The sequence below is a fragment of the Streptomyces sp. NPDC088812 genome (genome assembly GCF_044750285.1).
Taxonomy (GTDB): domain Bacteria; phylum Actinomycetota; class Actinomycetes; order Streptomycetales; family Streptomycetaceae; genus Streptomyces.
Window position 1 is genome coordinate 136,626 of sequence record NZ_JBIVJP010000007.1, and the last position, 56,975, is coordinate 193,600.

Genomic DNA, 56,975 nt, shown 5'->3' on the forward strand with positions numbered 1-56,975 from the left:
TACGGACTCAGATGCCGACCTTGATGCGCGCGAAGCGCTTCAGGGCGACACCGGCCTCGTCCAGGACCTTCTGGACCGACTTCTTGTTGTCGAGCGCGTACGGCTGGCCGAGCAGCGTGGCGTCCTTGAAGAAGCCGTTGAGACGACCCTCGACGATCTTGGCGATCGCGGCCTCGGGCTTGCCCTCGGCGCGGGTGGTCTCCTCGGCGATGCGGCGCTCGGACTCGACGACCTCGGCCGGCACGTCCTCCTTGGAGAGGTACTTCGGCGCGAAGGCGGCGATGTGCTGGGCGACGCCCTTGGCGACCTCGGCGTTCGGCTTGTCCAGCTCGACGAGGACACCGATCTGCGGGGGCAGGTCGGGCATCGTGCGGTGCATGTACGCGATCACGAAGCCGTCGGCGAACTGCGCGAAGCGGTCCAGGACGATCTTCTCACCGAGGTTGGCGTTGGCCTCGTCCACGAACGCCTGGACGGTCTTGCCGGCCTCGATCTCCGAGGCGAGCAGGGCCTCGATGTCGGCCGGGGAGGTCTTGGCGACGTGCTCGGCGATCGCGGTGGCGACGCTCTGGAACTTCTCGCCCTTGGCGACGAAGTCCGTCTCGCACTTCAGCTCCACCAGGACACCGGAGGAGTTGTCGGCGGCGATGATCGAGACCACGGCGCCGTTCTCGGCGGAGCGGCCCTCGCGCTTGGCGACGCCCTTCTGGCCCTTGATGCGGAGCGCCTCGACGGCCTTGTCGACCTGGCCCTCGGCCTCGTCCAGCGCCTTCTTGCAGTCCATCATGCCGGCGCCGGTGAGCTCACGGAGCTTCTTGACGTCGGCGGCGGTGTAGTTCGCCATGAGTCTGTGAATCTTTCTCGAAGTCTGGAAGATCGGAGATCTGCACGGTCTGCGATCTACATGGAGATGTAGATCTCCGACTCTGCGCTGACCTACGGGTGAACGGCGGGAGCGGATCTCATGTCACCACTCCCGCCGTCGACGCTGACGGGACGGTCAGGCCTGCTCGCCCTCGGCGGCCGGAGCCTCAGCGGCGGGCGCCTCGGCAGCCGGGGCCTCAGCGGCCGGAGCCTCGGCGGCCGGGGCCTCAGCGGCGGGCGCCTCGGCGGCCGGAGCCTCGTCGGCCTTCTTCTCACCCTCGAGCAGGTTGCGCTCCCACTCGGCGAGCGGCTCGCCCGCGGCCTTCTCACCCTTGTCGCCGGTGGCGACGCCCGAACGGGCGATGAGGCCCTCGGCGACGGCGTCGGCGATCACACGGGTGAGCAGGGTGACGGAGCGGATCGCGTCGTCGTTGCCCGGGATCTTGTAGTCGACCTCGTCGGGGTCGCAGTTGGTGTCGAGGATGGCGACGACCGGGATGTTGAGCTTCCGGGCCTCACCGACCGCGATGTGCTCCTTCTTGGTGTCCACGATCCAGACGGCGCTCGGGACCTTGGACATCTCGCGGATACCGCCGAGGGTCTTCTCCAGCTTGGCCTTCTCGCGGGAGAGGACCAGGAGCTCCTTCTTGGTCAGACCGGACGCGGCGACGTCCTCGAAGTCGATGAGCTCGAGCTCCTTGAGGCGCTGCAGACGCTTGTAGACGGTCGAGAAGTTGGTGAGCATGCCGCCCAGCCAGCGCTGGTTGACGTAGGGCATGCCGACGCGGGTCGCCTGCTCGGCGATGGCCTCCTGCGCCTGCTTCTTCGTGCCGACGAACATGACCGTGCCGCCGTGGGCGACGGTCTCCTTGACGAACTCGTAGGCGCGGTCGATGTACGACAGCGACTGGAGCAGGTCGATGATGTAGATGCCGTTGCGCTCGGTGAAGATGAAGCGCTTCATCTTCGGGTTCCAGCGACGGGTCTGGTGACCGAAGTGGACGCCGCTCTCCAGCAGCTCCCGCATCGTGACGACGGCCATGGCCGTTCTCCTTGAGTTTCTCGGTTGTGCCGCGAGAGCCGGACGGCTCCCGCGCCTGACGCCCGCGGTGCGCCGAGCCACGAAGGACCGAGGGGCGCGGATACCGGCGGACCGAGCGTGTCGGCCCTGGTACCGGGGCGTGCGAAGTCGACCCGGTGACCCGGATCGCCAGAAGAAGTGTACGGGACCCGGGGGGCGCCGGGTGACGCCGCCGTCCACAAGCGGAAGGTTGTCCACAGGTTCCGGCCGTGATCGGCCGGCTCACGGGACCCTTTCCGCATGCACCCGAAGCGATGTACGGCCCTGCTGCTGGGGCTCCTGATCACCATGGCGGCCCCCGTGGCGTGGGCCGATCCGCCCCCACCGCCACACGCCACCCCTCCCCCGCCGGCCCCGGCCCCACCCATCGGCCGGTCCTGGCCGGTGGGCACGCGCCCGACCGTGCTACGCGGCTGGGAACCCCCGGCGACGGCGTACACCCGCGGCCACCGAGGCGTGGACCTCACGACAGCACCCGGCGCACCGGTGCACGCGGCGGCGGCCGGCCACGTGTCGTACGCGGGCCGGGTCGCAGGGCGGGGCGTGGTGTCCGTGGAACTCACAGGCACGGACCTGCGCACCACGTACGAGCCGGTACGGGCGTCGGTCGCCAGGGGCGACGAGGTGATGGCGGGCGAGGCGATCGGCACCGTGGAACCCACCGGCTCGCACTGCACGGCACCGTGCCTGCACTGGGGACTACTGAGAGGCCGAACCTACCTGAACCCACTCACACTGCTGCCGCCGGAGCTACTGAGAAAGGGCCCGCCGCGACTGCTGCCGGTCCTGGGAGTACCGCTTCCGTAGACGGCGGGCACGCCGAGCAGTTCGGCTGCGGGGCTTTGGGCGGGCTGGGACAGGGAGGGTGGGTCGGGGGGTGGGGGGGTGGGGGGGAGGGGGAAGGGGGGAGGGGGCCCGATGGCGAGGACGGGCGCGGTGGCCCCCACCGCAACGGCGGCCCCGGCACCCTGCCCGGCCGGTGTCAGCCGGTGACCCCCCGCAGCACCATTGCGACCGCCGCGTCCGTGATCACCACGGGATCTTCTGCGGCTCCCAGCTCGATCCGGCGCACGGCCGCGTCCACGATGCCCTGGAGCAGCATCGCCGCCAGCCGGGGCTCCGCGTGTCCCATCTCGCCCAGCGCCTCGACGATCATCGCGACGAGTCCGCCGTGGGCGGCGCGGATCTTCTCCCGTGCCCCCGCGTCCAGCTCGCTCGCCGAGATGGCCACGACGGCCCGGTGCCGCCGGTCGCCGACCAGCGCCAGTTGCCGCCGCACATACGCCTCGACCTTGGCCGCCGGCACGTCGGCCGCGGCCATCGCCGCCTCGACCTCCGCCGCCCACACGGGGAAGTCGACCTCGCACAGTTCCTCGACCACGGCGGCGCGGGACCGGAAGTACTCGTACACGGACGAACGGGCGAGCCCCGTCCGCTCCGCTAGGGCGGGGAAGGTCAGCGCCTCCGTCCCGCCCTCGGACAGCAGCGAGCGGGCCGCGTCCAGCAGGGCGGCTCGCTGCATCGACCGGTGCTCGGCCACGGAGGCCGCTCGAATCCTTGGCACGTCGACCACTTTACGGACGCCGCACCGCCGACGGGAGTGACTCCGCTCCCACTTCCGTCATCCGGCCAGGTCAACGACCGAAGCTCGCCAGTTTCGCACGCAGCTGGAGCACCGATTTGGTGTGGATCTGGCTGACCCGGCTCTCGGTCACCCCCAGTACGTTGCCGATCTCGGCGAGGGTCAGCCCTTCGTAGTAGTAGAGCGTGACCACCGTCTTCTCGCGGTCGGGCAGCGTGTTGATCGCCCGTGCCAGGAATCTGCGCAGTTCCCGGTCCTCGGCGACCTCCACGGGGTTGTCCGCGGCGGTGTCCTCCAGCGTGTCCATGACGCTGAGACCGTCTCCGCTCTCGCCCCCGACGTGCAGCAGTTCTTCCAGCGCCACCACGTTGGCCAGCGACAGCTGGCTGAACACCGTGTGCAGTTCATCGACGGCGATGCCCATCTCGGCGGCGACCTCGCACTCCGTGGGCGTCCGCCGCAGCCGCGCCTCCAGCGTCGCGTACGCCCGTTCCACGTTGCGGGCCTTCTGCCGCACGGATCTCGGGATCCAGTCCAGCGCCCGCAGTTCGTCGATCATCGCGCCCCGGATCCGGGTGATCGCGTACGTCTCGAACTTGATCTCCCGGTCGATGTCGAACTTCTCGATCGCGTCGATCAGCCCGAAGACCCCGGAGGACACGAAGTCCGCCTGCTCCACGTTGGGCGGCAGGCCCACGCTGACCCGGCCGGCGACGTACTTCACCAGTGGCGAGTAGTGCAGGATCAGCTGCTCCCGCAGCCGGTCGTCCCCCGTCGCCTTGTACGAGCGCCACAGCTCCTCGAGCGTCGAGGGAGCGGGCGGCCGCGCGCTGCCACCGTCGCGGGCGGCTGGGGGGATCGCCGCCCGGTCGGACCCGGAGGTGTGCTGGGGCATTCGTCGCCTTGTGCCGTTCTGCCGTGACGTACGGGGGATGGAAGGGGTACGGGGTGAGCTGTCGTCGTTGCTCCGTCTGGTGCCGGGTGGTGCCGTCCTGCGGGAAGTGGGCGGTGGGTGCCGTTCTGTACCGGAAGCCTTGTGAGCGTAGCGTGACTGGAGTGTCGCGGTGCGCGAAGGACCGGGTCGGGCCTGTCCGCGGAGGCGTCCCCGTGGGCGGCGCGCCGGGGCGGGGCGGTCGCCGCGGCTGACGGCCGGGGCGCGTCAACTGCGGTGGTTTGCAAGGGGTTCGGCGTTCCCCCGGACGGCCGAACCCGTCGGTCAACACGGGTGTCGCCCTCCTCGGACGGAGAGCATCGCCTGGCGTGTCAACTTCCAGCCGTCGCCATGTCGTTCGACGTAGCCGAGTGCCCTGAGTTCGTACAGTCTCGCGATCGCGTCGTCCGGGGTGGTCCAGGCCTCGCGGGCGATCTCGTCGGCCGCTGCGGCCCGGTGGCCGGGGAGGGCGGCCAGGACCCGCCGGGCACCGGCGTGCAGCAGGTCGCGCGGCAGCACCGGCCCGTGCCGTTCCGGCGCCAGCTCGCCCATGTCACCGACCAGCTCGATGACCTCCGCGGCGTCGGTGACCAGCACTGCTTCCTGCCGCAGGAGTTCGTGTACCCCCGCGGACAGGGCGCTGGTGGCGGGCCCGGGCACCCCCATCGTGTGCCGGCCGAGCCGCAGGGCCGCCCGTGCGGTGACCAGCGAGCCGCTGCGGTGGGCGGCCTCGACCACCACCGTGCCGCGGGTGAGCGCGGCGATCACCCGGTTGCGCTGGACGAACCTGCTCGGTGTCGGGTGGTCGCCCGGCGGCAGTTCTCCCACGACCAGCCCCTGTGCCGCGATCCTGCCGATCAGTTCCGTGTGGCCGCGCGGGTAGGGCCGGTCGACTCCGCAGGCGAGGACGGCCACGGTGGCGCCGCCCGCTCCGAGGGCGCCGCGGTGGGCGGCGCCGTCGACGCCGTACGCGCCGCCGGAGACCACCACCCAGCCGCGTTCGGCGAGTCCGGCGGCGAGGGTGAGCGCCATGTGGGCGCCGTACTCGGTGCAGGCGCGGGCGCCGACGACCGCGACCGAGCGCAGCGCCCACATCCGCAGGCTGGGCCCGCCGCGGACCCACAGGCCCAGGGGACGGGCGTCCCCGAGGTCGTCCAGGGGCCGGGGCCACTCGACGTCCCCCGGGCACACGAACCGCACGCCCGCGTCCCGTGCGACGGCCAGGTCGCGCTCCGGTTCGGCCCGCGCGGCCCGCGCCAGGAGTCCGGCCCACTTGCGCGCCGTGACCCCGGGCAGGGGCTCTCCGCCGTCCCGTAGCCGTCGGGCCACCTCGGCGGCTCCTCGCTCGCGCACCCACTGCCCGCCGGCCTCGTCGCCGGGCTCGACGACCCGGGCCAGGAAGACCCGGGCGAGCCGCTCCTCGTCCGGGTCGGTGGCGGCGGTCATGTCAGGGCTCCGAGCGCCATCGGCACCCCGCGCGGCACGCCCGTGCGCAGTTGCAGCGCCAGGGCGACGTCCGAGGGGGCGGGCCGGTCGTGGCCGACGAGGTCGGCGACGGTCCAGGCGACGCGCAGGACCCGGTCCAGGCCACGGGCGGTGAGCACGCCGCGTTCCAGGTTCCGTTCGGCTTCGTCCATGGCCCCGGTCGCGGGGCGGAACCGGCTGCGCAGCTCCCGTCCGGGCACTTCGCTGTTGGTCCGCCAGGGGGTGTCGGCGAGCCGGGCCGCCGTACGCTGGCGGGCTGCTCGCACGCGGTCGGCGACGGTCGCGGTGGACTCGCCTCCGGGTCCTCGGTGGACGAGTTCCGCCCTGCCGACCGGGTCCACCTCGACGCGCAGGTCGACCCGGTCGAGCAGCGGCCCGGAGAGCCGGGCCTGGTAGCGGCGGACCGCGGAGGGCGGGCACTCGCACAGGGTGTCCCGCTGGGAGAAGCGGCCGCACGGGCAGGGGTTGGCCGCGAGCACCATCAGGAACCGCGCGGGGAATCGCACCACGCCGGCGCTGCGCGCGATCACGACGTGTCCCGCCTCGAGGGGCTGGCGCAGGGCGTCGAGGGCCCGGCTGCTGAATTCCGGGGTCTCGTCCAGGAAGAGCACCCCTCGGTGTGCCATGGAGACGGCGCCCGGGCGGGCGATGTTCGCGCCGCCCCCGACGAGTGCCTGCATGGTGGCGGAGTGGTGCGGGGCGCAGTAGGGGGGAACGTCGATGAGGGGTTTGCCGGGCGGCAGGAGCCCTGCCACCGAGTGGACCGCCGTGACTTCCAGGGACTCCTCCCGGGTGAGCTGGGGCAGCACGGCGGGGAGGCGTTCGGCGAGCATCGTCTTGCCCGCGCCCGGGGGCCCTTCGAGGAACAGGTGGTGTCCGCCTGCCGCGGCGACCTCGACGGCTGTCCGCGCCGAGCGCTGGCCCACGACGTCGGCGAGGTCGAGGCCCTGGTCGTGCCCGCCCGCGCCGAGCATGCCGCTGGCCGCTGCGGTGCCGGGCATCCGCAGGCCGGCCAGGAGCGGGTCCGGCCGGTCCGGGTCGTCCCGTTCCTCCTCCGGTACGGGCTCGTCGGCCAGGACGGCGATCAGCTGCCGCAGGCTGCGTACCCCGAGCACGGAGACGCCTGGTACCAGGGATGCCTCGGCGGCGGCGCACTCCGGCACGACCACCTGCTCGTAGCCGGCCTCGGCGGCGGCCAGGACGGCGGGCAGCACGCCCCGCACCGGCCGTACGCGTCCGTCGAGTCCCAGTTCCCCGATCATCACGATGTCGGCGAGTACGCGGGGGTCGATCCGCTCGCTCGCGCCGAGTACGGCGCTGGCGATGGCGAGGTCGAAACCGCTGCCGCCCTTGGGTACCGAGGCGGGGCTGAGCCCGACGGTGAGTTTCTTCTGCGGCCATTCGGCGCCCGAGTTCACCACCGCCGCGCGCACCCGGTCCCGGCTCTCGCTCAGGCTCTTGTCCGGCAGCCCCACCAGGGTGAAGGCCGCCACTCCGGGCTCCAGGTCCGCCTGGACCTCGACCACGACCCCCTCGACGCCCACCAGCGCGACCGAGCACGTCCGTGCGAACCCCATCTCAGGCCACCCCCCGTGCGTGCTCGACGACGGGGGCGCCGCGGCTCGGCAGGACGACGCCGACCAGGTCGATGCGGACGCCGCCCGGCGGCGCTCCTCCGTGTGTCTGGATCCAGCGTTCGGCGAGGCCGCGCAGGCGCTGGGCCTTGGCGGGTGTCAGCGCCGCCATGGGGTGCTGGAAGCCACCGCTCCTGCGGGTCTTGACCTCGCAGACGACCAGGACGTCGCCGTCCCGCGCGACGATGTCGATCTCTCCGGTCCTGCCGCAGCGCCAGTTGCGCTCCAGGACCGTCATCCCGGCTTCGGCCAGCCTTCGGGCGGCCAGTTCCTCGCCGTACCTGCCGAGCGCTCCTCGCGCCAGATCCGTGCTCATGTGGGCACCACCTCCGGTGCCCACGTTCACGCATCGGCGGCGAAGAGATGGATCTTGGTGCGCAACTCGGTGCTTGTGGAAAACCCCGTCACCCACATGGGTGAGCAGCCACCCGCACGGGGGTGCCCGTCACCCGCCCGGAAGCTCCAGGTCGCTCTTGTTCAGCTCCTCGATGTTCACGTCCTTGAACGTGAGGACCCGTACCTGCTTCACGAACCGGGCCGGCCGGTACATGTCCCACACCCAGGCGTCCGCCATCGACACCTCGAAGAACACCTCGCCCTGGACCGAGTGCACCTGCATCTCGTAGTCGTTGGTCAGGTAGAAACGCCGCTCGGTCTCGATCACGTATTTGAACAGACCGACGACGTCGCGGTACTCCCGGTAGAGCTTCAGCTCCATCTCGGTCTCGTACTTCTCGAGGTCCTCGGCGCTCATGGCATGTTCCCCTTCAGCCGTGCGATCTCCCCATTGTGCGCCCGTACCGTGAGCCGCTAGACGATTTCCGTGTCGAGGGTTTCGGGGCGGGCCGGGGGACCTTCGTCGAGCAGCCGCTGCAGCAGCTCGGCGAGTCTGGTCGGATACACCGTCTCATGTGTCCGGGCGAGTTCCCGACACGTCCACCAGCGCGCTCCGGCGACGCTGCGCCGCTCCAGCTCGGTCAGGGCGGTGGCCCCGGTCACCGTCACGGTCGTACGGGCCAGGTAGTACCACTCGTCCTGGTCCCAGCGGCGGCCCGCGAACGGGAAGGAGCACCTGCGCCGCCACACCACCGGGCCGAGGTCGACGTCGGTGATGCCCGTCTCCTCGGCGAGTTCCCTCAGCGCGGCCTCTTCACGGGTCTCGTCGCCCTCCACTCCACCGCCGGGCGTGAACCACCAGTCGTCGGCCGGGTCGTCCGGCTCGTGGCCGTGCAGCAGCAGGATGCGGTCCTCGGGGTCGAGCAGGACCACCCGGGCGACCCTGCGCAGCCCGCCCTCGTACGAGTCGGTGCTCGCGCGGCTCGTCTCAGCGGTCACCGGCGGACTCCGGCCGGGAACGACGGGTGACGCGCTGGGCGATCGGGCCGTACGCGCCGCCGCCGAGGACGAGGGCCGCGCCGACGACGATCAGCCAGCCGATCGTGCTCAGCGGGCCCGGCCGGGAGAGCGCGCCGAGCGGCTCGAAGCCGGTCGGGCGCTCGAGCATGCCCTCCATGGGCCAGACGACGGCGTCGACGCGGGCCTTGACGGCACCGCGCGCGACCGTGCCGGCGGCCGCGTCCGTGAGGTGGGCGGTGGAGTCCAGTGAGCCCTGGCGCTCGTCGCCGAGCAGGAACAGCCGGCCCTCGGGGACCTCCACGGCGGCGAAGTTCTTGATCTCGGCGGGGCTGCCCTCGGGCAGGTAGGGCTCCTCGATCTGCCGGCCGTTGACGGTGAGCCTGCCGTCGGTGCAGCAGGAGACCGTGTCACCGCCGACCGCGACGACGCGCTTGACCACGGGCACGTTGTCCGCCCAGGTCTTGTCGGTGAAGACCACCACGTCCCCGCGCCGTACCTCGTCGCCGTCCACCACCTGGGCCAGCACCCGGTCCCCGGCGTCGATCGTGGGGGCCATGGAACTGGTGGGCACGGTGTACGGCCGGTAGGTCAGCGCGGCCCACCCGAATCCGGCGAGGAACAGCACGAGGCCCAGCGCGACCGCCGCACCGGACAGACGCTGTCCGGTCCGGCTGCCCACCGGGCCACTGCTGGTGCTGCCGCCGCTGTGCGGGGCCGTACGTGTCGTGCTCTCGCCGCCCATGGATCCGCACCCTACCCGGCGGTACCGAGCCGGGTCAGCCCTTCTCCCCCGGCCGTGGTCGCAAGCTTGGGAAAGGGTTTGCCGAGCGGGTGCGGCGGGGCGGACGGCGGGTCAGCGGGTCCCGGACGCCTGCGCGCGCCGGCGCCGCCACAGCGCCAGCGGGAGGACGCCGGCGAGGGCGAGGCCCTCCGGGGCGACCGTCAGGGCGGTGGAGGCGGCCGACCGGGCGTCGAGGCCGCTCTGGTCGAAGGTGTCCGGCACGGGCAGCGTGCCCCAGCGGTTGATGGGCCAGGCCTTGACGACGGCGCGGCCGACGACCTCGTCGACGGGGACCATGCCGTGGTGCTTGTCGGACTGGTTGTAGCGGGAGTCCCGCGAGTTCTGGCGGTGGTCGCCCATGACCCAGATGTAGCCCTCGGGGACCTTCACCGTGAACTGGCCGCCCTGGTCGTCCATGCTGCACGGCGTGTTGCCGGGGTACACGTACGACTCGTCCAGCGCCTTGCCGTTGACCTTCAGCGGGCCGGTCTTGCTACAGGAGACGGTGTCGCCGCCGACGCCGATCACCCGCTTGATCAGGTCCTTCTCCTCCGCGGACGGCATCAGGCCGATCCAGCTGAGGACGGTCTGCACGGCGTTCGGTTCGAGGGTGGGCTCGCCCGCCAGCCAGTTGTCGGGGTCGTGGAAGACCACGACCTCGCCGCGCTCGGGCTCGGAGCCGAACCATGGTGTCAGCTTGTCGACCAGGACGCGGTCACCCTCCTGGAGGGTGTTCTGCATCGAGTCGGAGGGGATCGAGAACGCCTGGACCAGGAACGTCTTGATCAGCAGGGCGAGGACGAGGGCGATGCCGATGAGGATCGGCAGTTCCTTCCAGAAGGAACGCGGTTTCTTCGCCTGGGGCGCCCCGTCGTCCGGCCCCGGTCCGGTCGTGCGGGGCGGCCCGTCGCCGGGTCCGTCGCCGCCGGCCGCCGGGCCGTCATTGTCTGAGGTCACGAGGTCGTCCGACGCCGGGTCGGCCGCGTCCACGGGACGTCCGCGGTGCTCCTCGCCGTCGTGCCCGGACCGTGCGCCAACCGCCACATCCCCCACGCCAACTCCTCACTCTGTGCCGCTGCCTGCCCCAGGTACGGCGCAGGCCCACCACTCCCATAACGAGCGGGAGTTCCGCAGGGCTCGGGAGTCGGATCGTTCCGTTCGGATCGTCGGGATCAACCCTATGCGACGTCTTGGAGGACGCGGCCGTCCCGGCGACCGCGTCGGTCACCGAAGAGAAGGTTTGCGGTTCCTTGAGGGTGTTCCAGTGGCCCAGCGGCCAGGCGATGACCATGGCCCGCCCGACCACCTCGTCCTCGGAGACGGTGCCGCCGTAGTCGGTGTTCTGGTGGGCGCGGGAGTCCGCGGAGTTGTCCCGGTGGTCACCCATCACCCACAGCCGTCCCTGGGGGACGGTGATGTCGAACGAGGTGCCGGAGGGGGCGTTGCCGGGGTAGAGGTAGTCCCCCTCGTTCAGGGGAACGCCGTTGACGGTGACCCGCCCTTGCGTATCACAGCACTTGACGCGGTCACCGCCGACGCCGACGACCCGCTTGATGAGGTCCTTCTCGTCGTCGGACGGCAGCAGGCCGATGAAGGTGAGGGCCTCCTTGACCTGTTTGACGCCGACGGGGTCGTCCTTCTTGGTGGTGGTCTGCTCGTCGTTGAGCCAGCCACCGGGGTCCTTGAAGACGACGACGTCGCCGCGCTCCGGCTTGGAGCCGAACCACGGCGTGAACTTGTCGACCAGGACACGGTCGCCGATCCGGATGGTCTGCTCCATCGAGCCGGACGGGATCACGAAGGCCTGCACGAGGAACGTCTTCAGCACCAGGGCTATGAGGACGGCGACCCCGACGAGGAGCGGGATCTCCCGGACGGCGCCGCGCCTGCGCTTGCGCTTGACCTTGCGCTGGAGCTTGCGCCGCTCCGCGCGGGTGCGGCCGGCCGAGGGGCCGGAGGCGCGCCGGGCTCCGGTGGGCAGGAGGTTGTCCGCGGGGCTGCTGGGGACGCCGCGGGGCTTGCCGCGGTTACCCATGGGCGTCCGCCGTGTCCGTCGGGGTGCCTGCCGCGACGCTACGGGTGCCTGTCATGCCTGTACGGGTGACCGTCACGTCCGTACGGGTGACCGTCGAGCCCGCAGGGGTGACCGTCACGTCCGTACGGGTGACCTCCGTGTCTGTACGAGTGACCGCCGTGCCCGCAGGGGTGACCGCCGCGTCCGTACGCGTGACCTCCGTGTCCGTACGGGTGACCTCCGTGCCCGCAGGCGTGACCGCTGCGCCCGAAGGGGTGGTGACCGCCACGCCCGCAGGGGTGACCGCCGCGTCCGTCGGCGCATCCGCCGCGGGCACGCGCGCGTAGGCGTCCGGTCGGTGCAGGCGGGTGACGTCGACGAGGGACCGCACGATCCAGTCGGCGCGGCCGATCACGTCGTCGACGGGGATCATGCCGCCGCCCGGTGAGCCCAGGTGGTCGCGGGAGTCGCTGGAGGCGCTGCGGTGGTCGCCGAGGACGAACAGGGTCCCGTCGGGCACCTCCACGTCGAAGGGCACCGTGGACGGGCTGTCGCCCGGATACAGGTACGTCGACTCGTCGACCGGCCGGCCGTTCACCTGGATCCTCCCCTCCTCGTCGCAGCAGACCACGTGGTCTCCCCCCACACCCACAACGCGCTTGACGTAGTCGGCGTCCCCGAAATACCCGGTGCCGTCGAACACCACCACGTCACCGCGGCGCGGCTCCGCACCGAAACGGTACGCCAACCTATTTACGAGAACGCGGTCGCCGATCCTCAATCCGTTCTCCATGGATCCGCTGGGTATCTGGAACGGCTTGACCACGAAAGCGTTCAGGAGCAGCAGGAAGAGCAGGCAGATCAGCAGGGTGAGGCTGATCCGGCCGCCCGGGAGCAGGTCGGTGATCCGCGCCACCAACGCGAAGCGCGACCGTCCCTCCGGCCCGTCCGGTCCCACGGCCTGCTGTGAGGCGTGCGTGGTGTCGGAAGGGCGGGAGGAGCGGTCGCGCTCCGTCGACTGTGCTTCGGTGTCCATCGGGGCCAGATGTTATCCGGCCCCGCTCTGAACTCCCGAGCGCGCTCAGTTGTCGCGCTTCTCCTTGATCTTCGCGGCCTTGCCGCGCAGCTCGCGCAGGTAGTACAGCTTGGCGCGACGCACGTCACCGCGGGTCACGAGCTCGATCTTCTCGACGATCGGGGTGTGCACGGGGAAGGTGCGCTCGACGCCGACGGAGAAGGAGACCTTGCGGACCGTGAAGGTCTCGCGGACACCGGCGCCCTGGCGGCGGATGACGACGCCCTTGAACTGCTGCACACGGGAGCGGTTGCCCTCGATGACGCGGACGTGGACGTTGACGGTGTCGCCCGGGCGGAAGGCCGGGACGTCGCTGCGCAGCGACGCGGCGTCGAGGGAGTCGAGCAGGTGGGACATGTCGTCTGCTTTCTTCGCTGATGCCACAGGTCATCAACGGGAACTAGATGTACGGGAAAAGGGGCGTGCGCATCGGGGCGGGCGTCGTGTCCCCCTGTGGCAGGGGCGCATACCGGACGGCGCACAACAGCGGCCTATTGTTCCACGCTCTGGGTCCTGCGCCAAAATCGGCCGTACGGCTCGCCCTCGGGGTCCGGCGCCCAGCCCAGGATCGAGAGCATCTCGCGGTCCTTCTTGTCGAAGGCGCCGGGCGCGCAGCGCTCGATCAGGTCGGGCCGGCGGGCCGTGGTCCGCCGCAGGGCCTCGTCACGGCGCCAGCGGGCGATCTTCCCGTGGTGGCCGCTGAGCAGCACCTCGGGGATGTCCCGGCCGCGCCAGGCGGGCGGCTTGGTGTAGACGGGGCCTTCGAGGAGGTTGGCCATGGTGCCGGGCGCGAAGGAGTCGTCGCGGTGGGACTCGGCGTTGCCGAGCACGCCGGGCAGCAGCCGGGCCACGGCCTCGGTGACGACCAGGACGGCCGCCTCGCCGCCGGCGAGGACGTAGTCGCCGATGGAGACCTCGTAGACGGGGATACGGGTGGCGTACTCGTCGACGACGCGGCGGTCGATGCCCTCGTAGCGGGCCGGTGTGAAGATCAGCCAGGGGCGCTCGGAGAGTTCGACGGCGAGTTCCTGGGTGAACGGGCGGCCGCTGGGGGTGGGTACGACGAGCGCGGGGGCGTGCGCGCCCCTCTCGTAGCCGTCGGCCAGGACCGAGTCCAGGGCGTCGCCCCACGGCTCGGTCTTCATCACCATGCCGGGGCCACCGCCGTACGGGGTGTCGTCGACGGTGTTGTGCCGGTCGTACGTCCAGTGCCGCAGGTCGTGCACATGGACGTCGAGCTGTCCGCGCGCGCGTGCCTTGCCGACCAGGGAGAGGTGCAGGGGGGCGAGGTACTCGGGGAAGATCGAGACGACGTCGAGGCGCATCAGGCGCCGTCCCCGGACGAGTCGCGCGCGGAGGCGATCTCCGCGCGGTCGTCGATGAGGCCGGGCGGCGGGGCGATGACCGCGCGCTGCTCCTTCAGGTCGATCTCGGTGACGATCTCCTCGACGAAGGGGATCATCACCTCGCTGCCGTCGGCCCGCTCGACGATGAAGAGGTCCTGGGAGGGCAGGTGGGAGATCTCGGTGATCCGGCCGACCTCCATGCCGTCCTCGGTCACCACGTCGAGGTCGATGAGCTGGTGGTCGTAGTACTCGTCCTCGTCCTCGGGGAGTTCCTCGGGATCCACCTCGGCGATCAGGAGGGTGTTGCGCAGGGCCTCGGCCGCGGTGCGGTCGGTGATGCCCGCGAAGCGCAGGAGGAGGCGGCCGCTGTGCACCCGGCCGGTCTCGATCGTGAGCGGCCCCGCCGTGGCGGGGTCCGTGGACAGTACGGCGCCGGGGGCGAGCCGCAGTTCCGGCTCGTCGGTGCGGACCTCCACGGTGACCTCGCCCTTGATGCCGTGGGCGCGGCCGATCCGTGCGACTACGAGCTGCACTGTTCGAAGATCTCCTGTCGTCACGACGTCGGGCCGGGGACGGCCCAGTGGCCCTCCCCGGCCCGAGCCGGTGCTGCGAATTGCGTCAGCGGACGTGGTCGACGTCGACGAGGTCGACGCGGACTCCACGGCCGCCGATGGCGCCCACGACGGTGCGCAGGGCACGTGCGGTGCGGCCGTTGCGGCCGATCACCTTGCCGAGGTCGTCGGGGTGGACCCGGACCTCGAGCACCTGCCCTCGGCGCAGGTTGCGCGAGGCGACCTGCACATCGTCGGGGTTGTCGACGATGCCCTTCACGAGGTGCTCAAGCGCCTCTTCGAGCATGCTGCTCAGGCCTCGGTCGACTCGGACTCGGCAGCGGCCTCGTCCTTCTTCTCAGCCTTCTTCTTCTGGGTGATGGCCTCACCCTTGCCCTGGTCGTCGCCGCCGAGGGCCTCGAACGACACACGCGCCTTCTTCGGCTCGGCCACGAGCAGCGGAGCCGGGGCGGGCTCGCCCTTGAACTTCTGCCAGTCGCCGGTCTTCTTCAGGATGGCGAGCACGGGCTCGGTCGGCTGGGCGCCGACGCCGAGCCAGTAGGCCACGCGGTCGGCGTCGACCTCGATGACCGACGGGTTGTACGTCGGGTGGTACTTGCCGATCTCCTCGATCGCACGACCGTCACGACGGGTACGGGAGTCGGCGACGACGATGCGGTAGTGAGGCGAACGGATCTTGCCCAGACGCTTCAGCTTGATCTTGACTGCCACGGGAGTGGGTTCTCCTGGATTGACGTGGTGGGGCACGGCGGGACGCCGCGTGGGGTTGCGGTACCCGAGTGCCCGACGGACGCGTCAGCCGGAGGAGAGAGGGGTCCTGTGCGGCTGTCGAGTACAGCCAGCCATTCTGCCACATGCTCCGGGCCGCTTCCGGACGAGGGTGCGGGGAGGTCCGCCCGGGCACGCCTGTGAGGCACCCGGCGGTTCGGGTGCCTCACAGGCGTGCCCGGGAGCGGGGCGCGGGGAAGTGCGCGCTCAGTCCCCACGCGCCCGCGGCCGGTGCCGGCCCCCTGCCCCGCGCACCCGGCAGCCACGAGATGCCGGTACACCACGGGCGGGCCACGACGGCCCTCGGGTCATGCCGCGCCGGCCACCTCGGGGATGCGGAACGGCTTGCCGCACCCTCCGCACACGATGGGGGCCTGGGCGAGGACCGACGGCACCACCCGGACGTTGCGGCCGCAGTCGCAGACCGCCTTGACGCGGACGCCGCCGCCGGAGGAGCCGTGGCGGGCGGCCGGGCCGCGGAAGGCGCGGGTGGTGTCGGCGGAGGTGGCCGCGGTGTGGGCCTTGAGGGCCCGCTGGAGGCGCTCGATCGTCGGACGGTAGCGGCGCTTGGCCTCGGGATTGAGTGTGACCAGCGAGAAGCCGCTGCTGGGGTGCGGTTCCTCGGGGTGGTCCAGGCCCAGCTCCTCGGCGATCGCGAGGAATCTGCGGTTGTGGTATCGGCCGGCGCGGGAGGTGTCGCGGACGCCGCGCGCGGCGGCGATCCCGTGGACTGCCTCATGGAGCAGTCGCTCGAAGGAGAGCTCGTGACCGCAGGCGGACGACGACTCCCCGATCAGGGACTCTGGCGCGGCAAGGTCCGGCAGCTCGGGGTGGTACCGCTGAATGTCGGCCCACGCCTGCGCCAGCTCTGCGGCGAGAACAGGTGGTGTCTGTGTCGTGCTCACGTAATGACAACGAGCGGGGGTGCCGCTGTGTTCCTATTCCGGGGCATCCCAAATAATTTGCACGTACCCGTCAGTTGCCGCTGATGCGTCCTGACGAGGGCGGGTGCGCTGATCTGCGGAGAAGTCTCACAGCTCGCCCCAAGGTGGTGCGTAGTCCGCCATACGCCTTCGGTCCGCCCCTTCTGCCCCGGCGCGTAGACGATGCCCGCGCGCCGGGGTGCAGATGTGCGACGGAGGCGCAAGAGGTGTTTCGGCCGCCGCCTCGCCGGAGGGTGTCGTCTCAGTAAGCGCGCGCGACGATCGCGACGTTACCGGGCGCGTCGCCGTCCTCGGGCACCGACCCGTCCTCGGCGACCAGACACCGTACGGTCACCGCGTGGTCGGCGAGCCTGGCCTCGCCCTCCTCGCCGAGCGTCGCCCACGGGATGCGCGCCCAGCCGCCGGCGCCGGCCGCCTCGACGGCCTCCTCGACCGTGGCCACGTCCGCCGTACGGGACTCGCGGCGCTCGCGGGACTGCCGCAGCAGCAGGGTCTGGTCGTCCTCGAGGACCTTGGGCAGCAGATCGGCCAGCGCGTCCAGGGCCACCGGCTCCTTGCCTCCCGGGATGCGGCGCGCCAGCATCGCGGTGCCGTTCTCCAGGTCACGGGGGCCGATCTCGATACGGACGGGCACCCCCTTGAGCTCCCAGTCGACCGCGCGCCGCCCGAAGGGCACGTCGGTGCGGTCGTCGACCTGGACGCGGAGGCCGGCCGCCGTCAGCCGGGCGCCCAGCTCGTGGACCTTGGCCAGAACCGCCTCGTCGCCCTTGACCGCCAGGACGACGGCCTGGACCTGCGCCAGCCGCGGCGGCACCCGCAGACCGTCGTCGTCGCCGTGCATCATCACCAGGGCGCCGATCATGCGCGTGGTCGAGCCCCAGGAGGTCTGCCAGACCAGCTCCCGCGTGCCGTCCTTCGACAGGTACGAGGTGTTGAAGGCCCGGGCGAAGTTCTGCCCCAGTTCATGGCTGGTGGCCATCTGGAGGGCCTTGCCGTCACCCATCATCCCTTCGAGGGTGAGGGTGTTGACCGCTCCGGCGAACCGCTCCCTGGCGGTCTTGCGGCCGGCGACGACGTCCATGGCGAGGACGTCCACCATGAAGTCCTCGTAGACCCGGCGGTGGATGCGGGAGGCGAAGTCGCGCGCGTCCTCGCGGGTGGCGTGTGCGGTGTGGCCCTCCTGCCAGAGGAACTCGGTCGTGCGCAGGAAGAGCCGCGGCCGCAGCTCCCAGCGCACCACGTTCGCCCACTGGTTGATGAGCAGCGGCAGGTCGCGGTAGCTCTGCACCCACTTCGAGAAGGACGCGTTGATGATCATCTCGGAGGTGGGGCGGACCACCGCCGGCTCCTCGAGCTCCTTGCCGCCGCCGTGCGTGACCACCGCCAGCTCGGGCGCGAACCCCTCGACGTGGTCGGCCTCGCGCGTGAGGTACGACTGCGGCATCAGCAGGGGGAAGTACGCGTTCCGGGCGCCGGTCTCCTTGATGCGGGCGTCCATCTCCGCCTGCATCCGCTCCCACAGTCCGTACCCGTACGGTCGGATCACCATGGTGCCGCGCACCGGTCCGTTGTCGGCCAGTTCGGCCTTGGCGATCAGATCCTGGTACCAGCGGGGGAAGTCGTCCGCCCGCGGGGTGAGAACGGGTGCCGTTGCCATGGCGCGATGGTACGGCCCCAGGTTGCCGCCATGTGAAATCTCGCCACTCGCACGGGTGGACCGCACTCCGGGCGCCGCGACCCCTGGACGCGGGGTCGGGTGGGGAGTTACCTGACATACGGGGGGAGTGCGGACGACTGACGGGGGCCACATGAAGAACGGGCACAGCGGCAACTCTCGGCGGATTGGGGCGCTTTTCCATGACACCTACGCTCGTGCGGCAGCACCTTCCTCACACGGGGCCGGCGCCCCGCGCTGATCCGGGTGCACGCGCGCGTGACTGGTCCGAGATCCAGGAGCGGATGCTGGTCCCGCTCTACGAGGCCGTCCACGAGCGACTGGAAGTGGGCCCCGGCACACGGCTGTTGGGCCTCGGCTGCGGATCCGGTCTGGCCCTGCTGATGGCGGCCTCCAGAGGCGCCGCCCTGACCGGCGTCGAGACCCGGCACCCCGAGCGGCTGGCCCTCGCCCGCCGGCGGCTGCTGCCGGAGACGCCGGGCGGGCCCGCGCCCACCGGCATCCGGCTCGTCGACGGCACGCCCGAGGACGCGGCCGGCACCGCCGACGCCGGGGCACCCGCGTACACCCTGGTGACGGCCTTCGAACCCATCGGCTGCCTCGCGGGCGACTCCGAGGGCCTCGGCGACCTGCTCGCGGCCGCCACACCGCTGGCCGAGCGGGGCGCGCCCGTGGTGCTCGTCGGCTGGGGTCCGCCGGAGCGCTGCGCCACCTCCGGCGTGCTGCGGGTCGCCACCAAGCCGGCCGATCCCCTGCGCGCCGACGGCAGTTGGCGCCCCGCCCTGCGCGACGACCTGGAGGACGTCGCCCAGCGGGCCGGGCTGAAGCCGGACGGTTCCGGACGGGTGGCGTGCCCCTTCGGGTACGCGGGGGTCGACAGCGCCCTCCGCGGCCTGCTGTCCACCGGCCTGTTCGACGCGGCGATCGCCGCGACCGACCAGGTGCAGGTGGAGAAGGAGGTGACCGAGGCGCTGCACCCGCACCGGCGCAAGGACGGCACGGTCTGGATGCCGAACGTGTTCCGGTACCTGATCGCCCGGACTCCCTGAACGAGACCCTGAGCGAGAACCCTGAGCACGACCTCTGCACACGACCTCTGAGCGAGACCTCCGAGCGAGAGCTCCAGCGGGGCTACGCCTCCCTCTCCCCCTCGCCCTTGGTCAGCCGGGTGATCCCCGCGACGCGGTACGCGTCCACCTCCTCCAGCGTCTCGTGCTCCAGCAGCGCCTCGGCGAGCGCCTCCAACTGCCCCCGGTGGTCGCGGAGTTTGCGGCACGCCTCCTCGTAGCACGCCTCGACGACGCGGCGCATCTCGTCGTCGATGACGTCGAGGGTCCGCGGGGCGGCGGCGAGGCCGTACGCCTGCTGGGCGTCGCCGGGCAGTGCGGAGAGGCGGCCCACGCGCTCGCTCATGCCCCACCGGGCGACCATGCCGCGCGCGATGTTGGTGACCTGTTCGAGGTCGTTCTCGGCGCCGGTCGTGACGACCCCGTAGATCACCTGCTCGGCCGCCATCCCGCCGAGGGCGCCGATGATGCGGCCGCGCAGGTACTCCTCGGAGAGGGCGTACCGCTCCACCTCGGGCGTCGACATGGTCACCCCGAGCGCCCGGCCGCGCGGCACGATGGTGACCTTGCGGACCGGGTCGGCGCCGGGTTGCAGCATGCCGAGGAGGGCGTGCCCGCTCTCGTGGTAGGCGGTGCGACGGCGGTCCTCCTCGGGCATCACGAGCGTGCGCTCCGCCCCCAGCTGCACCTTCTCCAGCGCCTCCGACAGGTCGGCCGGCGTGACCCGCTCCTGCTGGCGCTTGACGGCGAGCAGGGCGGCCTCGTTGGCGAGGTTGGCCAGGTCCGCGCCCGTCATCCCCGGGGTCGTGCGGGCCACCCGGGCCAGGTCCACGTCAGGGGCGAGGGGGATGTCCCGCGTGTGGATGCGCAGGATCGCCTCGCGGCCGGCGCGGTCCGGCGGGGAGACGTTGACCACCCGGTCGAAGCGGCCGGGCCGGGTCAGTGCCGGGTCGAGGATGTCGGCGCGGTTCGTCGCCGCGATGACGACGACGCCCTCCGAGCCGGTGAAGCCGTCCATCTCGGTGAGGATCTGGTTCAGGGTCTGCTCGCGCTCGTCGTGGCCGCTCACCGACGCGCCGGCGCCGCGGGCCCGCCCGATGGTGTCGATCTCGTCGATGAAGATGATCGACGGCGCGACCTTGCGGGCCTCGGCGAACAGCTCACGGACCCGGGACGCGCCGACGCCGACGATCATCTCGATGAACTCGGAGGCGGAGGCCGAGAAGAACGGCACGCCCGCCTCGCCCGCCACCGCGCGCGCCAGCAGCGTCTTGCCGGTGCCGGGCGAGCCCGCCAGCAGCACGCCGCGGGGCATCTTGGCGCCCATCCTGCGGTAGACGTCCGGGTGCTCCAGGAAGTCGACCACGTCGTCGAGCTCCCCCTTGACCTCGTCGATCCCGGCCACGTCGGCGAACGTGGTGCGCCCGGTGCCCGACCGCAGCTCGACCGGCCGGGGCGGCGCCTTGCGGCCGAGCATGCCGCCCGCGCCGCCCAGGCCCCCGCGCAGCCGCCGGGCGAAGAAGACCCACACCGCGACCAGGACGACGATCGGCACCAGCGAGATCAGCAGGTTGGCCAGCAGACCGCGCTCCTGGACGACCGGCCGCGCGGTCACCGTGACGTCGTGCCTGCTCAGGTTCTGCCAGAGGGCGTCGTCGGCGAAGGCCGGGCGCTGCGTCCTGAACCGGGTGTACTCGCCGCCGCCCTCGGGATCGTCCCGGGCCTGTTTGAGCCGGCCCTGGATCGCGTCGCCCTTGGAGTAGATGGTGTCGACGTTGCCCCGGTCGACCTGCCGGCTGAACTCCGTGTAGGAGATCGTCGGCTCGTTGCCCCGGCCGTAGAAGTGCAGCCCGCCGTAGACCAGCAGGAAGACGATCACGGCGGTGACGGCGAGCGCCCACCATCGGCCGCGCGGTCTTCTGCCGCCGGGCTGTCGTGCCGCCTCGTCCGGGGTGCCCTCGGTGCGCCACGGCTGGTCGGGAGCCCTGCGCCGGGGAGCGGAATCGCTCATATCTGGACGTTACGGCACACCATGGGCCTCGGCACGCGCTGAGGGCGCCCACCCGTGCGGGTGGACGCCCTCGGCACCGTACGGCTCGGAAGGTCGGCCGGGCGGGTCGGCCCACCGACGCCGGGCGGGTCAGCCCATGAACTTCTTGAACTCGTCCGGGAGCTCGAAGTCCTGGCCGGCCTGCTGGCCCGGCAGGCCGAAGGCGCCGCCGGGAGCGCCGCCCTGGGCACCGGCCGCGCGGCGGGCGGCCTCCTCCTGCTCCTGCTGCTTGCGCTTCATCGGGTTGCCGGAGCGCTGCTTGCCCTTGGCCTTCTTCGGCTGCTTCTTGGTGCGGCCGGGGCCGCCGCCCATGCCCGGCATCCCCGGCATCCCCGGCATGCCGCCGCCCTGGGCCATGCGGGACATCATCTTGCGGGCCTCGAAGAACCGCTCGACCAGGCCCTTGACCGCGCTGACCTCGACACCGGAGCCCTTGGCGATACGGGCGCGGCGCGAGCCGTTGATGATCGTGGGGTCCTGGCGCTCGCCCGGGGTCATCGACTTGATGATCGCGGCGGTGCGGTCGACGTCCCGCTCGTCGAGGTTGTTGATCTGGTCCTTGATCTGCCCCATGCCCGGCAGCATGCCGAGCAGCTTGGAGATCGACCCCATCTTCCTGACCTGTTCCATCTGGGACAGGAAGTCGTCCAGGGTGAAGTCCTGGCCCTTCTTGGACGCCAGCTTGGAGGCCATCTTCTCGGCCTCTTCCTGGCTGAACGTCTTCTCCGCCTGCTCGATCAGGGTGAGCAGGTCACCCATGTCGAGGATGCGGGAGGCCATCCGGTCGGGATGGAAGGCGTCGAAGTCGTCGAGCTTCTCGCCGTTCGACGCGAACATGATCGGCTTGCCGGTGATCTGCCGGATCGACAGGGCCGCGCCGCCGCGGGCGTCGCCGTCGAGCTTGGAGAGCACCACGCCGTCGAAGCCGACGCCGTCGCGGAAGGCCTCGGCGGTGTTGACCGCGTCCTGGCCGATCATCGCGTCGACGACGAAGAGGATCTCGTCGGGCCGGGTCGCGTCCCTGATGTCCGCGGCCTGCTGCATCATCTCCTGGTCGATGCCGAGGCGGCCGGCGGTGTCGACGACGACGATGTCGTGGACGCGGGACTTCGCGTACTCGATGGAGTCCTTGGCGACCTGCACCGGGTCACCGACGCCGTTGCCCGGCTGCGGCGCGTACACGGCCACGCCGGCGCGCTCGGCGACGACGCTGAGCTGGTTGACGGCGTTGGGGCGCTGGAGGTCGCAGGCGACGAGCAGCGGCGAGTGGCCCTGCTCCTTCAGCCAGTGGCCCAGCTTGCCCGCGAGGGTGGTCTTACCGGCGCCCTGCAGACCGGCCAGCATGATCACGGTCGGCGGCTGCTTGGCGAAGCGCAGGCGCCGGGTCTCGCCGCCGAGGATCGTGACGAGCTCGTCGTTGACGATCTTCAGGACCTGCTGGGCGGGGTTCAGCGCCCGGGAGACCTCGGCGCCGAGGGCGCGTTCCTTGACGTTCTTGATGAACGTCCGCACGACGGGCAGGGCGACGTCCGCCTCGAGGAGGGCGATGCGGATCTCGCGCGCGGTGGCGTCGATGTCCGCCTCGGAGAGCCGTCCCTTGCCGCGCAGGTTCTTGAAAGTCGCTGAGAGGCGATCGGAGAGAGTATCGAACACGGCGGCGTCGGTCCTCGGGGGTCGGGAGCAGTCTGAGCGTCTTCCAGGGTATCCGGCCGCGCAAGGCATTCGTCCCCGCCTGCTGGATTCATTCAGCGGGCGGCGACGCAGGATGTCCGCGCCGGTGGGGACAGCCGGGCTTGTCGCCGCGTCGGCGGGGCGGCCGGGCCAGGTGACACGGAACACGTCCGCGAGGACCGCCCGGGCGGTCCGCCGGGACCGCCCGGGCCCTGCGGCACCGAACACGTCGGCGGCCGGATCGCTCCCGCCGGGGCGGGGACGCAAGCCCCGCCCCGGCGGGGAGCACGCGGCCTCGGAGAGCCGCCCGTTGCCCCGCGGCGGACCATCCCCGCCACGGCGGGGAACACCGGGCCGACGCATGACATGACCGCCCGGTCACGCCCGCAGCATCTCCTCCAGCTTCCGCGCCACCGCCGTGGCCTCGTCCCCCGGCAGTGGCGCGCCCTCCGGCCCGGTGACGTAGAAGGCGTCGACGGCGTTGGCGCCGAGCGTGCTGACGTGCATGCTGCGCACCCGGACCGTCGCGTCCTCCAGCGCGGCCCCGATCCGGAACAGCAGCCCCGGCGCGTCCTGGGCGCGGACCTCGATCACGGTGGCCAGGCGGGAGGCCGCCGGGGCCACCGTCACGCGCGGCGGGGGCGCGACCACGCCGCGGCGCCGCGGATAGGCCGCGTCGCGCTCCGCAAGCCGGTTCGCGATGTCCAGGGTGCCGTCCAGGGCGCGGACGAGGTCGGCGCGGAGCCGGGCGGCCTGGGGCAGTGAGCCGTACTCGGCGGCGACCCGCCAGTTCAGCAGCAGGACGGAGCCCTCCACGCCGGCCGGCAGGTCCAGGGCCCGCAGTTCGGCGGTGCGCACGGTCAGCCGGTGCATGGCGAGGACGCCGGCCACCGCGGGCAGCACACCCGCCTGGTCGGGTACGGCGATGAGGAGTTCCACGCCGAGCGGCTCGGGGCCGCCGGGCGGCACTTCCGCCTCGGGCTCGGCCGGCGGCTCGGTCTGCGCGCGCAGTGCCAGCACCGGGCTGCCGGTCGCGACCGCCTCGATCGCCAGCCGCTCCTGTTCGGCGGTGGCCGCGGCGGCCTCCGGCTCCTCGGGGGTCTCCCCGGCGAGCACCGCCGAGACCCGTCGGACCAGGTCGGCGACGAGCGAGCCGCGCCAGGAGGACCAGGCGGCCGGACCGGTGGCCTGGGCGTCCGCCTCGGTGAGCGCGTGCAGCAGCTCCAGCGTCCCCTGCGCGCCGACCGCCTCGGCGACCGACCGCACGGTGGCCGGGTCCTCCAGGTCGCGCCGGGTGGCCGTCTCGACGAGCAGCAGGTGGTGGCGGACGAGGGTGGCGAGGACGGCGACGTCCGCGCGGTCGAAGCCGATACGGGCGGCCACGTCCCGGGCGATGATCTCGCCGGCCACGGAGTGGTCGCCGGGCCAGCCCTTGCCGATGTCGTGCAGCAGCGCGGCGACCAGGAGGAGGTCGGGGCGGCTGACGCGGCGGGTGAACTCGGAGGCGCGCACGGCGGTCTCGATGAGGTGCCGGTCGACGGTCCAGACGTGCACGGCGTTGCGCTGCGGCCGGCAGCGGACCCGCTCCCAGTCGGGCAGCAGGCGGGTGATCAGGCCCTCGGCCTCCAGGGCTTCCCAGACCTCGATCGTGGGCCGGCCGGAGCCGAGCAGGGTGACGAGTTGTTCGCGGGCCTCGGCGGGCCAGGGGGTGGGCAGGGGGCGCACGGTGGCCGCGAGGCGCCGTACGGCGTACAGGGAGAGCGGGAGGCCGGCCTGGGCGGCGGCGGCCGCGGCGCGCAGGGGGAGCACGGGGTCGCGTTCGGGGCGTGCGGCGCGGGCGAGCACCACCTCGCCGTCCTGCTCCACCACGCCTTCGGCGAGCGGGGAGCGCTCGGCGACCGGCTTTCCGCCGCCCAGCATGGCGCGCAGCCGCGGCCGCACGGCGCGCGACCGGAGCACCCTCCCCACCTCGCGCCAGGTGACGTCACTGGCGTAGGAGACGACGCGGGCGGCCTCGTAGACCTGGCGCAGGAGGGTGTCGGCGTCCAGGAGGCCCAGTTCGGCCGCGACCTGGTCCTGTTCCTGGAGGGCCAGGCGGTCGGTGGCGCGGCCGGTCGCCAGGTGCAGGGCGTCCCGGACGTCGAGCAGCCGGCGGCGGGCGTCGTCGAGGCCCTCGCGCGGGGCGTCGGCGAGCCAGGAGGCGGCGACGGCGCGCAGGGCGGTGGCGTCGCGCAGGCCGCCGCGGGCCTCCTTGAGGTCGGGTTCCAGCAGGTATTGCAGTTCGCCCTGGCGTTCGGCGCGCTCGGCGCAGAGTTCCTGGAGTTCGGGCAGGCGCCTGGGCGCCTGGTTGCGCCAGTCGGCCAGGACGGCCGTACGCAGTCCGGCGGTCAGGGCGAGGTCGCCGGCGAGGTGGCGGGCGTCCAGCAGGCCGAGCTGGACCTTCAGGTCCTCGCCGGCCGTTCTGCGGGCCTCCGCCGGGGTGCGCACGGAGTGGTCGAGCGCGAGGCCGAGGTCCCACACCGGGTACCAGAGGCGGTCGGCGAGGGCGGCGACCGCCTTGGGGTCGGTGCCGTCGTGCAGCAGGAGGAGGTCGAGGTCGCTGCGCGGGGACAGCTCGCCGCGGCCGTAGCCGCCGACGGCGACCAGGGACACGCCCTGCGGGGCCTCCCGTCGCCCGCCCCCGTCCCCGCGGGGGAGCCGGTCGGCGCCGTCCTCGTCCCGGGCGCCCGCGGTGAACAGGCCCGCGAGCCAGTCGTCGGTCAGTTCGGCGAGGGCCGCACGGCGCGGCGGCCCGGACCGCGCCCCCTCGGTGAGGAGGCGCAGCCGGGCCGCCGCGTAGCCGCTGGGTCCCGAGTCCTCTGCTTCGTTGCGCACGTCCGTACTCGTCACCCAGCGACTCCTGTTCTCTTCTTCGGTCAGAGCGCGTCCGGGCCGCGCTCGCCGGTGCGGACCCGTACGGCGGTCTCGACCGGCAGGGACCAGACCTTGCCGTCACCGATCTTGCCGGTGCGGGCCGCCTTGACGATGACGTCGATCAGCTGCTCGGCGTCGTCGTCCTCGGCCAGCACCTCGATGCGGATCTTGGGGACCAGGTCGACGGTGTACTCGGCACCGCGGTAGACCTCGGTGTGTCCCCGCTGACGACCGTAACCGCTGGCTTCGGTGACCGTCAGGCCGTGGACGCCGAAGGCCTGGAGGGCCTCCTTGATCTCGTCGAGCCGGTGGGGCTTGACGACGGCGGTGATGAGCTTCATGCGTCCACCTTCTTGCTCGCAGTGTCGGCGACCGGGGCCGGGACGGCCGTGGTGCGGGCGGCACCGCCGCCGGCACCACTGAAGTCGTATGCGGTCTCGGCGTGCTCGGCCTGGTCGATGCCGGCCACTTCCTCGTCCTCGGAGACGCGCATCCCGATCGTCTTGTGGAGGACGAAGGCGAGGACCGCGGAGACCACCAGCGAGTAGGCGAGGACCGCGAAGACGCCGGCGCACTGCTTCCAGAACTGGTCCAGGCCGCCGCCGTAGAAGAGGCCCGCGACATCGGACTGGCCCTTGCCGGTGGCGAAGAAGCCGATCAGCAGGGAGCCGACGACACCGCCGACCAGGTGGACGCCGATGACGTCCAGCGAGTCGTCGTAGCCGAACTTGTACTTCAGGCCGACGGCCATGGCGCACAGCAGGCCGGCGATGGCGCCGACGGCGATGGCGCCGAGCGGGGAGACCGCGCCGCCCGCGGGGGTGATGGCGACCAGACCGGCGACCGCGCCGGAGGCGGCGCCCAGCGTGGTGAACGCGCCGTGGCGGATCTTCTCGTAGACGAGCCAGGCGAGCATGGCGGCGGCGGTGGCGACCTGCGTGTTGACGAACATCAGCGCGCCGACGCCGTCGTCGTTGCCGAGCCACGAGCCGGCGTTGAAGCCGAACCAGCCGAACCACAGCAGGCCCGCGCCGAGCATGACCAGCGGGAGGCTGTGCGGGCGCATCGGGTCCTTCTTGAAGCCGACGCGCTTGCCGATGACCAGGATGACGCCGAGGGCGGCGGCACCGGCGTTGATGTGGACGGCCGTACCACCGGCGAAGTCGATGACACCGAGCTCGAAGGCCCAGCCGCCGGCGCCCCAGACCCAGTGGGCGACGGGGAAGTAGACGACGGTGACCCACAGGGCGATGAACAGCGCCCAGGCGCTGAACTTCACCCGGTCCGCGAGGGCGCCGCTGATCAGGGCGGGCGTGAGGATCGCGAACATCATCTGGAAGACCAGGAAGACGAAGACGGGGATGGTGTAGCCGTCCCACAGCTCCGTCAGGCCGATGTTGCTGAGGCCGACCCAGTCGGAGTTCCATCCGATGATGCTGCCGGAGTCCGTACCGAAGGCCAGGGAGAAGCCGTACAGCACCCACAGGATGGTGACGATGCCCAGGCTGATGAAGCTCATCATCAGCATGTTGAGGGTGCTCTTGACGCGGACCATGCCTCCGTAGAAGAAGGCCAGCGCCGGTGTCATGAGCATCACCAGGGCGGAACAGATGAGCATGAAGCCTGTGTTGGCGGACGACAGCGTGGGTGCGTCCGCCGCAAGCGTGATGGCAGCTGCCATCGGCGTCTCCTCGTCGTAGGTACGGCCCCGTGCGGGCGAAGCCTGAGCAATTGAGGGGTGGGCCGGTTATGCGCCATGAGATTGACGCAGCGCGGTTTCGGTCGAAGCCCCTCGTTGTTTCGCGGCCGTGACGAAGGCACCGTGTGTGTTACGCGTCGATGAACTGGCGGATATCGCCCGCGACGATCGTTATCGTGGCGCAACCTTCACCGGGGGAAGCGAACCGGCCGCGGTCGGCCTTCCGATGACCTGGCTGGGGGAGCCGAGTCGGGCAGTTCGGGAGGGCCGGCCGCGGCCGGGGCTCTGGGGACGCTCGCCGGGTCAGACCGCTTCCGCGGTCTCCGGCAGCTCGACGGCGAGCCGGTCGGTGAGATCGACGACCTCGCTGAGGTCACCGAAGTCGCGTACGGCGGTGTCGACGGTCTTTCGGATACGAGTGTTGACGCGTTCGGAGCGGACCTTCTTGGCTTCTTTCATCGCCTGCGCGGCGAGGACCGCGCTCTGCTCGGGCTCGCGCCGCAGCAGGTGGACGGTGGCCATGCCGATCAGGTTCAGCACGTACGACCGCTGGTGGTCGGGGTCCTCGGCGAACAGGTCGACGGCCCGCTGCATCAGGGGCTGGGCCAGCGAGGCGTAGGTGGGGCTGCGTCCGGCGACGTAGGCGAGGTCGCGGTAGGAGTGGGAGTTCTCGCCGTGGAGTTCGGCCTCGGAGAAGAAGCGGATCCAGTCGGGGTCGGGCTCGTCCCACTCCTCCGCGTCGGCGAAGGTGTCCTCGGCCATCCGGACCGCCCGCTTGCACCGGCCGGGCTGTCCCATGTTGGCGTAGGCGCGGGCCTCCATCGCATACAGCATGGACTGGGTGCGCGGGCTCGCGCAGTCACGGCTGCCGTACTGGGCGAGGTGGATCAGCTCCAGGGCGTCCTCGGGCCGTCCGAGGTGGATCATCTGGCGGCTCATGCTGGAGAGGACGTACGACCCGAGCGGCTTGTCGCCGGCCTCCTTGGCGGCGTGCAGGGCGAGCACGAAGTACTTCTGCGCGGTCGGCTGGAGCCCCACGTCGTACGACATCCAGCCGGCCAGCTCGGCCAGCTCGGCGGCGACCTTGAAGAGCTTGCGCGCGGTCTCCTCGGGCTGGGGCTCCTGGAGGAGGTCGGTCACCTCGTGCAGCTGTCCGACGACCGCCTTGCGGCGCAGTCCGCCGCCGCACTGGGCGTCCCACTGCCGGAACATCACGGTGGTGGACTCCAGCAGCTCCAGCTCGGGCCGGGAGAGCCGGCCGCGGGCACGGCTGGTCGGGACGGACGCCGCGTCCTCCCGCGGGGCGGGCGGGGAGGGGACGAGCCAGCGCTGCATGGGCTCGATGAGGGACGGGCCCGCGGACAGGGCCAGCGAGGTTCCGAGGAAGCCGCGCCGCGCCAGCATCAGGTCGCTGCGCGAGAACTCGCTGAGTTGGGCCACCGTCTGCGGACCCGTCCAGGGCAGGTCCACGCCGGTCGCGGCGGGTGTCTGCCGCATGGTGCGCAGACCGAGGTCCTCGACGGAGACGACACAGCCGAACCGCTCGGAGAACAGCTCGGACAGGATCTTCGGGATCGGTTCGCGGGGGTTCTCGCCGTCCAGCCAGCGGCGGACGCGGGAGGTGTCCGTGGAGATGTGGTTGGCGCCCAACTGGCGGGCACGGCGGTTCACTTGGCGGGCGAGCTCGCCCTTGGACCAGCCGCTGCGCACGAACCAGGAGGTGAGCAGCTCGTTGGGGTGCCTGTCAGCGTGCGCAGCGCTCCCAGCACCCGTCCCGCTTCCGCCGTTGCCGCTCACTGGAACGCCCCCATCCCTGAGACCACTTGTCGCCCGAGTGCGCCAAGCCTTATCAGAATGCCGGTGATCGCCGCTCGCCGTCCGTCGGTCGCCACCCTTCGAACGGAGGGCCGCCTTGCCCCCGGCATACCCACAGGGGCATGTGCCCCCGGGTCTCGCACACTCAACGTAGTCCCACGATCACGCGTCCAGCCATGGCGGTCCCGGAATCGCCACCATTCGCCACCCCTTCGAATGAACTCACGATGGCCGGTACGCGATTCACTTGACAGAGGACGGCCGAAAGCGGGCGGAGCGATGCGCCCAGGGGCGCGCACGGCCGGCCACACCACCCGCGACGCTTCAGAGCGCTGCCTGTTTCCGGCGGCACGGGGAAGGGCGTCAGTACACAGAGTGACGGAGAGGGCCCGTTACGTAACCATCGGTGCGTCGGACCCGTTGGAGGGGGCATGGGCTTCACGATCGGCGGCATTCGCGACATCCGCTCCGGCGCGCGCAGGCGCGGTCGCTCGTCCGAGTGCACCGCCGTCGCCGAGTTCACCGGCCTGTGGGGCTGGGACGTGGTGCCGGGCGCGCGCGCCACGGCGGGCACCTGCTCGTGCGGACGCGGCGACTGCCGCGCGCCGGGTGCGCACCCCTTGCCGTTCGCCCCGCGGGTCCCGGCGGGCGCCACGCTCGACGACGTGACGCGGACGTGGGCGGAGTTCCCGGGTGCCGCGGTGATGCTGCCGGTCGGGCGCGCCTTCGACGTGATCGAGGTGGCCGAGCCGGCCGGGCACCGCGCTCTGGTCCGGCTGGAGCGGATGGGGCTGCCGGTCGGTCCGGTGACCGCGACCCCCGAGGGCCGCGCCCAGTTCCTCGTCGCTCCCGGAGCCGCCCACGACCTCACCGGTCTGCTCTACCGCATGGGCTGGGACGACCCGGGCTCCCTGGACCTGCGCGGCCTCGGCCCGGGCGCGCACCTGACGGCTCCGCCCTCCGACCGGGGCGGACTCGGTCCGGTGCGCTGGCTGCGTCCGCCCGCCCTGGACGGGACGACCCGCCCGCCGGAGGCCCGGCTGCTGCTGGGGACGCTGGCATACGTGGCACACCGCTCCCGCACCCCGCACTGAGTCCACCGCCCGGTACACCACACGGAGTCCACCGCCCGGTACGCCGTGCCGAGCCCGCCGCCCGGTAGGCGCCGCGCCGAGCCCGCCGCACGGTAGGCGCCGCGCCGAGCCCGCCGCACGGTAGGCACCGCGCCGAGCCCGCCGTCCGTCACACCGCGCTGAGCCGGCCGTCCGCTACGCCGTGCCGGACTCGCTGTCCGGTGCACCGCGCCGGGTCCGCCACCGCATACGCCGCACTGGGACGTCCGTCCCGTACGCCGAAGCGCCCGCCCCCACTGCACTCGGGGGGCGGGCGCTTCTCGGCGGCGGGCGCGCTCAGCGGCCGGTCACGCTCCGACAAGGGCGTCAACGAACGCCTCCGGCTCGAACGGCGCCAGGTCGTCGGCGCCCTCGCCGAGCCCGACCAGCTTGACGGGCACGCCCAGCTCGCGCTGGACGGCGACGACGATGCCGCCCTTGGCCGTGCCGTCGAGCTTGGTCAGCACGATGCCGGTGATGTCGACGACCTCGGCGAAGACCCGGGCCTGGACGAGGCCGTTCTGCCCGGTGGTGGCGTCCAGGACGAGCAGCACCTCGTCGAGCGGGGCGTGCTTCTCCACGACGCGCTTGACCTTGCCGAGCTCGTCCATGAGCCCGGTCTTGGTGTGCAGCCGGCCGGCGGTGTCGATGAGGACCACGTCGACCCCCATCTCCTTGCCCTCCTTCACCGCGTCGAAGGCGACGGAGGCGGGGTCGCCGGCCTCCGGCCCGCGCACGGTGTGGGCGCCGACGCGCTCGCCCCAGGTCTGCAGCTGGTCGGCGGCGGCGGCCCGGAAGGTGTCGGCGGCGCCCAGCACGACCGTGCGGCCGTCGGCGACCAGGACACGGGCGAGCTTGCCGGTGGTGGTGGTCTTGCCGGTGCCGTTGACGCCGACGACCATCACGATGCCCGGCTTGCGGTTGTCGGGCTCGGTCTTCACGGTGCGGTCGACGTCGGTGCCGACCAGCTTGAGGAGTTCCTCGCGCAGCAGGCCGCGCAGCTCCTCGGGCGTGCGGGTGCCGAGCACCTTGACCCGCTCGCGCAGCCGCTCCACCAGCTCCTGGGTGGGCTGGACGCCGACGTCGGCGGTGAGGAGGGTGTCCTCGACCTCCTCCCAGGTGTCCTCGTCGAGGTGCTCGCGCGAGAGCAGCGTGAGCAGGCCCTTGCCGAGGGCGTTCTGGGAGCGGGAGAGGCGGGCGCGCAGGCGGACCAGGCGTCCCTCGGTGGGCTCCGGGATCTCGATCCCGGGAGCCTCGACGACAGGAGGCTCCTCCACGGCGGTGGGAGCGCCACCGCCCGGGAGGTCCACCTCCTCGATCGTGCGGCGCGGTTCGTCGCGCGGCGTCTCGGCCTCGTCGCCGACGTGCGGCTCGGCGGGAGGCGCGGTGATGTCGGGGGCGGAGGGCGGCGGCGGGGGCAGCGGCTTTCTGCGCCGGCTGCCGACGATGAGCCCGCCGATCGCGCCGAGCACGACCACGGCGATGACTACAGCAAGGATGACGGTTTCCATAACCCGTCCAGTATCCATCCCGGCCCGCGGCGGGGCCCTGCTCCACGGGGGGTGTCTTGGGCGGGGGAAGCGTGCAAGGCGTACCGCCCCGGCTCGGGTGACGAGCCGGGGCGGTACGCCTTACGGGGGCGAGGAGAGGGGCAGCGGGGGTGAGGCCCCGTCTCCTCGGGTCCGGGGAGGGCGGTCAGCCCATCTCCTCCAGCGCCTTGCCCTTCGTCTCCTTGACGTACTTGAGGACGAACGGGATGGAGAGCGCGGCGAAGACCGTGTAGATCACGTAGGTGCCGGAGAGGTTCCAGTCGGCCAGGGACGGGAAGCTCGCGGTGATGGCCCAGTTGGCGATCCACTGCGCGGCGGCGGCCACGCCCAGGGCGGCGGCGCGGATCTTGTTCGGGAACATCTCGCCGAGGAAGACCCAGACGACCACACCCCAGGACAGGGCGAAGAAGAGGACGAACACGTGGGCGGCGATCAGGGCGATCCAGCCCTGCGTGGCCGGCAGCTTGCCGTCGACCAGGTCGAAGGAGAACGCCCAGGCCTCCAGCGCGAGGCCGATCACCATGCCGACGGAGCCGATCAGGGCGAGCGGCTTGCGGCCGACGCGGTCCACGAAGATCATCGCGATCACGGTGCCGACGATGTTGATGATCGACGTGGTGAACGAGTAGAAGAACGAGTCCGCCGGGTCGACGCCGACCGACTGCCACAGCGTCGAGGAGTAGTAGAACGCGACGTTGATGCCGACGAACTGCTGGAAGACCGACAGGCCGATACCGATCCAGACGATCGGCTTGAAGAAGAAGGAGCCGCCGAGCAGGTCCTTGAAGCTCGACTTGTGCTCGCTCTTCATACCGTGCTCGATCTCGGCGACGCGCGCGTCGAGGTCGACGTTCCGGCCCTCGACCTCGGTGAGGATCTCGCGGGCGCGCTCGTGCTTGCCGACGGAGATCAGGAAGCGCGGCGACTCGGGGATGGCGAAGGAGAGCAGGCCGTAGAGGACGGCCGGGACGACCATGACGCCGAGCATGACCTGCCAGGCCTCCAGGCCCATCAGCTCACCGCGCTGGTCACCGCCGGCGGCGTTCAGCAGGCCCCAGTTGACCAGCTGCGAGATCGCGATGCCGACGACGATCGCGGCCTGCTGGAAGGAGCCGAGGCGGCCGCGGTAGGCGGGCGGGGCGACCTCGGCGATGTAGGCCGGGCCGATGACCGAGGCCATGCCGATGGCGAAGCCGCCGACGACGCGCCAGAAGGCGAGGTCCCACAGGGCGAACGGGAGGGCCGAGCCGACCGCGCTGATGGTGAAGAGGACGGCGGCGATCTGCATGCACCGGATGCGGCCGATGCGGTCGGCTATGCGGCCGGCGGTCGCGGCGCCGACGGCGCAGCCGATCAGGGCGATGGCGATGACCTGGGCCAGGGCCGCGGAGCCGACGTCGTAGCGGTCACGGATGGCCTCGACCGCGCCGTTGATCACGGAGCTGTCGTAGCCGAAAAGGAAGCCGCCCATCGCGGCCGCCGCGGCGATGAAGATGACGTGCCCGAGATGATCGGGGTGAGCCGTCCCGGCTCCTGACTTGGGTGCCTGCGCTGTGCTGGTCACGTGTACTCCTCGGGCCACCGGCAACGCCGCCGGTGTGGATCTGCCCTTCGAGGTAGGTCCTACCTGAAGGTGAAAGCAACGTAAGCGAGGGTATGCCTTCAAGTTTCGAAGTCAATAGGTGAGCGGGTGTGAGAAAAGCGGCACGCGCGAGGGGGGTGCGTTCAAGACTTGAAGAGTTGATCTCGTGCGCAGGCCGCCCGGTGCGTGCGGCCCGTGCGTGCGGCCCGTGCGTGCGGCCCGTGCGGTGCGGCCTGGGCCCCAGGACCTAGCGGAGCCGCTGGGAGATCACCTTCGACACACCGTCGCCCTGCATGGAGACGCCGTAGAGCGCGTCGGCGACCTCCATCGTGCGCTTCTGGTGCGTGATCACGATCAGCTGCGAGGACTCCTGGAGCTCCTGCATGATGCGGATGAGCCGTTGCAGGTTGGTGTCGTCGAGAGCGGCCTCGACCTCGTCCATCACGTAGAACGGGCTGGGCCGCGCCTTGAAGATCGACACCAGCATCGCGACGGCGGTGAGCGACCGCTCGCCACCCGAGAGCAGGCTGAGCCGCTTGACCTTCTTGCCCGGCGGCCGGGCCTCGACGTCGACGCCCGTGGTCAGCATGTTGTCCGGGTCGGTCAGGACCAGCCGCCCCTCTCCCCCGGGGAAGAGCCGGCCGAACACGCCCTCGAACTCCCGGGCGGTGTCCCGGAACGCCTCCGCGAAGACCCGCTCGACACGCTCGTCGACCTCCTTCACCACCTGGAGCAGGTCGGCGCGCGTCTTCTTGAGGTCCTCCAGCTGCTCGCTGAGGAACTGGTGGCGTTCCTCCAGCGCGGCGAACTCCTCCAGGGCGAGCGGGTTCACCTTGCCGAGCTGCTGGTAGGCGCGTTCCGCCGTCCTCAGCCGCTTCTCCTGCGCGGCCCGCACGAAGGGGGTGGGCCGGTTGCGCGGATGCTCGGGGTCGTCCGGCAGCTCCTCGCCCTCGGCGGGGGGCGAGGGCGGCACCAGTTGGTGCGGTCCGTACTCGGACACCAGCCCGGCCGGTTCGACACCCAGTTCCTCCAGCGCCTTGGTCTCCAACTGCTCGATCCGCAGCCGTTTCTCGGCGCCGAGTACCTCGCCCCGGTGAACTGAATCCGTCAACTTGTCGAGCTCGGCCTTGAGGTCGCGCCCGGCACCGCGGGCGGCGGCCAGTTCCTGCTCCCGTCGGGTCTTGGCGGCCTCGGCGGCGACGCGTTCGGCGTCGGCCCGGCGGACCGAGACCTCGATGTGCGCGAGCAGCTGCCGGGCGCCGGAGGCGACGGCCTCCGCCACCGCGGCCTCGTGCCGCAGCCGCGCCCGCCGCCGCTCGGCACGCGCGCGTGCCTCGCGTTCGGCCCGCGCGCCCCGGTCGAGCGCGTCGGCCCGCCCGGCCAGCCCCTTGACCCGCTCCTCGTGCGTACGGACCTGGAGCCGGGCCTCCATCTCGGTCTGCCGCGCGTTGGCCCCGTCGGCGGCGAGCCGGTCACGCACCGACGTGTCCGGTTCCTCCTCGACGGGCATCTCCTCGGCGACCGCCAGCCGCTCGGCCAGTTCCTCGGCCTCCTCGACGGCCCTGTCGAGCGCCTCCTGCGCGCGGGCGGCGGCAGCGGTGGACCGCTCCGCCTCCCCGGCGGCGGCGCCGCGGGCCTGCCCGGCGAGCCGCCCGAGCTGCTGGGCGACGGCCGACTTCTCCCGCTCGGCCGCCCGCCCGCGCTGCCCGAGCTCCTCGACGCGCCCGACGCATTCCGTGCGCCGCTCCCCCGCCGCCCGTTGTGCCTCGGCCAGCTCCTCGCACCGCACCGCGAGCTCCTCCAGCTCGGCGGCGGCCTCGTCCACCGACGCCTGCACCTCCAGCAGGCTCGGCGCCCCGGCGGACCCGCCCTGCGCGAAGTGCGCCCCCAGCAGGTCGCCCTCCGCGGTCACGGCGGTCAGCTCGGGCCGGGCGTACACGAGGTTCTCGGCGTCCTCCAGCGTCCCGACGACGACGATTCCGCGCAGCAGACGTCGTACGGCGGGCATGAGGTCGGCCGGGGCACGGACGAGATCGGCGGCGAAGGGGGGTGCGGCGGGTGGGCGGGGGGCGGCACCGGGGTGGGCGCGGGAGCCGGTGGTGACGCACGGGCCGTTGGCGGCGCCGGCGTCGGCGGGCGTGTCGGAGCCGACGGGGGTGTCGGGGGTGTCGGGGTCGGCGGTGGTGTCGGGGTCGGCGGGGGTTCCGGAGCTGGCGGGGGTGTCGGAGCCGACGGTGGTGTCGGGGTCGGCGGTGGCGAAACCGCCGGTGGCGTCGGGGCCGGTAGTGACCTCGGGGCCGGGGGCGCTCACCAGAGGGGCAGCAGTGCCGGAGCCGAGGGCGCCCACCGAAGAGGCAGCAGTGCCGGAGCCGAGGGCGCCCACCGAAGAGGCAGCGGTGCCGGAGCCGAGGGCGCCCACCGGGGAGGCAGCAGTACCGGAGCCGAGGGCGCCCACCGAAGAGGCAGCAGTGCCGGAGCCGAGGGCGCCCACCGAAGAGGCAGCGGTGCCGGAGCCGAGGGCGCCCACCGGGGAGGCCGTGCTGTCGGAGGCTGCGGCGCCCGCCGGAGGGGCGGTGCTGTCCGGTGTGTCCGTGGCCAGCAGCAGGGCCGCCCGTCCCGCGTCCTGCTTGCGCAGCAGCCGGAGGGCGTCCGCGGCCGCCGACGGGGTGGTCACGGCGAGGGCGTCTGCGGCGGCGCCGAGGGCGGCGGCGAGGGGGACCTCGTAGCCGGGGGTGACGGTGAGGAGTTCCGCGGCGGGGCCGAGCAGGCCGGTGAGACGGTCCCGCGCGCCGAGCAGGGCGCCCGTGCCGTCCTTGCGGCGCAGGCCCAGGGCGAGAGCCTCGTGCCGGGCCTGGGTCGCGGCGCGCCTGCGTTCGGCGGCGGTGGCCGCCTCGCGGGCGGTGCTCAGCGCGGCCTCCGCCTCGGCGAGCTGCCGCTTCGCCGCCTCGTGCTGTGCGGTGAGCTCGGCGTCGCCGGCGTCGAGGCCGTCGACCTCCGCCTTCAGGGCCTCGTACTCCTCCTGCGCGACGGCGGCCCGTTCCCGGGCCTCGTCCCGGGCGGCGGCCAGGCGGCCGATCTCGGCCTGGGCGGACGCGGCGCGGGAGCGGGCAGCGTTGACCTGGCCGTGCAGCCGGGCGAGCCCTTCGCGGCGGTCGGCGATGGCCCGGGCGACGTCTTTCAGGCGCCGTTCCTCGACGGCCAGTTCACGCTCCAGGTCGGCGCGGTGGGCGACGGTGTCCTCGAGGGCCCGCTGCGCCGCCTCCAGCGCCGCCTCCAGCTCGGCCTCCTGCTCACGGATGCGGGCGGCCTCGCGCTCCATGTCCTCGGGGTCCCGGCCGCGCCGTTCCTCGGGCGGCGCGGAGGTGGCGCTCTTCACGCGCGCGTCGGCCAGCGAGATCGTGCCGCGGACCCGTTCGGCGAGCTGGGACAGCTCGTACCAGGTCTGCTGGGCGCGCTGGAGCCGGGGTGTCAGCCGGCGGACCTCGTCCTCCAGGTGCGCCTCCCGCCGGAGGGCCTGTTCCAGCTCCCGCTCGGCGGCCTCCTTGCGCTCCTTCAGCGCGGCCTCGTCGGCCACCTCCGCCCGCAGTGCCTCCCGCAGCCGTACGAGATCGTCGGCGAGCAGTCTCAGGCGGGCGTCGCGCAGGTCGGCCTGGATGACGGCGGCGCGGCGGGCGACGGCGGCCTGCCGGCCGAGGGGCTTCAGCTGGCGCCGCAGCTCGTCCGTCAGGTCCTGCACGCGCGCGAGGTTGGCCTGCATCGCGTCCAGTTTCCTGAGCGCCTTCTCCTTGCGCCTGCGGTGCTTGAGGACGCCCGCGGCCTCCTCGATGAAGGCGCGGCGGCCCATGGGGTCGGCGTGCAGGACGGAGTCGAGCTGGCCCTGGCCGACGATGACGTGCATCTCACGGCCGATGCCGGAGTCGCTCAGCAGCTCCTGGATGTCCAGCAGACGGCAGGTGTCGCCGTTGATCTGGTATTCGCTGCCGCCGTTGCGGAACATGATCCGCGTGATGGTGACCTCGGCGTACTCGATGGGCAGGGCGCCGTCGGAGTTGTCGATGGTCAGGGACACCTCGGCGCGGCCCAGCGGGGGGCGCCCGGTGGTGCCGGCGAAGATGACGTCCTCCATCTTGCCGCCGCGCAGGGATTTGGCGCCCTGTTCGCCCATGACCCAGCTGAGCGCGTCCACCACGTTGGACTTGCCCGAGCCGTTCGGTCCGACGACGCACGTGATCCCCGGCTCGAACCGGAGTGTGGTGGCCGAGGCGAACGACTTGAACCCGCGGAGGGTCAGGGCCTTGAGGTGCACGGCGGTGGACTCTACCGCCCGGGAATGTCCCACTCCATGAACCCGCGGTTTCACCCATGAACGCGCAGGGCACACCACTCGTTAAAGAGACTGAAAGGATGCGCGGGGGAAAGAAAGAAGGGACGCCGAAGCGTCCCTTGCAACTTCTGTCAACTAAGCGGTCCGACGCGGCTGAAAAAGTCGCCCGACCACTGCGTGTGCTGTTGTGGAGCGTGCAGTGATCAGGTGAGCGCAGGCTCCGCCTGGTGTGCGTCGATGCTCTCCATGATCCTGTCGTGAGAAGCGGCAGCCGTCAGGGCGTCGTTCTCGGCCTGAATCCGTACGAGCTCGGATTCCAGGTCCTGGACGCGCTGCTGGAGCCGTCGCATCTCGGCGAGGAGTCGCGGGTCGGAGCCGCCGACGTAACCGAGAAGCGCCTTTGCCATGATGGATGGTCCTCCACACTGAGTGACCGACCGAAGCGGTGTGGGTCGTGAGGGATTCGCACCCGCGATGCTTGGCAGGAATCTTGTTCGTGCTGCCGTTCATCCATGCCAAACTGCTAGGTGCGCGGGGTGCTTTCAGCGTCTCACCAAAAAGTTTGACGGTCAACACGATCACGCCCCGTATCGGCGGGTAACCCCGGGCGCGCGGCCGGAAACGGCGGCGCTGCGACTCCTGCGGGGCCCCGGGGGGCGTGGCGATCATCCTTACGTGCGGAGCCTGCCACCACAAGCGATTCTTGGCAATAACCTGCTCGTTTCCGCTTCGGGCAGATGCCGGTGGCATGTCCCTCCGCTTTTCCGGGGCGTCCTCGCGCCGAGTCGTCAGCGGATCGCGAAGCCGTCGTAACCGCCGCGCGGTGTGTCCCATATCTCGGTGACTCCGTCCACGCGCCCGGGCGTGTCGTCACCCTGAAGCCAATCGAGCAGCGCTTCGACGTTCTTGTGCGGCCCCTCGGCCACCACCTGGACGCGCCCGTCGGCCAGATTGAGAGCAAAACCACTCACGCCGCCGATCTCCAGCGCCTTGGCCCGCGCGAACCAGCGGAAACCCACGCCCTGGACGTGTCCGCGCACCCAGGCGACCAGCCTTACATCCTCGCTCATGGGTGCAACCTAACCAGGCAATGTCTCTGGGGACACTTCCTCCCCCAGCGCCATGCGGTACCGTCCCCACCCAATGAATCTCATATGAAACTCACTCGATCGAGTGAGTCAGGTTGACCATTTGGAGTCATGCGCCACAGGGCGTCGGGTCGACCGCGGGGGGGACCGCTCAGACCAGTTGGACGAGGAAGGCCAGGACATGGGACGCCACCGACGCTCCGCCGCCGGCCGCGCCGCCACGGGCCGCGCCACGGGGGTCACCCGCACCGACGGATCGCACCCGGAAGGGCACGCGCGGCAGGGCGGGTACACCGGCGATCACCCGGCGGCGGCGACGGGGATCGCTCCGTACCTGAACCCGGAGGCGTACGCCGAGTCGGTGGCCAGAAGCCAGGAGTACCTCTTCGCGACGGACGAAGCGCACACGCGGGCGCCGGCCGACTCGACCGACACCGCGGTGCTCTCCTCGGACGGGTTCACGCCGGGCGACGCACCGGGCCGGTCCGGCCCGGGAGACGACGGCGCGGAGCGCGCGGGACCGGGGCGCCGCAGGAAGAGGGCGGTGACGCCGGTCCGTACGGGCCTGCTCGGGGTGTCCGCGGCCGTGGCCCTCGGCACGGTCGCGGTGGCAACGGGCGCCGTGCCGGGCCTCGACAACTACCGGTTCGGCGGCGGCTCGGCCGACAAGGTCCAGGCCGCCGACTCGCCGACCAACTCCGCCTCCGAGCAGGGCGGCACCTCCGACTCCCTGGCGGCCGGCCGGGACGGCGCGTCCGCCGGCAGCGGCGCCGGACGGTCCGCGTCGCCCTCGGCCCGGGCTTCGGCGTCGCCCACCCCCTCGGCCTCCAAGGCGTCCCCGAGCGCCTCGCCGTCGGCCGGGCAGTCGACGGCGGCCCCGACGGAGGAGCCGCGGAAGACCCCGCAGGAGACGGCACAGCAGACCCCCTCGAAGACGGCCACGAAAGCGCCGGAGAAGACCAGCGCCCCGGTGACGGTCTCGGCGGAGGCGCAGGCGGCGGCGGAGGTGCTGAAGCTGGTCAACGAGGAGCGGTCCAAGGTCGGGTGCAGCGCCCTCTCCGCCAACAGCGCGCTGGCCGGCCTCGCCCAGAGCTTCAGCGAGGACATGGCCGCGCGCGGCTTCTTCGACCACACCGACCCGGACGGGGCGACCCCGTGGGACAGGGCGGCGAAGGCCGGCATATCCGACCTGGGCGGCGAGAACATAGCCCGGGGCCAGGCCGACGCCGCGGCGGTGATGGAGGCCTGGATGAACAGCCCCGGCCACCGCGCCAACATACTGAACTGCGACTTCACCACGCTGGGCGTGGGTGTCCACTTCGGGTCCGGCGGCCCCTGGTGGACCCAGGACTTCGGCTACTGACCGGACCGTCCCCGCCCCGCACGCACCCCGCACTACCGCAACTAACTACTGGATAGCGCAATCTGTCGGCCAGCGCTGCCCTCACGTACGCTGGCGCCATGACCCGTACCCAGGAGCGCACGGAGGAGCAGGACCTCCCGTACGACGTGTTCGCCAGGGCCTGCCCCTCGCGCGGCACGCTGGAGCACGTCACCGGGCGCTGGGGCGCGCTCACCCTGGGAGCGCTGCACGAGGGCTCCCTGCGCTTCAACGAGTTGCGCCGCCGGGTCGACGGCGTGAGCGAGAAGATGCTCTCCCAGACGCTGCACGCGCTGGAGCGCGACGGCCTGGTGCACCGTGAGGCCCAGCCGACCAACCCGCCCCGCGTGGACTACGAACTCACCCTGCTGGGCCACGAGGTCACCGAGCGGCTGCTCGGGCTGATCCACCTGGTGGAGAGCCGCATGGACGACGTCCTCGCGGCCCGCTCGCGCTACGACGAGACGCGCGGCGCCCTCTGACACTTCGGGCAGAAGTAGCTGGACCGGTTCATCCACGGACGTCGGCGCATCGGCGTGCCGCAGCGCTTGCAGGGCAGGTCCTCACGCCCGTAGGCGTCCAGCGACCGGTCGAAGTAGCCCGACTCGCCGTTGACGTTGACGTACAGGCTGTCGAAGCTGGTGCCGCCGACGGCAAGGGCGGCGTTCATCACGTCCCGGACGTGTCCGAGGAGTTCGGCCGTGCGGGGACGGGTGAGGGTGGCGGTCGGGCGGTCGTAGTGGAGGCGGGAGCGCCACAGGGCCTCGTCCGCGTAGATGTTGCCGACGCCGCTGATCAGGGACTGGTCGAGCAGCGCCCGCTTGATCGTCGTCCGCTTCCGGCGCAGCGCCCGGTGGAAGGCCTCGTCGTCGAACAGCGGGTCGAGGGGGTCGCGGGCGATGTGCGAGATGACGTCGGGCAGGCCGTCCGGTGTGGTGTCGTGCAGCGACAGCCCGCCGAAGGTGCGCTGGTCGACGAAGCGGAGCTCGGTGGCGAGGGCGTCGGCGAAGCGGACGCGGATGCGCAGGTGCTTCTCGTCGGGCGACCCCTGCGGCTGCACCAGGAGCTGACCGCTCATGCCCAGGTGGGCGAGGATCGCCCGGTCGGTGTCCTCCAGCGGCAGCCAGAGGTACTTGCCGCGACGGCTGGGAACGCCGACGCGGTGGCCCTTGAGGCGGTGCGTGAAGTCGTCGGCGCCGGCGAGGTGACGGCGTACGGCGCGCGGGTGCAGCACCTCCGCCTCGGCGACCGTGCGGTGGGCGACCCACCGCTCCAGGCCGCGCCGGACGACCTCGACCTCGGGCAACTCGGGCATGGTCTCCCTGTCACTCCCTCTGTGCGCGGGTGGCTCCGCACGGGCCGAGCGCCCACCCCGGAGCGGGGCGGGCGCTCGGTTCGCGCTGTACGTCGGTGCGCCGCGGGCGGACCCGCGGCTCAGGCGGAGGCGGACTCGGGGCCCGCACTGCCGTCGACGGCCTGGAGGGTGTCGGCCTCCTTGGCCCGCTCGTCCGCCGCGGCCCGGATGGACCGCCACGCGGACTCGGCAGCCTGCTGCTCCGCCTCCTTCTTGCTGCGGCCGGTGCCGGTGCCGTACGAGACGCCTCCGACGCGGGCAGCAGCGGTGAAGGTCTTCTCGTGGTCGGGACCGGTCTCCGTGACCAGGTACTCGGGCACGCCGAGCCCCTCGGTCGCGGTGAGCTCCTGGAGGCTGGTCTTCCAGTCCAGGCCGGCACCGAGGTTGGAGGACTTCTCGATCAGCGGGTCGAACAGGCGGTGCACCAGTTCGGAGGCCGCGTCGAGGCCCTGGTCGAGATAGACCGCGCCGATCACCGCTTCCAGGGTGTCGGCGAGGATGGACGCCTTGTCCCGGCCGCCCGTGCCCTCTTCACCGCGGCCCAGCCGGATGAAGGAGCCCAGGTCGAGGCCGCGACCGACCTCCGCCAGCGCACGCGAGTTGACCACCGCGGCCCGCAGCTTGGCCAGTTGGCCCTCGGGCAGGTCGGGGTGGGTGCGGTACAGCGTGTCCGTGACGACGAGGCCGAGCACGGAGTCCCCGAGGAACTCCAGCCGCTCGTTCGTCGGCAGACCGCCGTTCTCGTACGCGTAGGAGCGGTGGGTCAGCGCACGCACCAGAAGGGCGGACTCGACGTGGTAGCCGAGCCGCCCTTCCAGAAGCGTGTGGGACGAGGCCGTGGTGTCCGCCTTCTTCCTGGCGGTCGAGTCCGCCTTGGCGTCAGACATGAAGCCTCTCACCAGCCGCTCAGACCTCGAGGACCTGGCGCTTGTTGTAGGTGCCGCACGACGGGCACGCGATGTGCTGCTGCTTGGGCTCGTGGCAGCGCTCGCACGCAACCAGGGTGGGGACCGCAGCCTTCCACTGCGACCGGCGGTGGCGCGTGTTGCTGCGCGACATCTTCCGCTTCGGAACAGCCACGGCTACTTCTCCTGCTTCTCGTCGGCGTGCGCTGAAGGAAGCGCGCCGCCGCTCATCTCGTCCTTCTCGCCGTCTTCGAGTGAACCGGCGAGTCCCTGCAATGCCGCCCAACGGATGTCGACGGCGTCATGGTGGTGGTCCGGGTCGTCCGCGAGCCGTGCTCCGCACTCGGAGCACAGGCCGGGGCAGTCGTCCTGGCACACCGGCTGCATCGGCAGTGCGAGCACCACCGCATCACGCAGCACGGGTTCGAGGTCGAACAGGCCGTCCTCGAGAAAGAGCGTGTCCTCGTCTTCCTCGGCGTCGTCGGCCGGTTCCGCCTTCACGCGGCCCCGGTCGTCGGCGTCAGGGTACGAGAACATCTCCTGGAAGTCCGCTTCGAGCGTGAGCTCCAGCGGCTCCAGACACCTTACGCACTCCCCCTCGGCCCGTGCACGGGCGGTGCCTGTGACGAGCACCCCTTCCATGACCGACTCGAGGCGGAGCTCCAGCTCCACCGGGGCGCCTTCCGGCACTCCGATGACTCCCTGGACACCGAGGTCCCGGGGGGCGTCGATCGTACGGGTCAGGCGCTGCAGCGCACCTGGCCGCCGACCCAGCTCGTGCGTGTCGAACACGAGGGGGTTGCGGTGGTCGAGGCGGGCGTTGGGTGCCATTCCTGCTTTCGATCTTCCGAGCTGACGAGGGTGCTGCCCTCCGGTGTTCCGGGCAGCGGCGATCGCGGACGTCTGCGAAGTCAGCGAAGCGCACACGCGACCGAAGGGCCAGGATACTGGAGCTTTCGCTCTCAGCCCAATCGGGTGTCCGCCGCCCCGGCCGTCCCAGGCCGGTCGGGAGCCACCGGCCCACCCGTCACAGTCCGCGGCCCTGTTCGTAGGCGCGCAGCTGCTCGGCGCTGATCATGCTCGTGTCGAAGAGGCTGGTCTCGTCGAGCGCGTACGCCTGGGCGTCCTGCGCCGGAACGTGCCCGTCCTGCTGCTGCGGGATGTGCGGGGGCTGCTGAGCGGCCTGGTTCGGGTCGTACGGCGCCTGGTGGGCGTCGTAGCCCTGGAAGGGGGCGCCGCCCGCCGCGGCGTAGCCGGGGGCGTACGGGTCGGCCTGCGGGTAGCCGTAGGGGTCCTGCTGGCCGCCGTAGGTCTGCTGCTGGTAGCCGCCGGCGTAGGGGTCCTGCTGCTGGTAGCCGTACGCGGGCTGGGGCTGGGCGGCCTGCTGGTCGTACTGCTGCTGGTGCTGCGCCGGCTGCTCGGCCGGGGTGTCCTGCTCGGCGAGGGCGGCCAGGTCGGCGAGGTAGTCCGCGTCGGAGGAGTGCTGGTAGGTCGTGGTGTCGTCGGCCAGGGCGCCGAGGTCGTCGGTGGCGATCCGGCCGTGCAGCTTCTGGCGGCCGCGGCCGACGGCCTCCAGCGTCTTGGCCAGGACGGCCTCGAAGGCGCCCAGCTTGGCGTCGACGTAGGCGTCGGCGTCGCGGCGCAGGGTCTCGGGGTCGTGGCTGCGCTCGGGGGCGTCCTCGTCCTCGTAGCCGTTCTCGTCGACGCCGGACCCCGTGCCGAGGAGCTTCTCGCGGCCGCGGCCGACGGAGCCCAGCGTCTTGGTGAGGACGACCTCGAAGTTGGCGAGCTTGGAGTCGACGTAGTCGTCGGCCTCGGCGCGGACCTCCTCGGCCTCGGTGCGGGCCTCGGCGAGGATGCGGTCGGCCTCGGCCTGGGAGCGGCGGGCGATCTCGGTGTCGGAGATGAGGGAGCCGCGTTCGGCGTGCGCGGTCTCGATGATCCGCTCGGCCTCCTGGCGGGCCTGCTCGACCATCTGCTCGCGGCCGCCGATCAGTTCCCGGGCCTCGGCGAGGGAGTCGGGCAGGGCCGCGCGCACCTCCTCCAGCAGGGCGAGCAGATCAGCGCGGTTGACCACGCACGAGGCCGACATCGGCATGGATCGGGCGCTGGAGACCGCCGTGACGATCTCGTCGAGCTTCTTCTGCACGTCCACCGGTTGCTCGCCACTCTCTACAGCTGTGTTGGAGACGGACGGGACGACTGTAGCCCCATCAGTCGGCGCGCAGGCGCTTGTCGAGGGCCTCCAGGACCACCGGGGGCACCAGGTGCGAGACGTCGCCGCCCCAGGTGGCGACCTCCTTGACCAGAGAGGAGGAGAGGAAGCTGTAGGTGGGGTTGGTGGGCACGAAGAGCGTCTCGACGCCCGAGAGGCCGTTGTTCATCTGGGCCATCTGCAGCTCGTAGTCGAAGTCGCTGACCGCGCGCAGGCCCTTGACGATGGCCGGGATCTCGCGCTCCTTGCAGAAGTCGACGAGGAGACCGTGGAAGGCCTCGACGCGGACGTTGGCGTACTCGGAGGTCACCTCGCGGATCAGGTCGATCCGTTCGTCGATCTCGAACAGGCCCTTCTTGGCCTTGTTGATCATCACCGCGACGTAGACCTCGTCGTAGAGGCGGGAGGCGCGGGAGATGATGTCGAGGTGTCCGTTGGTGATCGGGTCGAACGACCCGGGACAGACGGCGCGGCGCACTTGTGATCCCTCGCTCTCCGGTCCGGTCATCGTGCGTCTTCGCACGTAGAGGCGGCGCGACCGTACCAAAACGTTCCCTCGCCGTAGCGACGGGACCGGATCTCCTCGAAGCCGTCCGGCCAGCCGAAAGCGCCGCCTCTGGTGCTGCGCTCCACGGTGACGAGGGCTTCCGGCGCGAGCCACCCCTCGGTGCGGAGTGTGAGCAGAATCTCCCGAAGATCGTCGTCGGAGACGGCGTACGGGGGGTCGAGGAAGACCAGGTCGTACGGGGCGGGCGGGGGCGTCTGGATGATCTGGCGGGCCTTGCCCGCGCGGACCTCGGCGCCGGGCAGGCCGAGGCTGCGGACGTTCTCCCGGACGGTGCGGGCGGCGCGGGCGTCGGCCTCCACAAGCAGGACGTGTCCGGCACCGCGGGAGAGTGCCTCCAGGCCGACGGCGCCCGAGCCGGCGTACAGGTCGAGGACGCGTTCGCCGTCCAGGGGGCCGCCGAGGAGGGACTGCCAGGTGGAGAGGAGGCCCTCGCGTGCGCGGTCGGAGGTGGGGCGGGTGCCGGTGCCTGGCGGGACGGCCAGGCGGCGTCCGCCGGCTGCGCCGGCGATCACGCGGGTCATCTCGGGTCCTTCTCGGTGTGCTCGAACGGCTCGGGCGGCTCGGACGGGTGCCCGAGCGGTGACCTGTCCCAGTCTCTCAGCCCTTCTCCAGGTACTGCTCCCTCTCCTCGTCCAGCAGGGCGGCCAGGGCGGTGCGCAGGCCCGGGAGGGCGGCGAGCTCCGGGTCGGCCGCGACGATCGCCGTGGCCTCCTGGCGGGCCTCGGCGATGACCTCCTCGTCCTCGATGACGGCGAGGACGCGCAGGCTGGAGCGGGCGCCGGACTGGGCCTGGCCGAGGACGTCGCCCTCGCGGCGCTGTTCGAGGTCGATGCGGGAGAGCTCGAAGCCGTCGAGGGTGGAGGCGACCGCGCCGAGCCGGCGCCGGGCGTCGGCGGCCTCCGGCACCTCGGTGACCAGCAGGCACAGGCCGGGGGCCGAGCCGCGTCCGACACGGCCGCGCAGCTGGTGGAGCTGGGAGACGCCGAAGCGGTCGGCGTCCATGATCACCATCGCGGTGGCGTTCGGGACGTTGACGCCGACCTCGATGACGGTGGTGGCGACGAGGACGTCGGTGTCGCCGGCGGCGAAGCGGCGCATGACGGCGTCCTTGTCGTCGGGGGGCATCCTGCCGTGCAGGACCTCGATCCGCAGGCCCTGGAGGGGGCCCTTGGCGAGCTGGTCGGCCACGTCGAGGACGGCGAGCGGCGGGCGTTTGCCGTCCTCGTCCTCGGCGGGCTTCTTCCTGGACCCCCGCGGGTCGTCCTCCTCGTCGCCGATGCGGGGGCAGACGACGTAGGCCTGGTGGCCGCCCGCCACCTCCTCGCGGACCCGCTCCCAGGCGCGGGAGAGGAAGTGGGGCTTGTCGGCGGCGGGGACGACATGGCTGGCGATGGGGGAACGGCCGGCCGGGAGCTGGTCGAGGACGGAGGTCTCCAGGTCGCCGAAGACGGTCATGGCGACCGTGCGCGGGATGGGCGTGGCGGTCATGACGAGCAGGTGCGGGGGCTGCTTGCCCTTGCCGCGCAGGGCGTCGCGCTGCTCGACGCCGAAGCGGTGCTGTTCGTCGACGACGACCAGGCCCAGGTCGTGGAAGGCGACCTTGTCCTCGATCAGCGCATGGGTGCCGATGACGATGCCGGCCTCCCCGGTGACGAGGTCGAGCAGCGCCTGCCGGCGCGCGGCCGCGCCCATCGACCCGGTGAGCAGCACCACCTTGGTGGCGTGCTCGGTGCCGCCCAGCATGCCGCCCTCGGCCAGGTCGCCCATCATCTCCACGACGGAGCGGTGGTGCTGCTGGGCGAGGACCTCGGTGGGGGCCAGCATGGCGGCCTGTCCCCCGGCGTCGACGACGGCGAGCATGGCGCGCAGGGCGACCAGGGTCTTGCCCGATCCGACCTCCCCCTGGAGCAGCCGGTGCATCGGGTGCTCCGTCGCCAGGTCGTCGAAGATCTCCTCGGTCACCTCCCGCTGGCCCTCGGTGAGGGTGAAGGGGAGGCGGTCGTCGAAGGCGGTGAGGAGGCCGTCGGGGCGGGGCCTGCGCGGGACGGCGGGGAGTTGGCCGTCGGCGTGGCGGCGGCGGGCGAGGGCGACCTGGAGGACGAAGGCCTCGTCCCACTTCAGCCGGGCGCGGGCGTCGGCGATGTCGGCCTTGGTGTGCGGGCGGTGGATCTTGAGCAGTGCCTCGGGGAGGGAGACCAGGCCGCGGCCCTGGCGGAGGGTGTCGGGGAGGGGGTCGAGGGCCTCCTGGGCGCTGGGCAGGACCGTCTGGACCGCCTTGCCGATCTTCCAGGACTCCAGTTTGGCGGTGGCGGGGTAGATCGGGATGAGGGCGCCCGCCCAGGTCTCGACGGCGTCGCCGGTGTCCCCCGGGTCGCGCAGCAGTTCGTAGGCCGGGTGGGCCAGTTGGAGGCGGCGGTTGAAGACGGAGACCTTGCCCGCGAACAGCGCGCGGGTGCCCGGCAGGAGCTCCTTGTGGGGCTTGTGGACGCCGTTGCCGAAGAAGACCAGCTGGAGGCGGCCGCTGCCGTCCGTGATGGTGACCTCGAGGCGCTGGCCCTTGCCGCGGGGGGCCTTGGCGGAGGCGAAGGTGTGCAGGCGGGCGTCGGCGACCTGGGCGACCACCGTGACGTGCTCGTCCATGGGGAGGTCGGCGAGGTGGGTGAGCTGGCCCCGCTCCTCGTATCTGCGCGGGTAGTGGTGCAGGAGGTCGCCGACGGTGTGCAGGCCGAGGTGCTCGGCCATCACCTTCGCGGTGGGTGGGCCGAGCACGCTTTTCAGTGGTTCTTCGAGTGCGGGCACGAGATCCATTGCACACCACACCACTGACATTGCCGTATACGTGGCTTGAAACCCCTGGTCAGACGGCTCGTTGGGGCTCTAGGATGGCGCGCTCCGGCCATCCCCCGCGGTCACCGCCCCACAGGGACCGCCCGACCCCGCGCCGTCGACCCTCCCCCACCTCGCGGCGCTGACGCGATGGACTCCCAGACCTCACAGTCATCCCAGGCATCACCGTCTCCTCATACCTTCCAGGTCGACCTGCGTGGTCTGGTGGACCTGCTCTCCCATCACCTCTACTCCAGTCCCAGGGTCTACCTGCGCGAACTGCTCCAGAACGCCGTGGACGCGATCACCGCCCGGCGGGCGGGGGAGCCCGGCGCGCCGGCGCGGGTGCGGCTGTTCGCGTCGGGTGACCGGCTGCGGGTGGAGGACTCCGGTGTCGGTCTCACCGAGGCCGACGTGCACAGCCTGCTGGCGACCATCGGGCGCAGCTCCAAGCGGGCCGAGGGGGTGCAGGAGGCCCGCTCCGACTTCCTCGGGCAGTTCGGCATCGGACTCCTGGCGTGTTTCGTGGTCGCCGAGCGGATCCGGGTGGTCAGCCGCAGCGCGCGCACGCCGGACGCGCCGCCGGTGGAGTGGACGGCCCGGGACGACGGTTCGTACACCGTGCGGACGCTGCCCGACGAGGAGCGTCCCGAGCCGGGCACCACCGTGCACCTGGTGGCGCGGGCGGGTGCCGGGGAGTGGCTCACCGAGCGGCGGGTCCTGCAACTGGCCCGGGACTTCGGCTCGCTGCTGCCGTACGACGTCCGGGTGGGCGACGAGGCGGTCACCGACCTGCCGGCGCCCTGGGACCGGCCGTACCCCTCTCCGGCCGGCCGGCGGGCGGCGCTGGCCCGGCACTGCCACGAGCTGTTCGGTTTCGCACCGCTGGACTCGATCGAGCTGAACGTGCCGCTGGCGGGGATCCGCGGGGTGGCGTACGTGCTGCCGGCCGCGGTCAGCCCGGCGCAGCGGGCGGGCCACCGCGTGCACCTGAAGGGCATGCTGCTGACCGAGCGGGCCGAACAGCTGCTGCCCGACTGGGCGTTCTTCGTGCGCTGCGTGCTGGACACCGACAGTCTGCGGCCCACGGCCTCGCGCGAGTCCCTGTACGAGGACGAGACGCTGGCGGCCGTGCGGGAGGCGCTGGGGGAGCGGATCAGGTCCTGGCTGACGGGCCTGGCCGCCGGTGATCCGGAGCGGCTCGCGGCCTTCCTGGCCGTGCACCACCTGGGGGTGAAGTCCCTGGCGCGGCACGACGCGGAGATGCTGCGCACGATGCTGCCGTGGCTGCCGTTCGAGACGACCGACGGGCGGCTGTCGCTGGAGGAGTTCGCGCAGCGGCACCCGGTGATGCACTTCACCCGGACCGTGGAGGAGTACCGCCAGGTCGCGCCGATCGCGTCGGCGCAGGGCGTCGGGGTGGTCAACGGCGGTTACACCTACGACAGCGAGCTGGTCGAGGCGCTGCCGTCGGTGCGGCCGGGGACCGTGGTCGCCGAGCTGGACGCGGACACGGTGACCGCGCACCTGGACGCCGTGGACCCGGCGGAGGAGCTGGCGCTCTCCGGCTTCCTGGCGGCCGCGCGGGCGCGGCTCGACCCGCTGGGTTGCGACGTCGTCCTGCGCGCCTTCCACCCCCTGTCCGTGCCGGCGCTGCACCTGGACGACCGGGCAGCCCGGCACGAGCAGGCGCGGGCGGAGGCGGAGGCCGGGGCCGACGACCTGTGGGCGGGCATCCTGGGGTCGCTGCGCGGCAGCGCCCCGCGCGCGCGTCTGGTGCTCAACCACCTCAACCCGCTGATCCGCCGGATCAGTTCCCTGCGCGACGCGGAGCTGATCGGCACCGCGACGGAGTCGCTGTACGGACAGGCGCTGCTGATGGCGCAGCGGCCGCTCCGGCCGGCCGACTCCGCGCTCCTGAACCGCGCGTTCATCGGCCTTCTGGAGTGGGCCACGCACGGGGGCTCCGCACCGGGGGGCTCCGCACAAGGGGAGGACGGTCACTGATGACGGGGATCACGGACTTCGACGCGCTCCGCCGGGCGATGGCGGAGAACTCCGAGCAGCCCGAGGGTCCGGCCCGCAACGCGCGCGCGGAACAGCTGCTCGGGGAGGCCGAGAGGCTGAACATCCCGCTCGCCGTGATCGAGGCGCTCGGGCACCAGCTGAAGGTCTACAACTACAGCTCCGAGAAGGACAGGATGTTCGTCCCGTTCGCGCGGCTGCTGCGCATGTGGGACGAGCGGCCGGAGGACTTCGACGAGTACGAGACGCACTCGCTGCACTGGGTCTTCAAGTGGGTGTCGGCCGGCATGCTCGACCAGCCGCACGTCCCGCTGGCGTCCGTGGAGAAGTGGCTGGGCGAGATGGAGCACCGCTACCGGCTCGCCGGGCACTCGGAGCGGGCGGTCCGCGGCGCCGAGTTCAGCGTGGCCGCGCACGTGGGGGACGTCGAGCGGGCCGAGCGGGCGTTCGCCGCCTGGCTGGCCGCGGACCGCGACACCATGGCCGACTGCCACGCGTGCGAGCTGCACGGCCAGGGCTGGTGGCAGGCGGAGCGTGGCCGGGACGCGGAGGCCCTCCAGCTGTGGGCGCCGGTCCTGGAGGGCGTCTACAGCTGCGCGCACGAGCCGCACACCGTGCTCGCGTCGTCCCTGGTGCCGCTGTTGCGGCTGGGCCGGCTGGAGGAGGCGCGCGCCCACCATCTGCGGGGCTTCCGGCTGGTGCGGACCATGGAAAGCATGCGCGGCGCGTACGCCGACCACGTGGAGTTCTGTGCGCTGACCGGCAACGAGGCGCGGGGCCTGGAGCTGCTGGCGGAGCGGCCCGCGTACTTCACGGACGACGGGCATCCGCGCAGCAGGCTGGAGTTCCTGAGCGTGGTCGCACTGCTCATGGAGCGGCTGTGCGGTCTCGGTCTCGGGGACCAGCGGGTGCCCGGGCCGGCCGGGCGGACGTGGACCGCGAGCGCTCTCGCCGCCCACGCGCGCGGGGAGGCCCTGGCGCTGGCCGCGCGCTTCGACGACCGCAACGGCACGTCGTACGTGAGTGAGCGGGCCCGCGCGCGGATGGCGCAGCGGCCGCTGGCCCAGCGGCTGCCGCTGGGGGTGCGGGCGGTGCGCCCGGCGACGGCGGCCGGCCCCGGGGCCCCGGCCGGCGCGGAGCCTGCGGCCGGCCCCGCCGAGGAATCCGGCCCGTCCAGCCCGTCCAGCCCGCCCGGTCTGCCCGGTCTGCCCGGTCTGCTCGCCGAGGCGCGGCGGTTGTCGGACGGCCTGCTGCCGCACGCCGTGGAGGCGTGGGCGGCGGTGGCGCGCGCCGCCAAGGGGGCGGAGCTGGACGCACGCGACCGCGCGGAGATCGCCGACCACGAGGCGATGGGGCTCGGCCCGCAGGGCGCCGAAGCGTTCGAGCGGGCGGCGGAGCTGTACGAGGAGGCGGGCGACCCCGGGGAGGCCCTGGCGGCACACGCGCGTGCCGCGTACGTCCGGGCGCTCGCCGGGGACGTCGACGGGGCGGTCGCGGCGGTCGCCGGGCCCTACGACCGGGTCCTCGCGCTGTACGCCGAGGGCGGCACGGGGATACCGCAGGCGGCGGGCGTCCTCATGGGCCGTGCCCGGATCCTGATGCGCCGCGTCCAGGAGACCGAGGGGCCCCTGCCGCAGCGGGTGCGGACGGAGGCCGAGGCAGCCGTACGGGAGGTGCTGGCGCTCGTCGAGGGACGGGCCGGGGACGACGTACGGCTCGCCGCGCGGGTCGCCGAGGGGCACGCGATGCTCGCGGAGCTGGCGGCGCGCTCGGGGGACGCCGAGCGGGGCGCGGAGCTGTTCGCCGGGGCCGCGGCGGAGTTCGTCGCGGCGGGGCTGCCGTGGTTCGCCGTGGAGTACGAGGCCCGGCTGGCCGGGCTCGCGCACCAGCTGGGCGACCTGGTGGAGGCGGAGCGGGCGCTGCGGGCCGCCCTGGAGCACGGCGGCACCCATCTGGAGCCGGTAGGGCGGGCCCAGCTGCACCTCCAGCTCGCCGAGGTCGTCTGCGGCCGGGGGCGGGGCGGGGAGGCCGCGGAGCACGCGCTGGAGGCGGCGCACTGGGCCGACGCGGCGGGCGAGGGCCCGACGCTCGGCGCGTGGGCGCGGCACCAGTTGGGCGGGCTGCTGGTGCGGCAGGGCCGCTGGGCGGAGGCGGCCGAGGTGCTGGAGTCGGCGCTGGCCGATCTGCGGGCCGACACGCACGGCGACGGGGTCGTCGTCCAGACGCAGTGGTGGCTCGGTGACTGTCTGAGCGAGCTCGGCGAGCACCGGGCCGCCGCCGAACGCCGGCTCCAGGCCGCCGAGACCGCCCGGCACTGGCCCGAGCAGCACGACCACGCCACCCTGGCGCACCTGGCCGCCGAGTCCCTCGGCCAGGCGGGCCTGCCCGCCGACGCGGACCGGGCCTACGCGCGCGCGGGCGAGCTGTGGCGTTCCCTCGGCAACGTCCACGGCCTGGTCCGCTCGCTGCGCGCCCGCGCGTGGCTGGCGCTGCGCACGGAGGACGGTCCGGACGCGGCGCGGGCGCTGATGACGGCCGCCGTCGAGGAGTGCGCGGACGCGTTGGGCGGGACGGAGGCCGAGGAGGCCCGCCTGCGGCTCGTCGGCGAACTCGGTCACACGCACCGCCAGTTCGGGGACCTGCTGGCCCGCTCGGCGGCGGAGGACGCCGACGACGACTCCATCCGGGCCACGCTGGAGGAGGCCCTGGAGCAGATGGCGCAGGCGGTCGCGGTGTTCGTCTCCCTGGACGACGGCACCCCGCCGCACGCCCGCACCGGCGCCGAGCTGGCCGCGGGCTGGCTGGAGACCGACCTGGGCCGTCCGGCACAGGCGGCGGAACGCGCGCGTGCGGTGCTCCGGGCGTACGCGGACGCCGCGGACGCCGCGGACGCCGACGGCGGGGCCGACGAGACCGTACGGGCGCGGCGGGCGGAGGCGGAGCAGTTGCTCCAGGTGGTGGAGGAGCAGGCGACGGGCTGAGCGGACCGGTGGGGCGGGGGCGCCGGAACGTCGGAACAGGGCCGCCGGAACAGGCCGCCAGGACGGGCCGCCGGAACAGGCCGCCAGGACGGGCCGCCGGAACAGGCCGCCAGGACGGGCCGCCGGAACAGGCCGTCGGAACGGGCCGCCGGGACGGGCCGTCGCTACTCCACGCCGATCAGCAGGAGCGCGCCCTGCCGTCCGCCGCGGTACACCACCGTGTCGACGGCGAGGTACCTCTCCCGCACCCGGGTGCGCAGGTGCTCGGCGATGCCCTCGGGGGCCTCGTCGCCGAGCACCAGGGTGACGAGCTCCCCGCCCGCGGCCAGCATGCGGTCCAGGACGGTCTCGGCGGTGGCGGTGACGTCGGCGCCGATGACGGCCACGTCACCGTCGATGAGCCCGAGGACGTCACCGGCCTGGCAGATGCCGGCCATGGTCCAGGACTGGCGCTCGGCGACGGCGACCTCGGCGTGGCGGGTGGCGCCGGCCGCCGAGGTCATCGACACGACGTCCTCGTCGAACCGGCGGTCCGGCTCGTGCACGGCGAGCGCGGCGATCCCCTGGACCGCGGACCGGGTCGGGATGAGGGCCACCCGGACGCCCTCCGAGCGGACCTGCTCGGCCGCGGCGGCCGCGGTGTGGCGCAGGTCGGGGTCGTTGGGCAGCAGGACGACCTCGCGCGCGTGGGCGCGTCGTACGGCCTCGACGAGTTCACCGCTCGCGGGGGGCTCTCCGGGCCGGGCGAGGACCGTGGTCGCGCCGGCCTCGGCGTACAGCCCGGCCAGGCCCTCGCCGGGGACGACGGCGACGACCGCCCGCTCGGCCCGGCCCCGGTCCGGGCGGTCGCCTCCGCGGGTGTGCGCGTCGCCCACGCCGAAGTGCGTGATGCGGATGCGGTGGGGCCGGCCTGCCTCGACACCCGCCTCCACGGCGGCGCCCGCGTCGTCGACGTGCACGTGGACGTTCCACAGTCCGTCGCCGCCGACCACGACGAGCGAGTCCCCGAGCGCGTCGAGCCGTTCCCGCAATCGGTCCACGGCCGCGTCGGGCGCCTCCAGGAGGTAGATGACCTCGAAGGCGGGGCCGTCGCCCCCTGCGGTCTCCGCGCAGCCGTCGCCCCCGGCGGGCCGCGCCTCCCCGGGCACCACGCGCGCGTGCCCGGCGGGTCCCACAGTGGCGGTGACGGCGGTTGCGGTGGCGGTTGCGGTGGTGGAGGAGGAGGTGGCGGTTGCGGTGGACAGGACGAAGTTGCCCGGCCGCTCCCCGGTCAGCGTCTCCACCAGCGCCGAGAGCACCGTCACCAGCCCCCGCCCGCCCGCGTCGACGACCCCGGCACGCTCCAGGACGGCCAGCTGGCCCGGGGTCGCGGCGAGCGCCGCGCACGCCCCCTGGTGGGCCGCCCTGGCCACCGTCCCGCAGTCTCCCCCGGTCCCGCCCGCCGCGTCGGCGGCGGCCGAGGCCACCGACAGGACGGTGCCCTCGACCGGGTGGGCCACGGCCTGCCGGGCGGAGTCGGAGGCGTGCCGCAGGGCCAGCCGAAGTCCCGCCGCGTCCGTGTGAGGGGGCTCACCCGCGGCGAGCACCTGGGCCATGCCGCGCAGCAGCTGCGCGAGGATCGTCCCGGAGTTCCCGCGCGCGCCTATGAGCGCGCCGTGCGCCATCGCGCGGACGGCGTCGGCGAGGGAGGGCTTCCCTGCGGCCGCCGAGCCGGCCTCGTACCCGGCGAACACGGCCTCGACGGCGGTCACCGCCGACTCGACGGTCAGGTACAGGTTGGTGCCGGTGTCCCCGTCCGCGACGGGATAGACGTTGATCGCGTCGATCTCCTCGCGGTCCCGTCCCAGCGCGCGCAGCGCCAGACCGCACCAGGTGCGCACCGCGAGAGCATCGAATGTCTGCGGCACCTGCGGCACCTGCGGCACCTGCGCCTCCTTGAGCTGCTGGACTGGGACGCAGCGTAGACCGTGGGCGGGTGTCCACCGGAAGAGGGCCGGGCACCGACCCATGGGCAGCCATGATAGTTTCGTTGCACTGGCGCAGTCGTTGTATGCTGCTCCGGTTGCCCGATCCTGATCGGGCTCTCCCCCTGGCAGCGCCACTCAGATCTCTGATCCCTTCGATCTCGATCCCGGCATGCCGGGATCAACCGTAAGTGCATCTGAAGTCTTTGGAGTGACCCGTGGCTGCCAACTGCGACGTCTGCGGCAAGGGGCCGGGCTTCGGCAACAACATCTCGCACTCGCACCGCCGTACGTCCCGTCGCTGGAACCCGAACATCCAGCGTGTGCGTACCGTGGTGGGCGGGACGCCGAAGCGCGTGAACGCTTGCACCTCGTGCATCAAGGCCGGCAAGGTCTCGCGCTGACGCTCAGCTGAGCGCGCGGCCACTGCCGGTTCGCTGCACAAAGCCGGTCCACCTCGAGTGGACCGGCTTTCTGCTGTACCTGACGGCGTTCTCTACCTGACAACGTTCTGCCCCTTACGACGCTCCGTAGCTGACGGCGTTCCGTACCCGACGGCATGCTGTCCGCAACGACGGGCTCCCCGACGGCACTCAGGCCCCGGGCGTCCCCGTCCGCCGGGTGAGCTCCCAGCCGTGGTTCACCGGCCCGATGCCCCCGCCCAGCGCGAACCCCGCCGCGATCGCCCCGGTGACGTACCGCTTGGCCGCCGTCACCGCCTCCGGCACGGTCCGCCCCCGCGCCAGCTGCGACGCGATCGCCGACGCCAGGGTGCAGCCGGTGCCGTGGGTGTGCCGGTTGTCGTGCCGGGGGGCGCGCAGCCAGTGCTCCTCGGAGCCGTCGGTGAGCAGGTCGACGGCGTCACCGGAGAGATGACCGCCCTTGATCAGCACCCATCGCGGCCCGTACGCCAGTACGGCGGCCGCGGCCTCGGGCAGTTCCCGCTCCGAGGCGACCCGCACGCCCGTGAGCTGCGCCACCTCATCGAGGTTCGGGGTGGCGACGGTCGCGACCGGCAGCAGCTTCGTGCGGACGGAGTCCAGCGCCGAGGCCGCCAGCAGCGGGTCGCCGTGCTTGGAGACGCCCACCGGGTCGACGACGGCCGGCGCGTCCGTACCGGCGAGCAACTCTGCCACCGTCTCGACGAGTTCGGCGGAGGCGAGCATCCCGGTCTTCACGGCCTGGACGCCGATGTCGTCGACGACGCTGCGGTACTGGGCCCGCACCGCCTCGGCGGGCAGTTCCCAGGCACCCTGCACGCCGAGGGAGTTCTGGGCGGTGACGGCGGTGACCACGCTCATGCCGTGCACGCCGAGCGCCAGCATGGTCTTCAGGTCCGCCTGGATGCCCGCGCCCCCACCGGAGTCGGAGCCGGCGACGGTCAGCACACGGGGAAGGACGCTCATGACTCTATGCTCCCGAAGTGGTCCCAGCCGCCCTTGCTGGTCCAGGGTGCCCCGTCGACCGTCACCTGGGGCAGCGCGGAGGGGTTGAGGACCTCGCCGATCACCTTCCAGCGGGCCGGCAGCTTCACGTCCGGCGGGAAGGTCGCCACGATCGCGTGGTCCTCTCCCCCGGTCAGCACCCACTGGAGGGGATCGACACCGACGGCCTGGCCGATGTCGTTCATCTGCGTGGGGATGTCGATCGCGCCGGACCGGATGTCGATACGGACCTTGCTCGCCTCGGCGATGTGCCCGAGGTCGGCGATCAGCCCGTCGCTCACGTCGCACATGGCCGTCGCGCCGAGCGCGGCGGCCGCCGGACCCGCGTGGTA

General features: G+C 72.5%; 49 protein-coding genes and 1 pseudogene (1 of these 50 only partly in view). 8 read left to right on the forward strand and 42 right to left on the reverse strand.

Annotated features, from left to right (window positions below; translation table 11 throughout):
• Positions 1 to 7 precede the first annotated feature (7 nt).
• Together tsf and rpsB are read right to left on the reverse strand one after the other, a co-directional pair.
• Positions 8 to 844 (reverse strand): translation elongation factor Ts, encoded by an 837-nt coding sequence (tsf, locus tag ACIP67_RS14555; protein ID WP_401691769.1) that lies wholly within the window; start codon positions 842 to 844, stop codon positions 8 to 10.
• A 156-nt stretch (positions 845 to 1,000) separates the two neighbouring features.
• Entirely contained in the window at positions 1,001 to 1,906 is a 906-nt protein-coding gene (gene rpsB / locus ACIP67_RS14560) for a 30S ribosomal protein S2 (RefSeq protein WP_401691771.1), read from the reverse strand.
• 279 nt (positions 1,907 to 2,185) lie between these two features.
• On the opposite strand from rpsB, the gene ACIP67_RS14565 reads away from it, so the two are divergent.
• Positions 2,186 to 2,752 carry a murein hydrolase activator EnvC family protein gene (locus tag ACIP67_RS14565; RefSeq protein ID WP_401691772.1) on the forward strand — a complete coding sequence of 189 codons (567 nt, stop codon included), beginning with the start codon at positions 2,186 to 2,188 and terminating at the stop codon, positions 2,750 to 2,752.
• Positions 2,753 to 2,927: 175 nt separating this feature from the next.
• Here ACIP67_RS14565 and ACIP67_RS14570 read toward each other — a convergent pair whose 3' ends face one another.
• The 18 genes and pseudogenes from ACIP67_RS14570 to proS all read right to left on the reverse strand — a co-directional run bounded on the left by ACIP67_RS14570 (position 2,928) and on the right by proS (position 18,090).
• Entirely contained in the window at positions 2,928 to 3,485 is a 558-nt protein-coding gene (locus tag ACIP67_RS14570; RefSeq protein ID WP_401692138.1) for a TetR/AcrR family transcriptional regulator, read from the reverse strand.
• A gap of 94 nt (positions 3,486 to 3,579) precedes the next feature.
• On the reverse strand, positions 3,580 to 4,422 hold the full coding sequence (gene whiG / locus ACIP67_RS14575) for an RNA polymerase sigma factor WhiG (RefSeq protein WP_389520245.1): 843 nt from the start codon (positions 4,420 to 4,422) through the stop codon (positions 3,580 to 3,582).
• Positions 4,423 to 4,743: 321 nt separating this feature from the next.
• Positions 4,744 to 5,904 carry a DNA-processing protein DprA gene (gene dprA / locus ACIP67_RS14580; protein ID WP_401691774.1) on the reverse strand — a complete coding sequence of 387 codons (1,161 nt, stop codon included), beginning with the start codon at positions 5,902 to 5,904 and terminating at the stop codon, positions 4,744 to 4,746.
• A complete protein-coding gene (locus ACIP67_RS14585; protein ID WP_401691776.1) occupies positions 5,901 to 7,520 on the reverse strand; it encodes a YifB family Mg chelatase-like AAA ATPase in 1,620 nt (539 codons plus the stop codon). The genes dprA and ACIP67_RS14585 overlap by 4 nt, the downstream gene beginning before the upstream one ends.
• Before the next feature lies 1 nt (position 7,521).
• Complete coding sequence (locus tag ACIP67_RS14590) at positions 7,522 to 7,923, reverse strand: YraN family protein (RefSeq protein ID WP_401691778.1); 402 nt, start codon at positions 7,921 to 7,923, stop codon at positions 7,522 to 7,524.
• Between the two features lie 99 nt (positions 7,924 to 8,022).
• Positions 8,023 to 8,331 carry a DUF2469 domain-containing protein gene (locus ACIP67_RS14595; RefSeq protein ID WP_003965949.1) on the reverse strand — a complete coding sequence of 103 codons (309 nt, stop codon included), beginning with the start codon at positions 8,329 to 8,331 and terminating at the stop codon, positions 8,023 to 8,025.
• A 56-nt stretch (positions 8,332 to 8,387) separates the two neighbouring features.
• Positions 8,388 to 8,912 carry an NUDIX hydrolase gene (locus ACIP67_RS14600; protein WP_401691780.1) on the reverse strand — a complete coding sequence of 175 codons (525 nt, stop codon included), beginning with the start codon at positions 8,910 to 8,912 and terminating at the stop codon, positions 8,388 to 8,390.
• On the reverse strand, positions 8,902 to 9,675 hold the full coding sequence (gene lepB, locus ACIP67_RS14605; RefSeq protein WP_401691782.1) for a signal peptidase I: 774 nt from the start codon (positions 9,673 to 9,675) through the stop codon (positions 8,902 to 8,904). The genes ACIP67_RS14600 and lepB (ACIP67_RS14605) overlap by 11 nt, the downstream gene beginning before the upstream one ends.
• A 111-nt stretch (positions 9,676 to 9,786) precedes the next feature.
• Positions 9,787 to 10,767, reverse strand: coding sequence for a signal peptidase I (lepB, locus tag ACIP67_RS14610; RefSeq protein WP_401691784.1), 981 nt, complete (start codon positions 10,765 to 10,767; stop codon positions 9,787 to 9,789).
• Positions 10,655 to 11,749 (reverse strand): signal peptidase I, encoded by a 1,095-nt coding sequence (gene lepB, locus ACIP67_RS14615; RefSeq protein WP_401691786.1) that lies wholly within the window; start codon positions 11,747 to 11,749, stop codon positions 10,655 to 10,657. Before lepB (ACIP67_RS14615) ends, lepB (ACIP67_RS14610) begins: the two co-directional genes overlap by 113 nt.
• Before the next feature lie 301 nt (positions 11,750 to 12,050).
• A pseudogene (lepB, locus tag ACIP67_RS14620) lies at positions 12,051 to 12,764 on the reverse strand (signal peptidase I); the annotation flags it as partial.
• Between the two features lie 45 nt (positions 12,765 to 12,809).
• The gene (gene rplS / locus ACIP67_RS14625) at positions 12,810 to 13,160 is read right to left on the reverse strand and encodes a 50S ribosomal protein L19 (RefSeq protein ID WP_264936867.1); all 351 of its coding nucleotides are present in this window, start codon (positions 13,158 to 13,160) and stop codon (positions 12,810 to 12,812) included.
• 134 nt (positions 13,161 to 13,294) lie between these two features.
• Positions 13,295 to 14,128, reverse strand: a complete 834-nt coding sequence (trmD, locus tag ACIP67_RS14630; RefSeq protein ID WP_401691789.1) for a tRNA (guanosine(37)-N1)-methyltransferase TrmD — start codon at positions 14,126 to 14,128, stop codon at positions 13,295 to 13,297.
• Positions 14,128 to 14,682 (reverse strand): ribosome maturation factor RimM, encoded by a 555-nt coding sequence (rimM, locus tag ACIP67_RS14635; protein ID WP_401691791.1) that lies wholly within the window; start codon positions 14,680 to 14,682, stop codon positions 14,128 to 14,130. Before rimM ends, trmD begins: the two co-directional genes overlap by 1 nt.
• Positions 14,683 to 14,767: 85 nt before the next feature.
• The gene (locus ACIP67_RS14640) at positions 14,768 to 15,007 is read right to left on the reverse strand and encodes an RNA-binding protein (RefSeq protein ID WP_115744409.1); all 240 of its coding nucleotides are present in this window, start codon (positions 15,005 to 15,007) and stop codon (positions 14,768 to 14,770) included.
• Between the two features lie 5 nt (positions 15,008 to 15,012).
• On the reverse strand, positions 15,013 to 15,432 hold the full coding sequence (gene rpsP, locus ACIP67_RS14645) for a 30S ribosomal protein S16 (RefSeq protein ID WP_401691793.1): 420 nt from the start codon (positions 15,430 to 15,432) through the stop codon (positions 15,013 to 15,015).
• A 365-nt stretch (positions 15,433 to 15,797) separates the two neighbouring features.
• The gene (locus ACIP67_RS14650; protein WP_389520263.1) at positions 15,798 to 16,394 is read right to left on the reverse strand and encodes a hypothetical protein; all 597 of its coding nucleotides are present in this window, start codon (positions 16,392 to 16,394) and stop codon (positions 15,798 to 15,800) included.
• Positions 16,395 to 16,674: 280 nt separating this feature from the next.
• Positions 16,675 to 18,090: a proline--tRNA ligase gene (proS, locus tag ACIP67_RS14655; protein ID WP_401691795.1), complete on the reverse strand. Its 1,416-nt coding sequence runs from the start codon at positions 18,088 to 18,090 to the stop codon at positions 16,675 to 16,677.
• Between the two features lie 200 nt (positions 18,091 to 18,290).
• Between proS and ACIP67_RS14660 the strand changes: the two genes are divergently transcribed.
• On the forward strand, positions 18,291 to 19,157 hold the full coding sequence (locus ACIP67_RS14660) for an SAM-dependent methyltransferase (RefSeq protein WP_401691797.1): 867 nt from the start codon (positions 18,291 to 18,293) through the stop codon (positions 19,155 to 19,157).
• 82 nt (positions 19,158 to 19,239) lie between these two features.
• Here the strand turns inward: ACIP67_RS14660 and ftsH are convergent, their stop codons facing one another.
• From ftsH to ACIP67_RS14690, 6 genes are all read right to left on the reverse strand, one after another.
• Positions 19,240 to 21,186 (reverse strand): ATP-dependent zinc metalloprotease FtsH, encoded by a 1,947-nt coding sequence (ftsH, locus tag ACIP67_RS14665; RefSeq protein WP_401691800.1) that lies wholly within the window; start codon positions 21,184 to 21,186, stop codon positions 19,240 to 19,242.
• Between the two features lie 129 nt (positions 21,187 to 21,315).
• Positions 21,316 to 22,878, reverse strand: a complete 1,563-nt coding sequence (gene ffh, locus ACIP67_RS14670) for a signal recognition particle protein (protein WP_401691802.1) — start codon at positions 22,876 to 22,878, stop codon at positions 21,316 to 21,318.
• A gap of 396 nt (positions 22,879 to 23,274) precedes the next feature.
• Positions 23,275 to 25,785 (reverse strand): [protein-PII] uridylyltransferase, encoded by a 2,511-nt coding sequence (locus ACIP67_RS14675; RefSeq protein ID WP_401691805.1) that lies wholly within the window; start codon positions 25,783 to 25,785, stop codon positions 23,275 to 23,277.
• A gap of 26 nt (positions 25,786 to 25,811) precedes the next feature.
• Positions 25,812 to 26,150: a P-II family nitrogen regulator gene (locus ACIP67_RS14680; RefSeq protein WP_003997576.1), complete on the reverse strand. Its 339-nt coding sequence runs from the start codon at positions 26,148 to 26,150 to the stop codon at positions 25,812 to 25,814.
• Positions 26,147 to 27,490, reverse strand: coding sequence for an ammonium transporter (locus ACIP67_RS14685; RefSeq protein WP_401691807.1), 1,344 nt, complete (start codon positions 27,488 to 27,490; stop codon positions 26,147 to 26,149). Before ACIP67_RS14685 ends, ACIP67_RS14680 begins: the two co-directional genes overlap by 4 nt.
• Positions 27,491 to 27,811: 321 nt before the next feature.
• Complete coding sequence (locus ACIP67_RS14690) at positions 27,812 to 29,305, reverse strand: hypothetical protein (protein ID WP_401691809.1); 1,494 nt, start codon at positions 29,303 to 29,305, stop codon at positions 27,812 to 27,814.
• A gap of 449 nt (positions 29,306 to 29,754) precedes the next feature.
• On the opposite strand from ACIP67_RS14690, the gene ACIP67_RS14695 reads away from it, so the two are divergent.
• Complete coding sequence (locus tag ACIP67_RS14695) at positions 29,755 to 30,417, forward strand: bifunctional DNA primase/polymerase (RefSeq protein ID WP_401691811.1); 663 nt, start codon at positions 29,755 to 29,757, stop codon at positions 30,415 to 30,417.
• Positions 30,418 to 30,743: 326 nt separating this feature from the next.
• Here ACIP67_RS14695 and ftsY read toward each other — a convergent pair whose 3' ends face one another.
• The 5 genes from ftsY to ACIP67_RS14720 form a co-directional block, all read right to left on the reverse strand.
• Positions 30,744 to 31,946, reverse strand: coding sequence for a signal recognition particle-docking protein FtsY (ftsY, locus tag ACIP67_RS14700; RefSeq protein ID WP_401691813.1), 1,203 nt, complete (start codon positions 31,944 to 31,946; stop codon positions 30,744 to 30,746).
• 184 nt (positions 31,947 to 32,130) lie between these two features.
• Positions 32,131 to 33,549: a sugar porter family MFS transporter gene (locus ACIP67_RS14705; RefSeq protein ID WP_401691815.1), complete on the reverse strand. Its 1,419-nt coding sequence runs from the start codon at positions 33,547 to 33,549 to the stop codon at positions 32,131 to 32,133.
• A 265-nt stretch (positions 33,550 to 33,814) separates the two neighbouring features.
• On the reverse strand, positions 33,815 to 37,873 hold the full coding sequence (locus ACIP67_RS14710) for an AAA family ATPase (RefSeq protein WP_401691817.1): 4,059 nt from the start codon (positions 37,871 to 37,873) through the stop codon (positions 33,815 to 33,817).
• Positions 37,874 to 38,094: 221 nt separating this feature from the next.
• Positions 38,095 to 38,298, reverse strand: coding sequence for a hypothetical protein (locus ACIP67_RS14715; protein WP_058922942.1), 204 nt, complete (start codon positions 38,296 to 38,298; stop codon positions 38,095 to 38,097).
• 381 nt (positions 38,299 to 38,679) lie between these two features.
• A complete protein-coding gene (locus ACIP67_RS14720) occupies positions 38,680 to 38,961 on the reverse strand; it encodes an acylphosphatase (protein WP_401691821.1) in 282 nt (93 codons plus the stop codon).
• Positions 38,962 to 39,160: 199 nt separating this feature from the next.
• Here ACIP67_RS14720 and ACIP67_RS14725 point away from each other — a divergent pair, with 199 nt between their 5' ends.
• Complete coding sequence (locus ACIP67_RS14725) at positions 39,161 to 40,342, forward strand: CAP domain-containing protein (protein ID WP_401691824.1); 1,182 nt, start codon at positions 39,161 to 39,163, stop codon at positions 40,340 to 40,342.
• A gap of 98 nt (positions 40,343 to 40,440) precedes the next feature.
• The gene (locus ACIP67_RS14730) at positions 40,441 to 40,842 is read left to right on the forward strand and encodes a winged helix-turn-helix transcriptional regulator (protein ID WP_401691826.1); all 402 of its coding nucleotides are present in this window, start codon (positions 40,441 to 40,443) and stop codon (positions 40,840 to 40,842) included.
• On the opposite strand, the gene mutM is transcribed toward ACIP67_RS14730, so the two are convergent.
• From mutM to recG, 8 genes are all read right to left on the reverse strand, one after another.
• On the reverse strand, positions 40,815 to 41,675 hold the full coding sequence (gene mutM / locus ACIP67_RS14735; protein WP_401691828.1) for a bifunctional DNA-formamidopyrimidine glycosylase/DNA-(apurinic or apyrimidinic site) lyase: 861 nt from the start codon (positions 41,673 to 41,675) through the stop codon (positions 40,815 to 40,817). The two genes, ACIP67_RS14730 and mutM, sit on opposite strands and share 28 nt — an antisense overlap.
• Positions 41,676 to 41,794: 119 nt before the next feature.
• Positions 41,795 to 42,613 carry a ribonuclease III gene (gene rnc, locus ACIP67_RS14740; protein ID WP_401691831.1) on the reverse strand — a complete coding sequence of 273 codons (819 nt, stop codon included), beginning with the start codon at positions 42,611 to 42,613 and terminating at the stop codon, positions 41,795 to 41,797.
• Positions 42,614 to 42,620: 7 nt separating this feature from the next.
• Entirely contained in the window at positions 42,621 to 42,794 is a 174-nt protein-coding gene (rpmF, locus tag ACIP67_RS14745; RefSeq protein WP_003951102.1) for a 50S ribosomal protein L32, read from the reverse strand.
• 2 nt (positions 42,795 to 42,796) lie between these two features.
• The gene (locus ACIP67_RS14750) at positions 42,797 to 43,450 is read right to left on the reverse strand and encodes a YceD family protein (RefSeq protein WP_401691834.1); all 654 of its coding nucleotides are present in this window, start codon (positions 43,448 to 43,450) and stop codon (positions 42,797 to 42,799) included.
• A 196-nt stretch (positions 43,451 to 43,646) separates the two neighbouring features.
• Positions 43,647 to 44,774: an ATP synthase F0 subunit B gene (locus ACIP67_RS14755; RefSeq protein ID WP_401691836.1), complete on the reverse strand. Its 1,128-nt coding sequence runs from the start codon at positions 44,772 to 44,774 to the stop codon at positions 43,647 to 43,649.
• A 58-nt stretch (positions 44,775 to 44,832) separates the two neighbouring features.
• A complete protein-coding gene (coaD, locus tag ACIP67_RS14760; protein WP_401692139.1) occupies positions 44,833 to 45,312 on the reverse strand; it encodes a pantetheine-phosphate adenylyltransferase in 480 nt (159 codons plus the stop codon).
• Positions 45,313 to 45,338: 26 nt separating this feature from the next.
• On the reverse strand, positions 45,339 to 45,923 hold the full coding sequence (gene rsmD / locus ACIP67_RS14765; RefSeq protein ID WP_401691838.1) for a 16S rRNA (guanine(966)-N(2))-methyltransferase RsmD: 585 nt from the start codon (positions 45,921 to 45,923) through the stop codon (positions 45,339 to 45,341).
• Between the two features lie 76 nt (positions 45,924 to 45,999).
• A complete protein-coding gene (recG, locus tag ACIP67_RS14770; protein ID WP_401691840.1) occupies positions 46,000 to 48,210 on the reverse strand; it encodes an ATP-dependent DNA helicase RecG in 2,211 nt (736 codons plus the stop codon).
• Between the two features lie 168 nt (positions 48,211 to 48,378).
• Between recG and ACIP67_RS14775 the strand changes: the two genes are divergently transcribed.
• Both ACIP67_RS14775 and ACIP67_RS14780 read left to right on the forward strand, forming a co-directional pair.
• Positions 48,379 to 50,235 (forward strand): HSP90 family protein, encoded by a 1,857-nt coding sequence (locus ACIP67_RS14775; RefSeq protein WP_401691843.1) that lies wholly within the window; start codon positions 48,379 to 48,381, stop codon positions 50,233 to 50,235.
• Entirely contained in the window at positions 50,235 to 53,234 is a 3,000-nt protein-coding gene (locus ACIP67_RS14780) for a tetratricopeptide repeat protein (protein WP_401691845.1), read from the forward strand. Before ACIP67_RS14775 ends, ACIP67_RS14780 begins: the two co-directional genes overlap by 1 nt.
• 164 nt (positions 53,235 to 53,398) lie before the next feature.
• Here the strand turns inward: ACIP67_RS14780 and ACIP67_RS14785 are convergent, their stop codons facing one another.
• Positions 53,399 to 55,150 carry a DAK2 domain-containing protein gene (locus ACIP67_RS14785; RefSeq protein ID WP_401692140.1) on the reverse strand — a complete coding sequence of 584 codons (1,752 nt, stop codon included), beginning with the start codon at positions 55,148 to 55,150 and terminating at the stop codon, positions 53,399 to 53,401.
• A gap of 266 nt (positions 55,151 to 55,416) precedes the next feature.
• Here ACIP67_RS14785 and rpmB point away from each other — a divergent pair, with 266 nt between their 5' ends.
• Complete coding sequence (gene rpmB, locus ACIP67_RS14790) at positions 55,417 to 55,602, forward strand: 50S ribosomal protein L28 (protein ID WP_003993230.1); 186 nt, start codon at positions 55,417 to 55,419, stop codon at positions 55,600 to 55,602.
• 189 nt (positions 55,603 to 55,791) lie between these two features.
• On the opposite strand, the gene thiD is transcribed toward rpmB, so the two are convergent.
• Together thiD and ACIP67_RS14800 are read right to left on the reverse strand one after the other, a co-directional pair.
• Positions 55,792 to 56,604, reverse strand: coding sequence for a bifunctional hydroxymethylpyrimidine kinase/phosphomethylpyrimidine kinase (thiD, locus tag ACIP67_RS14795; protein ID WP_401691847.1), 813 nt, complete (start codon positions 56,602 to 56,604; stop codon positions 55,792 to 55,794).
• On the reverse strand, positions 56,601 to 56,975 hold the 3' end of the coding sequence (locus ACIP67_RS14800; protein ID WP_401691849.1) for a thiamine-phosphate kinase. It continues 591 nt past the right edge of the window; the window shows 375 of its 966 coding nt (coding positions 592-966); the start codon falls outside the window, past its right edge; its stop codon occupies positions 56,601 to 56,603. Before ACIP67_RS14800 ends, thiD begins: the two co-directional genes overlap by 4 nt.

What these genes read in the sequence shown, in the direction of transcription:
- ACIP67_RS14640 (WP_115744409.1), bottom strand. Translation starts at nt 15,007, where the DNA reads ATGCTCGAAGAGGCGCTTGAGCACCTCGTGAAGGGCATCGTCGACAAC.
- ACIP67_RS14680 (WP_003997576.1), bottom strand. Translation starts at nt 26,150, where the DNA reads ATGAAGCTCATCACCGCCGTCGTCAAGCCCCACCGGCTCGACGAGATC.
- ACIP67_RS14720 (WP_401691821.1), bottom strand. Translation starts at nt 38,961, where the DNA reads ATGAGCGAGGATGTAAGGCTGGTCGCCTGGGTGCGCGGACACGTCCAG.
- whiG (WP_389520245.1), bottom strand. Translation starts at nt 4,422, where the DNA reads ATGCCCCAGCACACCTCCGGGTCCGACCGGGCGGCGATCCCCCCAGCC.
- ftsY (WP_401691813.1), bottom strand. Translation starts at nt 31,946, where the DNA reads ATGGAAACCGTCATCCTTGCTGTAGTCATCGCCGTGGTCGTGCTCGGC.
- proS (WP_401691795.1), bottom strand. Translation starts at nt 18,090, where the DNA reads ATGGCAACGGCACCCGTTCTCACCCCGCGGGCGGACGACTTCCCCCGC.
- mutM (WP_401691828.1), bottom strand. Translation starts at nt 41,675, where the DNA reads ATGCCCGAGTTGCCCGAGGTCGAGGTCGTCCGGCGCGGCCTGGAGCGG.
- rplS (WP_264936867.1), bottom strand. Translation starts at nt 13,160, where the DNA reads ATGTCCCACCTGCTCGACTCCCTCGACGCCGCGTCGCTGCGCAGCGAC.
- trmD (WP_401691789.1), bottom strand. Translation starts at nt 14,128, where the DNA reads ATGCGCCTCGACGTCGTCTCGATCTTCCCCGAGTACCTCGCCCCCCTG.
- ftsH (WP_401691800.1), bottom strand. Translation starts at nt 21,186, where the DNA reads ATGAGCGATTCCGCTCCCCGGCGCAGGGCTCCCGACCAGCCGTGGCGC.
- thiD (WP_401691847.1), bottom strand. Translation starts at nt 56,604, where the DNA reads ATGAGCGTCCTTCCCCGTGTGCTGACCGTCGCCGGCTCCGACTCCGGT.
- ACIP67_RS14775 (WP_401691843.1), top strand. Translation starts at nt 48,379, where the DNA reads ATGGACTCCCAGACCTCACAGTCATCCCAGGCATCACCGTCTCCTCAT.
- lepB (WP_401691782.1), bottom strand. Translation starts at nt 9,675, where the DNA reads ATGGGCGGCGAGAGCACGACACGTACGGCCCCGCACAGCGGCGGCAGC.
- tsf (WP_401691769.1), bottom strand. Translation starts at nt 844, where the DNA reads ATGGCGAACTACACCGCCGCCGACGTCAAGAAGCTCCGTGAGCTCACC.
- dprA (WP_401691774.1), bottom strand. Translation starts at nt 5,904, where the DNA reads ATGACCGCCGCCACCGACCCGGACGAGGAGCGGCTCGCCCGGGTCTTC.
- ACIP67_RS14725 (WP_401691824.1), top strand. Translation starts at nt 39,161, where the DNA reads ATGGGACGCCACCGACGCTCCGCCGCCGGCCGCGCCGCCACGGGCCGC.
- ACIP67_RS14715 (WP_058922942.1), bottom strand. Translation starts at nt 38,298, where the DNA reads ATGGCAAAGGCGCTTCTCGGTTACGTCGGCGGCTCCGACCCGCGACTC.
- ACIP67_RS14750 (WP_401691834.1), bottom strand. Translation starts at nt 43,450, where the DNA reads ATGGCACCCAACGCCCGCCTCGACCACCGCAACCCCCTCGTGTTCGAC.
- ACIP67_RS14595 (WP_003965949.1), bottom strand. Translation starts at nt 8,331, where the DNA reads ATGAGCGCCGAGGACCTCGAGAAGTACGAGACCGAGATGGAGCTGAAG.
- ACIP67_RS14660 (WP_401691797.1), top strand. Translation starts at nt 18,291, where the DNA reads ATGACACCTACGCTCGTGCGGCAGCACCTTCCTCACACGGGGCCGGCG.
- rpsB (WP_401691771.1), bottom strand. Translation starts at nt 1,906, where the DNA reads ATGGCCGTCGTCACGATGCGGGAGCTGCTGGAGAGCGGCGTCCACTTC.
- recG (WP_401691840.1), bottom strand. Translation starts at nt 48,210, where the DNA reads ATGGATCTCGTGCCCGCACTCGAAGAACCACTGAAAAGCGTGCTCGGC.
- ACIP67_RS14565 (WP_401691772.1), top strand. Translation starts at nt 2,186, where the DNA reads ATGCACCCGAAGCGATGTACGGCCCTGCTGCTGGGGCTCCTGATCACC.
- ACIP67_RS14730 (WP_401691826.1), top strand. Translation starts at nt 40,441, where the DNA reads ATGACCCGTACCCAGGAGCGCACGGAGGAGCAGGACCTCCCGTACGAC.
- rsmD (WP_401691838.1), bottom strand. Translation starts at nt 45,923, where the DNA reads ATGACCCGCGTGATCGCCGGCGCAGCCGGCGGACGCCGCCTGGCCGTC.
- lepB (WP_401691786.1), bottom strand. Translation starts at nt 11,749, where the DNA reads ATGGGTAACCGCGGCAAGCCCCGCGGCGTCCCCAGCAGCCCCGCGGAC.
- ACIP67_RS14685 (WP_401691807.1), bottom strand. Translation starts at nt 27,490, where the DNA reads ATGGCAGCTGCCATCACGCTTGCGGCGGACGCACCCACGCTGTCGTCC.
- ACIP67_RS14585 (WP_401691776.1), bottom strand. Translation starts at nt 7,520, where the DNA reads ATGGGGTTCGCACGGACGTGCTCGGTCGCGCTGGTGGGCGTCGAGGGG.
- ACIP67_RS14780 (WP_401691845.1), top strand. Translation starts at nt 50,235, where the DNA reads ATGACGGGGATCACGGACTTCGACGCGCTCCGCCGGGCGATGGCGGAG.
- ACIP67_RS14695 (WP_401691811.1), top strand. Translation starts at nt 29,755, where the DNA reads ATGGGCTTCACGATCGGCGGCATTCGCGACATCCGCTCCGGCGCGCGC.